General features: G+C 68.0%; 57 protein-coding genes (1 of these 57 running past the window's edge). 24 read left to right on the forward strand and 33 right to left on the reverse strand.

All coding sequences use genetic code 11. From position 1 onward, the window contains the following. The 9 genes from AC1DJH_RS29135 to AC1DJH_RS29175 form a co-directional block, all read right to left on the reverse strand. Positions 1-182: GTP-binding protein (locus tag AC1DJH_RS29135; protein WP_478186549.1), on the reverse strand; the 182-nt coding region annotated here is incomplete at its 3' end. A gap of 141 nt (positions 183-323) precedes the next feature. Next, a complete protein-coding gene (fusA, locus tag AC1DJH_RS29140; RefSeq protein WP_435437669.1) occupies positions 324-2,423 on the reverse strand; it encodes an elongation factor G in 2,100 nt (699 codons plus the stop codon). A 96-nt stretch (positions 2,424-2,519) separates the two neighbouring features. Beyond that, complete coding sequence (gene rpsG / locus AC1DJH_RS29145) at positions 2,520-2,993, reverse strand: 30S ribosomal protein S7 (protein WP_101491328.1); 474 nt, start codon at positions 2,991-2,993, stop codon at positions 2,520-2,522. A gap of 146 nt (positions 2,994-3,139) precedes the next feature. Next, a complete protein-coding gene (rpsL, locus tag AC1DJH_RS29150) occupies positions 3,140-3,517 on the reverse strand; it encodes a 30S ribosomal protein S12 (RefSeq protein WP_013543948.1) in 378 nt (125 codons plus the stop codon). Positions 3,518-3,711: 194 nt separating this feature from the next. Further along, the gene (locus AC1DJH_RS29155; protein WP_472121416.1) at positions 3,712-4,881 is read right to left on the reverse strand and encodes a D-alanyl-D-alanine carboxypeptidase family protein; all 1,170 of its coding nucleotides are present in this window, start codon (positions 4,879-4,881) and stop codon (positions 3,712-3,714) included. A gap of 36 nt (positions 4,882-4,917) precedes the next feature. Further along, the gene (locus tag AC1DJH_RS29160) at positions 4,918-5,550 is read right to left on the reverse strand and encodes an alpha/beta hydrolase (protein ID WP_478188070.1); all 633 of its coding nucleotides are present in this window, start codon (positions 5,548-5,550) and stop codon (positions 4,918-4,920) included. Between the two features lie 45 nt (positions 5,551-5,595). Then, the gene (locus AC1DJH_RS29165; protein WP_435437666.1) at positions 5,596-5,949 is read right to left on the reverse strand and encodes a (2Fe-2S) ferredoxin domain-containing protein; all 354 of its coding nucleotides are present in this window, start codon (positions 5,947-5,949) and stop codon (positions 5,596-5,598) included. Between the two features lie 62 nt (positions 5,950-6,011). Continuing rightward, positions 6,012-7,139, reverse strand: a complete 1,128-nt coding sequence (locus AC1DJH_RS29170; protein WP_478188071.1) for a VanZ family protein — start codon at positions 7,137-7,139, stop codon at positions 6,012-6,014. Positions 7,140-7,153: 14 nt separating this feature from the next. Beyond that, positions 7,154-7,582 (reverse strand): CopD family protein, encoded by a 429-nt coding sequence (locus AC1DJH_RS29175; RefSeq protein ID WP_478188072.1) that lies wholly within the window; start codon positions 7,580-7,582, stop codon positions 7,154-7,156. A 369-nt stretch (positions 7,583-7,951) separates the two neighbouring features. Between AC1DJH_RS29175 and hemB the strand changes: the two genes are divergently transcribed. Next, the gene (gene hemB / locus AC1DJH_RS29180; RefSeq protein ID WP_478188073.1) at positions 7,952-8,938 is read left to right on the forward strand and encodes a porphobilinogen synthase; all 987 of its coding nucleotides are present in this window, start codon (positions 7,952-7,954) and stop codon (positions 8,936-8,938) included. 18 nt (positions 8,939-8,956) lie between these two features. Next, positions 8,957-10,117 (forward strand): magnesium transporter CorA family protein, encoded by a 1,161-nt coding sequence (locus tag AC1DJH_RS29185; protein ID WP_478188074.1) that lies wholly within the window; start codon positions 8,957-8,959, stop codon positions 10,115-10,117. 92 nt (positions 10,118-10,209) lie between these two features. On the opposite strand, the gene AC1DJH_RS29190 is transcribed toward AC1DJH_RS29185, so the two are convergent. Together AC1DJH_RS29190 and AC1DJH_RS29195 are read right to left on the reverse strand one after the other, a co-directional pair. Continuing rightward, on the reverse strand, positions 10,210-10,578 hold the full coding sequence (locus AC1DJH_RS29190; protein WP_472121434.1) for a DUF4148 domain-containing protein: 369 nt from the start codon (positions 10,576-10,578) through the stop codon (positions 10,210-10,212). A gap of 214 nt (positions 10,579-10,792) precedes the next feature. Then, positions 10,793-11,119: an alpha/beta hydrolase gene (locus AC1DJH_RS29195; RefSeq protein ID WP_478188075.1), complete on the reverse strand. Its 327-nt coding sequence runs from the start codon at positions 11,117-11,119 to the stop codon at positions 10,793-10,795. 136 nt (positions 11,120-11,255) lie between these two features. Between AC1DJH_RS29195 and AC1DJH_RS29200 the strand changes: the two genes are divergently transcribed. After that, positions 11,256-12,170 (forward strand): LysR family transcriptional regulator, encoded by a 915-nt coding sequence (locus AC1DJH_RS29200; RefSeq protein ID WP_435445377.1) that lies wholly within the window; start codon positions 11,256-11,258, stop codon positions 12,168-12,170. 42 nt (positions 12,171-12,212) lie between these two features. Here the strand turns inward: AC1DJH_RS29200 and AC1DJH_RS29205 are convergent, their stop codons facing one another. Both AC1DJH_RS29205 and AC1DJH_RS29210 read right to left on the reverse strand, forming a co-directional pair. Beyond that, positions 12,213-12,896: a dienelactone hydrolase family protein gene (locus AC1DJH_RS29205; protein WP_435437658.1), complete on the reverse strand. Its 684-nt coding sequence runs from the start codon at positions 12,894-12,896 to the stop codon at positions 12,213-12,215. 52 nt (positions 12,897-12,948) lie between these two features. After that, a complete protein-coding gene (locus AC1DJH_RS29210; RefSeq protein ID WP_435488088.1) occupies positions 12,949-13,554 on the reverse strand; it encodes a 2-hydroxychromene-2-carboxylate isomerase in 606 nt (201 codons plus the stop codon). Between the two features lie 72 nt (positions 13,555-13,626). Here AC1DJH_RS29210 and AC1DJH_RS29215 point away from each other — a divergent pair, with 72 nt between their 5' ends. Both AC1DJH_RS29215 and AC1DJH_RS29220 read left to right on the forward strand, forming a co-directional pair. After that, positions 13,627-14,373 carry an SDR family oxidoreductase gene (locus AC1DJH_RS29215; RefSeq protein WP_435488087.1) on the forward strand — a complete coding sequence of 249 codons (747 nt, stop codon included), beginning with the start codon at positions 13,627-13,629 and terminating at the stop codon, positions 14,371-14,373. Between the two features lie 4 nt (positions 14,374-14,377). Beyond that, positions 14,378-15,031, forward strand: coding sequence for a MarC family protein (locus tag AC1DJH_RS29220; RefSeq protein WP_435488086.1), 654 nt, complete (start codon positions 14,378-14,380; stop codon positions 15,029-15,031). Here the strand turns inward: AC1DJH_RS29220 and AC1DJH_RS29225 are convergent, their stop codons facing one another. Further along, positions 15,032-15,985, reverse strand: coding sequence for a LysR family transcriptional regulator (locus AC1DJH_RS29225; protein WP_478188076.1), 954 nt, complete (start codon positions 15,983-15,985; stop codon positions 15,032-15,034). A gap of 144 nt (positions 15,986-16,129) precedes the next feature. On the opposite strand from AC1DJH_RS29225, the gene AC1DJH_RS29230 reads away from it, so the two are divergent. Genes AC1DJH_RS29230 through AC1DJH_RS29240 form a run of 3 tightly spaced genes read left to right on the forward strand, consistent with a single transcriptional unit; the run spans position 16,130 to position 19,052 of the window. Next, positions 16,130-17,335, forward strand: a complete 1,206-nt coding sequence (locus AC1DJH_RS29230; protein ID WP_478188077.1) for a pyridoxal phosphate-dependent aminotransferase — start codon at positions 16,130-16,132, stop codon at positions 17,333-17,335. A 38-nt stretch (positions 17,336-17,373) separates the two neighbouring features. Continuing rightward, on the forward strand, positions 17,374-18,357 hold the full coding sequence (locus AC1DJH_RS29235) for a Bug family tripartite tricarboxylate transporter substrate binding protein (protein ID WP_478188078.1): 984 nt from the start codon (positions 17,374-17,376) through the stop codon (positions 18,355-18,357). A 2-nt stretch (positions 18,358-18,359) separates the two neighbouring features. Next, positions 18,360-19,052, forward strand: a complete 693-nt coding sequence (locus tag AC1DJH_RS29240; protein WP_478188079.1) for an RraA family protein — start codon at positions 18,360-18,362, stop codon at positions 19,050-19,052. 30 nt (positions 19,053-19,082) lie between these two features. Here AC1DJH_RS29240 and AC1DJH_RS29245 read toward each other — a convergent pair whose 3' ends face one another. From AC1DJH_RS29245 to purT, 10 genes are all read right to left on the reverse strand, one after another. After that, on the reverse strand, positions 19,083-19,556 hold the full coding sequence (locus tag AC1DJH_RS29245; RefSeq protein ID WP_478188080.1) for an EVE domain-containing protein: 474 nt from the start codon (positions 19,554-19,556) through the stop codon (positions 19,083-19,085). 7 nt (positions 19,557-19,563) lie between these two features. Next, entirely contained in the window at positions 19,564-20,727 is a 1,164-nt protein-coding gene (locus AC1DJH_RS29250; protein ID WP_478188081.1) for an ABC transporter substrate-binding protein, read from the reverse strand. A gap of 43 nt (positions 20,728-20,770) precedes the next feature. Beyond that, entirely contained in the window at positions 20,771-22,627 is a 1,857-nt protein-coding gene (locus AC1DJH_RS29255; RefSeq protein ID WP_478188082.1) for an AMP-dependent synthetase/ligase, read from the reverse strand. A gap of 5 nt (positions 22,628-22,632) precedes the next feature. Continuing rightward, positions 22,633-23,406 carry an ABC transporter ATP-binding protein gene (locus AC1DJH_RS29260; protein WP_435437651.1) on the reverse strand — a complete coding sequence of 258 codons (774 nt, stop codon included), beginning with the start codon at positions 23,404-23,406 and terminating at the stop codon, positions 22,633-22,635. Positions 23,407-23,863: 457 nt separating this feature from the next. Further along, entirely contained in the window at positions 23,864-24,682 is an 819-nt protein-coding gene (locus tag AC1DJH_RS29265) for an ABC transporter ATP-binding protein (RefSeq protein ID WP_472121464.1), read from the reverse strand. Beyond that, positions 24,679-25,755, reverse strand: coding sequence for a branched-chain amino acid ABC transporter permease (locus tag AC1DJH_RS29270; protein ID WP_478188083.1), 1,077 nt, complete (start codon positions 25,753-25,755; stop codon positions 24,679-24,681). Before AC1DJH_RS29270 ends, AC1DJH_RS29265 begins: the two co-directional genes overlap by 4 nt. A 92-nt stretch (positions 25,756-25,847) precedes the next feature. After that, positions 25,848-26,723 (reverse strand): branched-chain amino acid ABC transporter permease, encoded by an 876-nt coding sequence (locus AC1DJH_RS29275; RefSeq protein ID WP_478188084.1) that lies wholly within the window; start codon positions 26,721-26,723, stop codon positions 25,848-25,850. Between the two features lie 19 nt (positions 26,724-26,742). After that, positions 26,743-27,573 (reverse strand): helix-turn-helix domain-containing protein, encoded by an 831-nt coding sequence (locus AC1DJH_RS29280; protein ID WP_435437647.1) that lies wholly within the window; start codon positions 27,571-27,573, stop codon positions 26,743-26,745. 109 nt (positions 27,574-27,682) lie between these two features. Next, entirely contained in the window at positions 27,683-28,624 is a 942-nt protein-coding gene (locus AC1DJH_RS29285) for an alpha/beta hydrolase (RefSeq protein WP_478188085.1), read from the reverse strand. Between the two features lie 133 nt (positions 28,625-28,757). Continuing rightward, positions 28,758-29,960, reverse strand: coding sequence for a formate-dependent phosphoribosylglycinamide formyltransferase (gene purT / locus AC1DJH_RS29290; protein ID WP_478188086.1), 1,203 nt, complete (start codon positions 29,958-29,960; stop codon positions 28,758-28,760). Positions 29,961-30,145: 185 nt separating this feature from the next. On the opposite strand from purT, the gene AC1DJH_RS29295 reads away from it, so the two are divergent. From AC1DJH_RS29295 to AC1DJH_RS29305, 3 genes are read left to right on the forward strand one after another with little or no spacing between them, the layout of a single operon-like run. Further along, positions 30,146-30,994 carry a 3-hydroxybutyryl-CoA dehydrogenase gene (locus AC1DJH_RS29295; protein ID WP_435488074.1) on the forward strand — a complete coding sequence of 283 codons (849 nt, stop codon included), beginning with the start codon at positions 30,146-30,148 and terminating at the stop codon, positions 30,992-30,994. A gap of 36 nt (positions 30,995-31,030) precedes the next feature. Further along, complete coding sequence (locus tag AC1DJH_RS29300) at positions 31,031-31,846, forward strand: crotonase/enoyl-CoA hydratase family protein (RefSeq protein ID WP_435488073.1); 816 nt, start codon at positions 31,031-31,033, stop codon at positions 31,844-31,846. A 20-nt stretch (positions 31,847-31,866) separates the two neighbouring features. After that, on the forward strand, positions 31,867-33,195 hold the full coding sequence (locus AC1DJH_RS29305; protein WP_478188087.1) for a serine hydrolase domain-containing protein: 1,329 nt from the start codon (positions 31,867-31,869) through the stop codon (positions 33,193-33,195). Between the two features lie 12 nt (positions 33,196-33,207). On the opposite strand, the gene AC1DJH_RS29310 is transcribed toward AC1DJH_RS29305, so the two are convergent. Then, complete coding sequence (locus AC1DJH_RS29310) at positions 33,208-33,993, reverse strand: type III pantothenate kinase (RefSeq protein ID WP_472121482.1); 786 nt, start codon at positions 33,991-33,993, stop codon at positions 33,208-33,210. Between the two features lie 149 nt (positions 33,994-34,142). On the opposite strand from AC1DJH_RS29310, the gene lysM reads away from it, so the two are divergent. The 3 genes from lysM to AC1DJH_RS29325 all read left to right on the forward strand — a co-directional run bounded on the left by lysM (position 34,143) and on the right by AC1DJH_RS29325 (position 35,844). Beyond that, positions 34,143-34,616: a peptidoglycan-binding protein LysM gene (gene lysM, locus AC1DJH_RS29315; protein WP_478188088.1), complete on the forward strand. Its 474-nt coding sequence runs from the start codon at positions 34,143-34,145 to the stop codon at positions 34,614-34,616. 201 nt (positions 34,617-34,817) lie between these two features. Next, complete coding sequence (locus AC1DJH_RS29320; protein WP_478188089.1) at positions 34,818-35,447, forward strand: nucleotidyltransferase domain-containing protein; 630 nt, start codon at positions 34,818-34,820, stop codon at positions 35,445-35,447. Next, the gene (locus AC1DJH_RS29325) at positions 35,395-35,844 is read left to right on the forward strand and encodes a DNA-binding protein (protein WP_435488069.1); all 450 of its coding nucleotides are present in this window, start codon (positions 35,395-35,397) and stop codon (positions 35,842-35,844) included. Before AC1DJH_RS29320 ends, AC1DJH_RS29325 begins: the two co-directional genes overlap by 53 nt. 117 nt (positions 35,845-35,961) lie before the next feature. On the opposite strand, the gene AC1DJH_RS29330 is transcribed toward AC1DJH_RS29325, so the two are convergent. From AC1DJH_RS29330 to AC1DJH_RS29340, 3 genes are all read right to left on the reverse strand, one after another. Beyond that, complete coding sequence (locus AC1DJH_RS29330; protein ID WP_435488068.1) at positions 35,962-36,372, reverse strand: rhodanese-like domain-containing protein; 411 nt, start codon at positions 36,370-36,372, stop codon at positions 35,962-35,964. Between the two features lie 73 nt (positions 36,373-36,445). Then, positions 36,446-36,859 carry a hypothetical protein gene (locus AC1DJH_RS29335; RefSeq protein WP_472121490.1) on the reverse strand — a complete coding sequence of 138 codons (414 nt, stop codon included), beginning with the start codon at positions 36,857-36,859 and terminating at the stop codon, positions 36,446-36,448. Between the two features lie 205 nt (positions 36,860-37,064). Beyond that, positions 37,065-39,110, reverse strand: coding sequence for a PEP/pyruvate-binding domain-containing protein (locus AC1DJH_RS29340; RefSeq protein ID WP_478188090.1), 2,046 nt, complete (start codon positions 39,108-39,110; stop codon positions 37,065-37,067). 148 nt (positions 39,111-39,258) lie between these two features. Here AC1DJH_RS29340 and gorA point away from each other — a divergent pair, with 148 nt between their 5' ends. Further along, the gene (gorA, locus tag AC1DJH_RS29345; protein WP_478188091.1) at positions 39,259-40,620 is read left to right on the forward strand and encodes a glutathione-disulfide reductase; all 1,362 of its coding nucleotides are present in this window, start codon (positions 39,259-39,261) and stop codon (positions 40,618-40,620) included. 1 nt (position 40,621) lies between these two features. Here gorA and AC1DJH_RS29350 read toward each other — a convergent pair whose 3' ends face one another. Then, the gene (locus tag AC1DJH_RS29350) at positions 40,622-41,530 is read right to left on the reverse strand and encodes a ketopantoate reductase family protein (protein WP_478188092.1); all 909 of its coding nucleotides are present in this window, start codon (positions 41,528-41,530) and stop codon (positions 40,622-40,624) included. Positions 41,531-41,558: 28 nt separating this feature from the next. Beyond that, entirely contained in the window at positions 41,559-42,473 is a 915-nt protein-coding gene (locus AC1DJH_RS29355; protein ID WP_478188093.1) for a LysR substrate-binding domain-containing protein, read from the reverse strand. A gap of 187 nt (positions 42,474-42,660) precedes the next feature. Here AC1DJH_RS29355 and AC1DJH_RS29360 point away from each other — a divergent pair, with 187 nt between their 5' ends. The 8 genes from AC1DJH_RS29360 to AC1DJH_RS29395 all read left to right on the forward strand — a co-directional run bounded on the left by AC1DJH_RS29360 (position 42,661) and on the right by AC1DJH_RS29395 (position 50,732). Further along, positions 42,661-43,428, forward strand: a complete 768-nt coding sequence (locus AC1DJH_RS29360; protein WP_435488063.1) for an ABC transporter permease — start codon at positions 42,661-42,663, stop codon at positions 43,426-43,428. Between the two features lie 7 nt (positions 43,429-43,435). Beyond that, positions 43,436-44,464 (forward strand): ABC transporter ATP-binding protein, encoded by a 1,029-nt coding sequence (locus tag AC1DJH_RS29365; RefSeq protein WP_478188094.1) that lies wholly within the window; start codon positions 43,436-43,438, stop codon positions 44,462-44,464. Between the two features lie 35 nt (positions 44,465-44,499). Further along, complete coding sequence (locus AC1DJH_RS29370) at positions 44,500-45,579, forward strand: extracellular solute-binding protein (RefSeq protein ID WP_478188095.1); 1,080 nt, start codon at positions 44,500-44,502, stop codon at positions 45,577-45,579. Positions 45,580-45,589: 10 nt separating this feature from the next. Further along, positions 45,590-46,411 carry an ABC transporter permease gene (locus AC1DJH_RS29375; RefSeq protein ID WP_478188096.1) on the forward strand — a complete coding sequence of 274 codons (822 nt, stop codon included), beginning with the start codon at positions 45,590-45,592 and terminating at the stop codon, positions 46,409-46,411. Further along, the gene (locus AC1DJH_RS29380) at positions 46,362-46,910 is read left to right on the forward strand and encodes a TIGR00725 family protein (protein ID WP_472121509.1); all 549 of its coding nucleotides are present in this window, start codon (positions 46,362-46,364) and stop codon (positions 46,908-46,910) included. Before AC1DJH_RS29375 ends, AC1DJH_RS29380 begins: the two co-directional genes overlap by 50 nt. 34 nt (positions 46,911-46,944) lie before the next feature. After that, positions 46,945-48,462 (forward strand): AMP nucleosidase, encoded by a 1,518-nt coding sequence (locus AC1DJH_RS29385; protein WP_472121512.1) that lies wholly within the window; start codon positions 46,945-46,947, stop codon positions 48,460-48,462. 127 nt (positions 48,463-48,589) lie between these two features. After that, entirely contained in the window at positions 48,590-49,600 is a 1,011-nt protein-coding gene (locus tag AC1DJH_RS29390) for a Bug family tripartite tricarboxylate transporter substrate binding protein (RefSeq protein WP_478188097.1), read from the forward strand. A gap of 136 nt (positions 49,601-49,736) precedes the next feature. After that, positions 49,737-50,732, forward strand: coding sequence for a Bug family tripartite tricarboxylate transporter substrate binding protein (locus AC1DJH_RS29395; protein WP_478188098.1), 996 nt, complete (start codon positions 49,737-49,739; stop codon positions 50,730-50,732). A gap of 21 nt (positions 50,733-50,753) precedes the next feature. On the opposite strand, the gene AC1DJH_RS29400 is transcribed toward AC1DJH_RS29395, so the two are convergent. Next, positions 50,754-51,455, reverse strand: coding sequence for an ArsR/SmtB family transcription factor (locus AC1DJH_RS29400; protein WP_478188099.1), 702 nt, complete (start codon positions 51,453-51,455; stop codon positions 50,754-50,756). 81 nt (positions 51,456-51,536) lie between these two features. Here AC1DJH_RS29400 and AC1DJH_RS29405 point away from each other — a divergent pair, with 81 nt between their 5' ends. Beyond that, positions 51,537-52,709: a cytochrome P450 gene (locus AC1DJH_RS29405; RefSeq protein ID WP_478188100.1), complete on the forward strand. Its 1,173-nt coding sequence runs from the start codon at positions 51,537-51,539 to the stop codon at positions 52,707-52,709. On the opposite strand, the gene AC1DJH_RS29410 is transcribed toward AC1DJH_RS29405, so the two are convergent. Beyond that, positions 52,667-53,665 carry a flavin-nucleotide-binding protein gene (locus tag AC1DJH_RS29410; RefSeq protein WP_478188101.1) on the reverse strand — a complete coding sequence of 333 codons (999 nt, stop codon included), beginning with the start codon at positions 53,663-53,665 and terminating at the stop codon, positions 52,667-52,669. The two genes, AC1DJH_RS29405 and AC1DJH_RS29410, sit on opposite strands and share 43 nt — an antisense overlap. Beyond that, positions 53,662-53,735 carry the 3' end of a glutathione S-transferase family protein gene (locus AC1DJH_RS29415; RefSeq protein ID WP_478188102.1) on the reverse strand. 583 nt of this gene lie beyond the right edge of the window, so 74 of the gene's 657 nt are visible here — the last part of the coding sequence; its start codon lies off the right edge, out of view; its stop codon occupies positions 53,662-53,664. The genes AC1DJH_RS29410 and AC1DJH_RS29415 overlap by 4 nt, the downstream gene beginning before the upstream one ends.

Genomic DNA, 53,735 nt, shown 5'->3' on the forward strand with positions numbered 1-53,735 from the left:
ATGCCGCGGGCCTTTTCTTCAGGCGCTGCGTCGATCTGGTCGTAGGCCTTGGCTTCGCCGCCGAACTTGGCCGACAGCACCGTAGCGATCGCAGCCGTCAGCGTGGTCTTGCCGTGGTCGACGTGACCGATCGTGCCCACGTTGACGTGGGGCTTGGTGCGGGTGAATTTACCTTTTGCCATTTTTCAATCCTTGAAAGAGCACTGCCCGTGATGGGTTTAATGTCTGCATCGCGTTGCTGATTCCTTCGCCACGGGCAGCGGAGGGCACACGATCGCAGACAAGAAGGGCCGCGCACTGCGCGGCCCCGCATTCTTGAAAACTTACTTGGCGCGAGCAGCCACGATGGCTTCGGCAACGTTACGGGGAGCTTCGGCATAGTGCTTGAACTCCATCGTGTACGTTGCGCGGCCTTGCGACATCGAGCGCAGCGTGGTCGAGTAGCCGAACATTTCCGACAGCGGCACTTCGGCCTTGATGGACTTGCCGCCACCGATCATGTCGTCCATGCCTTGCACCATGCCGCGACGCGAGGACAGGTCGCCCATCACGTTGCCGGCGTAGTCTTCAGGCGTTTCGACTTCCACTGCCATCATCGGCTCCAGGATCACGGGGCTCGCCTTGCGGGCGCCTTCCTTGAAACCGAAGATCGCGGCCATCTTGAACGCCATTTCGTTCGAGTCCACGTCGTGGTACGAGCCGAAGTGCAGCGTGACCTTGACGTCCACGACGGGGTAGCCCGCCAGCACGCCTTGCGTCAGCGCTTCCACAACGCCCTTTTCCACTGCGGGGATGTATTCGCGAGGAACCACACCGCCCTTGATGGCGTCGACGAACTCGAAGCCCTTGCCCGCTTCTTGCGGCTCGAGCTTCAGGATGACGTGGCCGTACTGGCCCTTGCCGCCCGACTGGCGAACGAACTTGCCTTCGGCGTCTTCGACGGTCTTGCGGATCGTTTCGCGGTAGGCCACTTGCGGCTTGCCCACGTTGGCTTCCACGCCGAATTCGCGCTTCATGCGGTCCACGATGATTTCAAGGTGGAGCTCGCCCATGCCGGCGATGATGGTCTGGCCCGATTCTTCGTCGGTCTTGACGCGGAACGAAGGATCTTCCTGAGCCAGGCGTTGCAGGGCGATGCCCATCTTTTCCTGGTCGGCCTTGGTCTTGGGCTCAACGGCCTGCGAGATCACCGATTCCGGGAACACCATGCGCTCGAGCGTCACGATGGCCGACGGATCGCACAGGGTTTCGCCCGTGGTCACTTCCTTCAGGCCCACGCAGGCGGCGATGTCGCCGGCGCGGATTTCGTTGACTTCTTCGCGGTTGTTCGCGTGCATCTGCACGATACGGCCGATACGCTCTTTCTTGCCGCGCACCGGGTTGTAGACGCTGTCGCCCTTGGTCAGCACGCCGGAGTAGACGCGCACGAAGGTCAGCTGGCCCACGAACGGGTCGGTCATCAGCTTGAATGCCAGGGCCGAGAACTTCTCGCTGTCGTCAGCCTTGCGGATCACGGGCGCTTCGTCTTCGTCCAGGCCATTGACCGGAGGAATGTCGGTCGGAGCGGGCATGTATTCGACGACGGCGTCGAGCATGGCCTGCACGCCCTTGTTCTTGAAGGCCGAGCCGCACAGCATCGGCTGGATTTCGCCGGCGATGGTGCGCTGGCGAATGGCCGCCTTGATTTCTTCCTCGGTCAGCTCGTTGCCTTCGAGGTACTTGTTCATCAGCTCTTCGCTGGCTTCGGCAGCCGCTTCGACGAGCTTTTCGCGGTATTCGTTGCAGACGTCGGTCAGGTTGGCGGGGATCTCGCCGTACTGGAAGGTCACGCCCTTGTCTTCGTCCCAGATGATCGCCTTCATCTTCACGAGGTCGACGATGCCCTGGAAGTGCTCTTCGGCACCGATCGGGATCTGGATCACGACGGGGTTGGCCTTCAGGCGGTCCACCATCATCTGGCGCACGCGCAGGAAGTCGGCGCCGGTACGGTCCATCTTGTTGACGAACGCGAGACGGGGCACCTTGTACTTGTTGGCCTGGCGCCAGACGGTTTCCGACTGGGGCTGCACGCCACCGACGGCGTCGTACACCATCACGGCACCGTCCAGCACGCGCATCGAGCGCTCGACTTCAATGGTGAAGTCCACGTGGCCGGGGGTGTCGATGATGTTGATGCGGTGTTCGTCGAACTTGCCAGCCATGCCCTTCCAGAAGCAGGTGGTGGCAGCGGACGTGATCGTGATGCCGCGCTCTTGCTCTTGCTCCATCCAGTCCATCGTGGCGGCGCCGTCGTGCACTTCACCGATCTTGTGGTTCACACCGGTGTAGAACAGGATACGTTCGGTCGTCGTGGTCTTGCCGGCGTCGATGTGCGCGGAGATGCCGATGTTGCGGTAGCGCTCGATGGGGGTCTTGCGGGACATGATTTACTTTCGGGTTGAAATGCGTTGAGCGCTGGGCCCCGAGCACGGGCACAACGCCCGACACTCGACACCCAACGCCCAAGCGAAGTTTGATTTTTAGAAGCGGAAGTGGCTGAATGCCCGATTGGCTTCTGCCATGCGGTGCACTTCGTCGCGCTTCTTCATGGCACCGCCACGGCCTTCCGTGGCTTCCATCAGTTCGTTGGCCAGACGCAGGGCCATCGACTTTTCACCGCGCTTGCGGGCAGCTTCCTTGATCCAGCGCATCGACAGGGCGAGGCGACGCACAGGACGCACTTCGACCGGCACTTGATAGTTCGCACCGCCCACGCGGCGCGACTTCACTTCGACCATCGGCTTCACGTTGTTGATGGCAACGGTGAAAGCTTCGAGAGGGTCCTTGTCCGGGTTCTTCTTTTCGATGAACTCGAGGGCACCGTAGATGATGCGCTCGGCAACAGCCTTCTTGCCGCCTTCCATGATCACGTTCATGAACTTCGACAGCTCGACATTGCCGTACTTGGGATCCGGCAGGATTTCACGTTTGGGGACTTCGCGACGACGTGGCATTTTTTAACCTCTTTGCTTCAGTTGGCACCGTTTCCGGTACCGCGAGAGCCAGTCAGGACTCTCACTTACTCGACCCGACATTGGGTCACTTCGTTCGATGTGCCAGCCAAGGCAACCGAACACCGCTTGTTTTTCGACAGAAAGGCTTAAGCCTTCTTAGGACGCTTCGCGCCGTACTTGGAACGCGACTGCTTGCGGTCTTTCACGCCTTGCAAGTCGAGCGAACCGCGCACGATGTGGTAACGCACACCGGGCAAGTCCTTGACACGACCGCCGCGAACCAGCACGACGCTGTGTTCCTGCAGGTTGTGGCCTTCGCCGCCGATGTAGGAGATGACTTCGAAGCCATTGGTCAAACGGACCTTGGCAACTTTACGAAGCGCCGAGTTGGGCTTCTTTGGCGTCGTGGTGTAGACGCGGGTGCAGACACCGCGACGTTGCGGCGAGTTCTGCATGGCAGGGCTCTTCGAATTGATCTTTTCGACCGTTCGACCCTGACGCACCAGTTGATTGATGGTTGGCATGAATGAATAAGTCCCAAAACGCCCCGGCCCTGGTGGTGAAACCGCCCCTGTCGTGACGCAGGGAAGCCGGGAGATGACGAAAACGTGAAACCCTTCGGAAAATTCCGAAAAGCCCACGAGTATAGCAAACAAGCTTGAAACAGCAAAGCCCGCGCGACGCTATTGCGCCGAAGGCCCCGGGGCCGCCCGCAGGCTTACTTGATCCAGAGACGCACGGCGTCCCACGCACGGCCAAGAATCCCGGCCTGCTCCACCGCTTCCAGGGCCACCAGCGGCACGTCGGCCACCGGCTGGTCGTCCAGCGTGACCTTGAGCGAGCCGACCGACTGGTACTTGGTGAAGGGCGCCACCAGCGGATCGGGCCGCGACACCTGCGTCTTGATCTTGCTGGCGCTGCCGGCAGGCACGGCAACCACGATGGCTTCGGGGCGGCCCAGCTTCAGCGTGTCGGCCGCGCCCTTCCAGACCGCCGGAGTGGCGACCGGTTGGCCGGCGTCGAACAGGCGAACGGCGTCGTAGGCGGTGTAACCCCAGTTCAGCAGCTTCTGCGACTCGTTGGCCCGCGCCGTCTCGCCCGCAGCGCCCAGCACGATCGACAGAAGGCGCCGCCCGCCCGTCAGGTTGGGGAAGTCGCGCCTGGCGGTGGCGATCATGCAGTAGCCGGCGGCTTCCGTATGGCCGGTCTTCAGCCCGTCGACGGTCGGGTCGCGGAACAGCAGCAGGTTGCGGTTGGTGTCGTTGGTCGACGGCGTGCCCGGGTAGCGGTACTTCTTGATCGCGTAGTACTTGGCTTCTTCGGGGAAGTCACGGACCAGCCGGGTCGCCAGGATGCTCAGGTCGCGGGCCGTGGTCGTGTGGCCCGGTGCCGTCAGGCCTTCAGGGTTCTTGTAGCTGGTGTTCTTCATGCCCAGGGCCTTGGCCTGGGCATTCATCAGCTCGACGAAGTGCTCCACCGTGCCGCCCACGCCTTCGGCCAGCACCACCGTGGCGTCGTTGCCCGACTGCACGATCAGCCCCTTGATCAGGTCCTCCACCGGCACCTGCATCTTGGGGTCGATGAACATGCGCGAGCCGGGCATCTTCCAGGCGCGCGGGCTGACCGGAAGCGTCTGCGTCAGCGTGATCTTCTTGGCCCGCAGCGCGTCGAAAACGATGTACGCCGACATCAGCTTGGTCAGCGAGGCCGGCTCGACGGGGCTGTCGATGTCCTTCTGCGCCAGGATCTGGTTCGCGGTCACATCCATCAGCAGGTAGCTGCGCGCGGCGATCTCGGGCGGTGCCGGCACTTGGGCTGCGGCGATCAGGCTGACGGATGCGAAGGCGGCAAAGACCAGCGCACGGAGCGCGCCAACAAAACGATTCATGGGAGTTGGAAAGACGAAAACAAGCCTGCGAGGCTTTCAGACAATGCCCGCGCGCAGATGGCGGGCAACGAGACTTTTGAGCAGCGGCAATTGTCCGTGAAAGAAGTGGCCGCCCCCGGGGATGACTGTGACAGGAAGTGACTGCGGGCGCGCCCAGTCCATCACGGCGGACAGCGCCACCGTATCGTCCGCCTCGCCGTGGACCACCAGCGCGCGCTCGTGCGCTTCGGGCGGCAGCGCGGGCACGGTGTTGCGCGCCGCGGCCGTACCGACCAGCACGATCTGCCGCAGGTCGCGCTCGCTCCAGAGCTGCTGGACCGCACCGCTCGCAACGAAGGCGCCGAACGAGAAACCGGCGATCGCCAACGGACCTTCGGGGGCCAGTTGACCCACGACATCCAGCATGTCTTCGAGCTCGCCGCGCCCTTCGTCGTGCACGCCCTCGCTGGCGCCCACGCCACGGAAATTGAAACGCACCGTGGTCCACCCGCAAGCGACGAAGGCACGCGCCAGGGTCTGCACGACCTTGTTGTCCATGGTGCCGCCGAACAGCGGATGCGGATGGGCGATCACGGCAATGCCGCGCGCGGCTTCGGCAGGCTGGTCGCGCTGGACCTCGATTGCGCCGGCGGCGCCCTGGAGGCTGAGTTTTTCGGTCAGGGAGTTCATTGGCACAAGGTACGCGCGGTACGAGCGGAGGCGTATCGGAAAAGTTCAGCGGCCGACATCGGCCGGCAGCACCAGGCGCTCGACGACCTTGCCGTTCTTCAGGTGCGACTCGACGATCTCGTCGATGTCCTCGCCGTCGACGAAGGTGTACCAGACGGCCTCGGGGTAAACAACCGCCACCGGCCCGCCCGCACAGCGGTCGAGGCAGCCGGCCTTGTTGACGCGCACCTTGCCGGGCCCGGACAGGCCCTCGGCCTTGACCTTCGCCTTGCAGCGGTCGAAGCCTTCCTGCGCGTTGTGCAGGGCGCAGGAGTCTTCGCCGTTCTTGCGCTCGTTGAGGCAGAAGAAGATGTGGCGGCCGTAGTAGCCGGACGGTGTGGCGGGGGTGGGGCTGGACATCGACCGATTTTAGTGACCGGTCCTCCACGCCGGCCGTGTCCTGACCCCCGCGCCCCTCGCTCTCATGCCGTCGTGCCGCCGTCCGGCCGGCTCCGGCGCGACAGTGCCGCCATCACGTACGCCAGCACCGCGAACGGCCACACCCACCCCAGCCACTGCGCCAGCCCGTGGAAGCGAATGAAGCGCCCCTGCTCCCAGGTGGCCAGCGTCTGTGCGAAGTACGCGCTCTCGGGCGCCTGGTTCAACAGGCTCAGTTGCAACACGAGCCCCACCAGCAGCAAGGCCGCGCAAAGGCGGCGCGGCGCGAACAGCAGCAGCACGCCGGCAAACAGCGCGGCGGCCATGCCGACCTGCACCGGCAGGTCGAGCCATGCCCAGGCATGGTCGGGCCCGTAGCTCAGCGCCGCGGACAACGCGGATGCCGCAAGGCCGCTCAGCAGGATCAACGGCAGCAGAACGGCGCGCTGCACCACCGAGCGCGCCACCAGGTAGCCCAGCAGGCACGGCACCAGCGCCCCCAGCAGCACGCACAACAGCTCGACCGCGGGCACCAGCGGCTCCAGTTCGAACTGGCGCATGGGCAGCCAGTCGATGAAAGGCGTGTCGAGCAGCCACTCGGAGATGGCCGCCTCGAGCCGCTCGAAGACCTGCCCCAACCCGAAAGTGACGGCCGCCGGGAACAGCAGCGCGAACGGCCAGAGCGCCAGCAGCACCAGGCCGCCGCGCGCATCCTCGACGAACCACTGTGAGCGCGCCCGGCTCCAGTGCGCGACCGCGCCCATCCGCTCGAGCCCCGCCGCCAGCACCGCGCCCAGAACGGCACCCGTGGTGTTCAGTCCCAGGTCCACATTCGAAGGAATGCGCGCCGGCAGGTAGCTCTGCAGGGTTTCCATGGCAAAGGCGATGGCCGCCCCCGCCGCGGTGGCACGCAGCAACGCACGCCACACGCCGGCGCCCGGGCGCGTGCGCAGCACCACCAGCGCGCACAGGAACCCGAAGGGCACGTAGCCCGCGACGTTGATCGCGAAGTCGAAGCCCGTCCAGTACTTGGGCCAGGGCGCCGACAGGTAGGCCCAGGGGGCGATCCCCTGGTCTCGCCAGTCGGCAAAGGGGTACAGGCTGGCGTAGACGATCAGCGCCGCATAGGCGAGCGCAAGGGGAAGCGCAGCGGACTTGTGCGGTCTCTCCACCGTGCGCACCGGGCTCAGAACGGCTTCACGACCACCAGAATCACGATCAGCAGCAGCAACACCACCGGCAGCTCGTTGAACCAGCGGAACCAGCGGTCGCTGCGCCGGTTCTGGCCCGCCACGAAGCGGCGCAGCAGCACGCCGCAGCCATGGTGGTAGCCGATGGCCACCAGCACCAGCGCCAGCTTGGCGTGCATCCATGCATTGCCCGGCCCGCGGCCGATGCCGTAGCCCAACCAGAGCCACAGGCCGAACCCGATCGCGGGAACCGCCAGCATCGTGGTGAACCGCATGAGCTTGCGCGCCATCAGCAGCAGCCGCTCGCGCTCGGCCACCGACTCGGGCGGCACCATGGCAAGGTTGACGAAGATCCGGGGCAGGTAGAACAGCCCTGCGAACCAGCTGGCGATGAAGACGATGTGAAGTGATTTGACCCAGAGCATGCGGGCCAGTTTAGTGGCGCACCTCGCACCACCCCCCGGTTTTGCCCACGCGCGCCCGGACGACAGGCAAAAAAAAGCCCGACGTCTGCACGTCGGGCTGGGAAGCCCTTTTGCTGTCACACATCAAGGCACCCGCTCAGGGAGGAAAAGCGGGGAGCGGCAAGCCGCTCGCTTCAGAATTTAACAAAGACGAAACAAGGTTTCAAGCGAATGAGGCATTTTCTTTAACATTTCAAACAAAAAAATGAGAACCTTGGTTCTATGGTTTTCCGTAGTTGTCGGACAACTGGACGCTTGGCGCAAAGTGCCCCGGAATGTGGCTTCAGGCACAATTTTGGGCTTATGACGTTTTCCACTTCTCCCCTGGCCATGTTTCCCGCCGGTCGGCCGCGTCGCATGCGCCGCGACGCATTCACCCGCAACCTGGTGCGAGAGCATGCGCTCACTGCTCATGACCTGATCTATCCGGTGTTCGTGCAGGAAGGCGAGAAGCGCCGCGATGCCGTCGCTTCCATGCCCGGGGTCGATCGCCTGAGCCTCGACCTGCTTCTGCCGGTGGCCGAGCAGTGCGTGAAAGCCGGCATTCCGGTGATGGCGCTGTTCCCCGTGATCGACGCCGGCCTGAAGACCCCCAACGGCGACGAGGCCTTCAACCCCGACGGGCTGATTCCCCGCGTGGTGGCGGCCCTGAAGGCGCGCTTTCCCGAACTGGGCGTGATGACCGACGTCGCGCTCGACCCCTACACCAGCCACGGCCAGGACGGCCTGCTCGACGACACCGGCTACATCCTCAACGAGCCGACCATCGAGGTGCTGGTGAAGCAGGCGCTCGCCCAATCGCAGGCCGGCGTGGACATCGTGGCGCCCAGCGACATGATGGACGGGCGCATCGGCGCCATCCGCACCGCGCTCGAAGCCCGCGGCGACATCCACACGCGAATCATGGCCTACAGCGCCAAGTACGCCAGCGCCTTCTACGGCCCCTTCCGCGACGCCGTCGGCTCGGCCTCCATGCTGGGCAAGGGCGACAAGAAGGTCTACCAGATGGACCCCGGCAACAGCGACGAGGCCCTGCGCGAAGTGGCGCTCGACATTGCCGAAGGCGCCGACATGGTGATGGTGAAGCCCGGCATGCCCTACCTGGACATCGTGCGCCGCGTGAAGGACGAGTTCCATGTGCCGACCTTCGCCTACCAAGTGAGCGGCGAGTACGCCATGCTCAAGGCCGCCGCGCAGAACGGCTGGCTCGACCACGACGCCGTGGTGCTCGAAAGCCTGCTGGCCTTCAAGCGCGCCGGCGCCGACGGCGTGCTGACCTATTTCGCGCTCGACGCCGCCCGGCTGCTGCAGAAGTAGCAGCGCGCTGGCACCGGCATGCGCATCTTCGAAATCAACCGCTCGCAGGTCAGCGAGCACCCTGCGCTGGCACCGCTGGGCGTGCCGGGCGCGTGCGGCGCCGGCGGCTATCTCTGGATCTCGCTCACCCGCGAGGAATTCCGCGGCTCGCTGGCCGAGGTGCAGCAGATCCTGCAGACCCTGTGCCTGACACAGCTGGTCGACCTGCACGTGGCCGACCTGCTCAACGACCAATTGCCGTCGCACTACGACTACACCTCGCTGTACGACGTGCTGGTGTTTCGGCGACTGGCGAACGGGCAAGGGCAAGACCAGAACCAGGCGGCAGCGGGCAACGGCAGCGAGACTCGCCCAGGGCCGCCCCCACCCCGCAGCGGCCCGCCGGTGCTGCGCCGCGTGGACACCCGCCCGGTCGGCTTCGCCGTGTTCGACCGGGTGCTGCTCTCCGTGCACCCTGAAGACGGCGCGGTGCGCGACAGCTTCGCCGCGCGGCTGCTGGCCGCCGGCTCGCCCGACGGCCGCGGCGCCCCGGCGCTCGACGCGCGTGCCACGTCGGCCCGCCTGCCGGCCAGCCCGTCGGACCTGATGCTGCGCGTCATCAACCAGATCGTCGACGGCTACCTCGACCTGCGGCGCGAACTCACCAGGCAGCTCGACCACTGGCAGACCGAGCTGATCGACCCGCGCAGCCGCTTCACCAACTGGGGCGCGCTGATGGAAGCGCGCCAGTCGCTGCACCACCTCGACGAGATCTGCGAGGACCAGCGCGCCGCCATGCAGGACTGGATCGACTCGCTCGAGACGCTGCCCCCGCCCAAGGGCGAAGCGGAGCAGCGCGAGCGCGAGCTCATCCTGATCCGCAGCCGCGACGTGCTCGAGCACATCGAGCGCGTGGTGCACCACGTGCACCGGCTGGAGCAGAACGCGGAAACGGCGGTGCAGATGCACTTCAGCGTGCAGGGCCACCGCGCCAACGACATCATGCGGGTGCTCACGGTGCTCACCGCCGTGTTCCTGCCGCTCAACCTGATTGCCGGCATCTTCGGCATGAACTTCGAGTTCATCCCGCTGGTGCACAAGGCCGACGGCTTCTGGATCGCGATGACGTCCATGCTGGTCATCGCGGTGCTGCTGGTCCTGATCTTCTGGCGCAAGCGCTACCTGGCGCGCACGCGCTGAGCGCACGCCGACCGGCCACCCAAAAGAAAGAGGGCCACGCTTTTGCGTGGCCCTCTTTTGATTTCGGCGAAGCCCCGAAGGGCCTGCTTCAATTACTTGGCGGTTGCGCCCGTGCCTTGCTGGGCTTGAACGCGTGCGTCCATCGGATGCTGCATGGTCGAGATGACCTTGCTGTTCACGCGCGAACCCGAGCTCACGTTCTGGTCCGGCGCGTAGGCGGTGCGAACGGCTTCGGCTTCGACCAGCGAGCGGTCCTTCGACACGGCGACCGTTTCCGGGCCGCGCGAACCGCGGGTCACGTTCTGGTTCGGAGCCGATGCGGCGCGCACGGCTTCTGCGTTCACGTCGTCACGGCTCTTGGTCGAGACGGCGGTGTTCACGCCTTGGTACGTTTCAGCTTGGGCGCCGGTAGCGGCAAGCAGGGTCAGGGCGGCAGCGGCGATGATTTGCGAGGTCTTCATTGTCAGTTCTCCTAGTGTGTTCGGATGGTTCGTCCACCAGGCTTGCTGGTTCGCTTGCCTGTGCGGCGAGTTTCCGGGCGAACGGGCGCACCAGAACACGCCGTTCAGAGACACCGTGTTTCCTCTATTGAAACAATCGCGTCATGAAGGCATGCAAGCAACAAAAAGCCGGGCCCGGTTTGCACCGGCCCGGCCTGTCGAAGAGAGATTGGGGTCAGGGCCGTGCGGCCTTGAACTGCGGCGGCACTTCGCTGTTGACGAAGGCGCGGCGGTCCAGGTTCTGGTTCGGCGCGTGGGCGGCGGCCACCGCCTCGGCGCGGATCGACGCACGGTCACGCGAGCTTGGCCGCGACGTCAACGGCGCCGCGACGACGTCGCCATAGACATTGCCACCGCGGGCCGCGGCATCGGCACCCGCCAGGACATCGGCCCTGCCGGTCACGGACGCCAGCGGCTGCACCGGGGCAAAGCCCTGGGCCCGCGCGCCGGAGGCGGCGAGCAACGACAGGACAGCAGCGGCAATGAGTTTCGAGGTTTTCATTTCAGTTCTTTCCAACGACCCAACCTGGCTGGCGTCGTCGTCGGCGTGTAACCGAAGTGTCGCCCGAACCGGTCGGTAAAAACCCGGGAGAATCGAACCATCGCGTTCTCCAAACGGAAACAATGGGCTCATTCACATGGACAGTCTCGACCTGATCAGAACCTTCCGGGAAGTCGCCTCGCACGGCAGCTTTTCCCAGGCAGCCAAGAGGCTCGACATGTCGAAGGCCACCGTCAGCAAGTATGTGGCCGAGCTGGAAACACGCTTCGGCGTGCGCCTTCTCAACCGCTCCACGCGCTCCGTGAGCCTCACCGACGCCGGCCAGCTTTTGCTGGAGCGCAGCACCCCGATGCTCGAGATGATCGAGCTCACCCAGTCCGAGCTGCAGGACCGCGCCAGCCAGCCCGGCGGGCGGCTGCGCATCTCGGCCCCGCACGGCATGGGCAGCGGCGAGTTCCCGAACCTGCTGGCCGACTTCATGCGCTACTACCCCGACGTGACGATCAGCCTGCAGCTGACCAACCGCACCGTCGACCTGGCCGAGGAAGGCATCGACGTCGAACTGCGCAGCGGCCCCGTGGAAGACGCCAACCTCATCGTGCGCAAGCTGCGCCTCATGAACATGGTGGTGTGCGCCTCGCCGGTCTACTGGAAAAAGCACGGCAAGCCCGAGCATCCGCGCGACCTGGCCACCCACGAGGCGCTGACTTTCTCGCTGCTGGGCCAGCAGCCGGTCTGGCGCTTCGACGACAACGGCACGCCGCTCGACGTGCCGGTGAAAAGCCGCATGGACTGCACCGAGGGCGCGCCGCTGATCCGCGTGGCCATGCACGGCTTCGGCGTGATCTACCTGCCGTCGATCCTGGTGCAAACGCACCTGGACCATGGCGAACTGGTGCCGGTGCTGCAGGACTACGCGCGCAAGGACATGTGGCTGTCGGCCGCCTACCTGCAGCGGCGCCACAACAGCGCCGCGCTGCGCGCCCTGCTCGACTTCCTGCAGACCCGCGTGGGCCCGGGCAGCACGCCGCGCAAACCGAGCCACGCATGAAAAAACCCGGCAGCGCCGGGTTTTTTCATGGCGCCGCCGGGGTCAGCCGACGTGCTTGGCGAAGAACGCCAGCGTGCGCTCGCGCGCCAGCTTGGCCGCGTCGGCGTCGTAGGAGCCGCGCTGGTCGCAGTTGAAGCCGTGGCCGACCGGGTACACGTGCACTTCCACTTCGGGATGCGCCTTCTTGAAACTCTCGATGGTGTCCAGCGGAATCCAGTGGTCCTGGTTGCCGAAGTGCGCCAGCACCGGCACCTTCGGCTCGCGCGCCGTTTCTTCCGGCGAGGTCATGCCGCCGCCGTAGTACGGCGCAGCCGCCGCCAGGCCCGGCAGCAGTGCGGCAGAGCGCCACACCAGCAGGCCGCCCCAGCAGTAACCCACGATGCCGACCTTGCCGGCCTTCGATGCATAGGCGATCGACGCCTCGATGTCCTGCAGCACACCGGGCGCGGGCAGCGCCTCGACCGCGGTCTTCAGGCCGAAGCCGTTCTTCATGTCGTCGTCCGAGTAACCCAGCTCCACGCCGGCCTTCACGCGGTGGAAGGTCGCGGGTGCCACGGCCAGGTAGCCCTCGGCCGCATAGCCGTCGGCCACCGAACGGATGTGCGAGTTCACGCCGAAGATTTCCTGCACCACGACCACCGCGCCGCGCGGCTTGCCCGCAGGCTCGGCCACGTAGGCGGGGAAGGTGAAACCGTCCTTGGCGGTGAGATCGATGAATTGACCCATGTCGTCTTGCTCCTTGATGGCGAATCAATGAATGAATGCCGGGGTTGCTGAATTAAGGACGCAGGGCCCGCTCGACGAAGTCGAGCCGGTCCTGCCCCCAGAAGATTTCGCCGTCGATCACATAGCTCGGCGCGCCGAACACCTGGATGTCGATGGCCTCCTGCGTATAGGCCTCGTAGCGCTCCTGCACCGCCTGGCTCTGCGACTGCTCCGCGCGCTTGGCCGGCAGGCCGCATTCCGCGACCAGCGCGTCGAGCACGTTCGGGTCGCCGATGTTGCGCTCCTGCACCCACACGGCCGCGAACACCGCGGCGCACATGCGCAGCGCCGCCTCGGTGCCGTCGTGCAGGTCGACCGCGATGATGGCGCGTGCCGCGTCGTCACCCGCCACCGGGAAGAACTTGGGCTTGGGATTCAAAGGCAGGCCGAGATGGCGCGAAAAGCGCACCAGGTCGACCAGCCGGTAGGCCTGGCGCTGCGGCGCGCGCTTGCCCAGCGGCAGCCCGCCCGACACCGGGAACACGCTGCCCAGGTCGATCGGCCGCACGCGCACCGTGGCGCCGGCGGCCGCGGCAATCGCCGCGAAGCGGGAATGTCCCAGATAGGTCCACGGGCTCTGTGGCGCAAAGTAGTAGTCAACCGTCTTGCCGATGCTCATGCCTGTGTCCCCGATGATGTAATCCAGCCGACGGTTTTAACTGACACGCAGTTTCTCTGCAGGAGGTAGGTTTTGGACCAGGTGCTCTTGATCACGGGCGGCGGGCGCGGCATCGGTGCCGCCACCGCCTTGCTCGCCGCGAAGCGCGGCTACGCGGTGGCCGTCAACTACGCCAGCAACTCGCTGGCCGCCGACGAGGTGGTGCGCACCATCCGCACGGGCGGCGGCACCGCCATGGCGGTGCAGGCCGACGTGGGCGACGAGGCGCAGGTGCTCGCCATGTTCGAGAAGATCGACGCCAAGTTCGGCCGCCTCACCGCGCTGGTCAACAACGCTGGCGTGGTCGACGTGCAGGCGCGCGTCGACGAGATGAGCGTGGCCCGGCTGGAGCGCATGTTCCGCATCAACGTGATCGGCAGCTTCGTCTGCGCGCGCGAAGCCGTGCGCCGCATGAGCACGAAGCACGGCGGCGCGGGCGGCGCCATCGTCAACATCTCCAGCGGCGCGGCTCGGCTGGGCTCGCCCGGCCAGTACGTGGACTACGCCGCCAGCAAGGCGGCCATCGACACCTTCACCATCGGCCTGGCCAAGGAAGTGGCCGACGAGGGCATCCGGGTGAACGCGGTGCGCCCGGGCCTCATCGACACCGAGATCCATGCCTCCGGCGGCATGCCCGACCGCGCCTTCGAGCTGGCGCCCAGCGTGCCCATGAAGCGCACCGGCACCGCCGACGAGATCGCGGGTGCCATCCTGTGGCTGCTGTCCGCCGAGGCGAGCTACACCACCATGGCCCTGCTCGACGTCACCGGCGGACGGTAGTCGCATGAGCACCTCGATGGACCTCATCAAGCCGCTGGTCACGCTGGTGGCCATCGTCAACCCGCTGGCCATCGTGCCGTTCTTCATCCACTACACGCAGGGCTACAGCGACGCGCAGCGGCGCCACACGGTGCGCATGTCGGCCTTCAGCGCGTTCGTGGTCATCGCGGTGAGCGCGCTGCTCGGGCTGCAGCTGCTGTCGTTCTTCGGCATTTCCATCGCGAGCTTCCAGGTCGGCGGCGGCCTGCTGCTGCTCATGAGCTCGCTGTCGATGCTCAACGCCAAGCCGGCCGAGAGCAAGACCAACGTGGAGGAAATGCGCGCCACCGAGGTCAAGGCCTCGATGGGCGCCTCCATCGCGGTGGTGCCGCTCACCATTCCGCTGCTCACGGGCCCGGCCACCATCTCCACCGTGGTCATCTATGCCGAGAAGACGCAGCACCTGTGGGAGCTGGCCGTGCTGGTGGGCTACGGCGTGGTGGTGGCACTGGCCACGGCGCTGGCCTTCTCGCTCGCGCAACCCATCGCGCGCGTGCTCGGCAAGACGGGCATCAACATCATGACGCGGCTCATGGGCCTGATCCTGGCCGCGCTCGCGGTCGAGGTGATGGCCGACGGGCTCGGCAAGCTGTTTCCGATCCTGACGAAGGTGGCCTGATCAACCGGCGCCGCGTCGGCGGCGCGGCTTCGCGGCGGCAACGCCGCGCCCCTGTGCGTTCGCGCGCAACGAGAAATCGCAGGTCTCGGTGGCCAGCGCGACCATGCGCTCCAGCGCAGGGCTGAAGTTGTCGTTGCGGTAGACGGCGCTGTAGACCATGGGTGGCGGCATCGGGTCGCTGCGCACGATGCGCAGCAGCCCGGCCTCGATGTCCGGGCGCGCATAGTCCAGCGCGAGCTGGCTGATGCCGAAGCCGCTGATCGTCAGCTCGCGCAGCACCGTCGTGCTGTTGGTCGCGAAGACCTTGTTGAAGCGAAAGCCGTGTTCGGCCAGCCAGGGTTCGTAGAACTTGTTCTTGGCGGCACCGGTCGACTGCTCCAGGATCGGGTACAGCGCGAACTCGTGCGGCTTGAGCGCGCGCCGGGGCAGCTTCAGGCTCGGGCTGGCCATCCACAGGTCCTGCACCTGCCCCACCCTGGTGGTGGTGTACGCATGGCCCCAGAACGTGCCCGGCATGACCGCCAGATCGATCTTGTTCGACTCCAGGCCCTGGAACAGGGTCAGCCCGGCATCGATCACCGGCTCCAGCACGAGTTCGGGGTGCAGTTCCTGCAGCCGCTTGATGAAGCGAGTGAGCCATGTCATGGCGATCAGCTCGGTCACGCCGATGCGGAAGGTGCCGCGCAGCGTCTGGTCGGCGCTGACCTCGGTCTCGATGCGCTGCCACAGGCGCTGCGAGTCCTCGGCCAGCGGCAGCAGCTGGCGCCCGGCCTGCGTGATCTCCAGCCCGCGCGGCGTGCGGTGCAGCAAGGACACGCCCAGCGTGTCCTCCAGCTCGGCCACGCGCTTGGAGATGGCCGACTGGGTGGTGTGCAGCTTCTGCGCGGCGGCACTGAAGCTCTGGAGCCGGGCGCTGAAGCAAAAAGCCTCCAGCTGCTTGAAGGTCAGGTTCATTCCGAATCAATGTAACGCAGGCCGCGTGCCCAGGAAAAAAAGGAATGGCACCACCTGCCAATTTCTCGTTTGGCGCCTGAAAAGCGCCGCCGGATACTGCGCCCCACTCCTGCGCCACTTCTCACTTTCCACGCCCTTTCCCCCATGCTCCATATCGCCCCGCGCCTGCAGCGCATCAAGCCTTCGCCCAGTTCGATGGCCGGCCAGAAAGCCCGCGAACTTCGCGCCCAGGGCCGCGACATCGTCAGCCTCACCGCGGGCGAACCGGACTTCGAAACCCCGCAGCACATCAAGGAAGCGGCCAACCGCGCCATGGCCGAAGGACGCACGCGCTACACCGACGTGGGCGGCACGCCCGAGCTCAAGCAAGCCGTGGCGCACAAGTTCCGCACGGAGAACGGCCTGGACTACAAGTCCGACGAGATCATCGTCGGCACCGGCGCCAAGCAGGTGATCTTCAACGCACTGATGTGCACGGTCGGCAGCGGCGACGAGGTGATCGTTCCCGCGCCCTACTGGGTCTCGTACCCGGACATCGCGCTGCTCGCCGGCGGCGTCCCGGTGTTCGTGGACTGCCCGGCCGAGCGGGGCTTCAAGCTGCAACCCGCGGACCTGGAACGCGCCATCACGCCGCGCTCGCGCTGGCTGGTGCTGAACTCGCCCAACAACCCGAGCGGCGCCACCTACACGCGCGAAGAACTGCTCGCGCTGGCAGAGGTGCTCAAGCGCCACCCCCAGGTGTGGGTGCTGACCGATGACATCTACGAACACCTGGTCTACGAAGACCGCCGGTTCGCCACCATCGCCCAGGTGGCGCCCGAGCTGAAGGAGCGCACCCTCACCGTCAACGGCGTCTCCAAGGCCTATGCCATGACGGGTTGGCGCATCGGCTACGGCGGCGCGCCGGCCGCGCTGGTGAAAGCCATGGTCAAGCTGCAGTCGCAGAGCACCTCGGGCGCCAGCTCGCTCGGCCAGGCCGCCGCCGTGGCGGCACTGACGGGCCCGCAGGACTTCATCGCGTCCAACAGAAATGTCTTTCGGCAACGCCGCGACACCGTGGTGGCCGCGCTCAACGCGATCGACGGCATCCGGTGCCACGCGCCCGAAGGCGCGTTCTACGTGTTCGCCTCGTGCAGCGCCCTGTTCGGGTTGCGCACGCCGGGCGGCACGGTGCTGCGCAGCAGCGACGACTGGATCATGCATCTGCTCGACGCGCAGGACCTGGCGGCCCTGCAAGGCAGCGCCTACGGCGTGCCCTCGCACTTTCGCCTTTCGTTCGCCGCCTCGACCGAACACCTGCTCGAGGGTTGCCGCCGCATTGCGCAGGCGCGCGCCCAACTCGTTGCCTGACCTCACCGCTCCCTTCCACCTCACCTCAAGAAGCGCCCATGAACACGAGATCTTTTCTGAAACTGCTGCCGCTGCTGACGCTCATGGCATTGGCGAAGGGCGGCGGCGCGCAGGCCGCCGACGCCTTCCCCAGCAAACCGGTGCGCATCGTCGTGGGCTTCGCGCCCGGCGGCTCCAACGACATCGTGGCGCGCCTGATCGGCCCCAAGCTCGCCGAAGGACTGGGCCAGCAGGTGATCATCGACAACCGCCCCGGCGCGGGCGGCAACATCGCCGCGTCCGCGATGCTGTCCGCGCCGGCGGACGGCCACACGCTGGTGATGTGCACCACGGGCACGCTGTCGATCATGCCGCACCTGCTCAAGAGCATGCCGTTCAACACGGACACCGACATCGTGCCGGTGACGCAGGTGGCCAACGCGCCCTACCTGCTGCTGGTGAACGCCGAGCTTCCCGTGAAGAACGTGAAGGAACTGATTGCCTATGCCAAAGCCAAGCCCGGCGTGATCAACTTCGCGTCCTCGGGCAACGGCACGGGCGGCCACCTGGCCGGTGAAATGCTGAAGTCGCGCGCCGACATCGACATCGTGCACATCGCGTACAAGGGCACCGGCCAGGCCATGTCTGACCTGCTCGGCGGCCAGGTCGCCATGATCTTCGACCAGCCCGTCAGCTCCATGTCGTACGTGCGCTCCGGCAAGCTGCGCGTGCTGGCCGTGGCCAGCAGCCACCGGCTTTCGAGCTTGCCCGACGTGCCCACCGTGTCGGAATCGGGCGTTGCCAATTTCGAACCCGTGACCTGGACCGGCCTGTGCGCCGCCAAGGGCACGCCGCCGGCAGCCATCGAGCGCATCCAGCGCGAGACCGCCAAGGTGCTGGCCATGCCCGACATCGCGCGGCGGATGACGCAGGACGGTCTGGAGCCGGTAGGCAGCACACCCGAGCAGTTCCGTGCGTTCCTGGCGGCCGACCGGCGCAAATGGGGCACGGTCATCAAGGACGCGAACATCAAGGCCGAATGAACATGACCGCACTTGCCGAACCCGATGTGCTGCGCAACTTTTCGCGGCCGCCCGCCGACGTCGTCGCCTCCGCCGCGAAGTTCGCGCCGGCCATCCTGGCCGACGTGGCCGGCCGCCGGGGCGCCCTGCACGGGCGCATCGCCGCGCTGCACCCGGCCATGCGCTTCGCGGGCACCGCCTTCACCGTCGAGGTGCGGCCCGGAGACAACCTCATGATCCATGCGGCCATGGCGCTGGCGCGGCCGGGCGACGTTCTGGTGGTGGACGGCAAGGCCGACCAGACCAGCGCGCTCATGGGCGAAATCATGATCAGCGCCTGCCGCCAATTGGGCCTGGCCGGCGTCGTGATCGACGGCGCGGTGCGCGACAGCGACGTGCTGCGCGACCTGGGCTTTCCGGTGTTCTGCTTCGGCACCAACCCCAACGGCCCGACGAAGAACATTCCGGGCCGCATCAATCACCCGGTCAGCGTGGGCGGCGTGGTGGTGCGCCCCGGCGACTTCATCAGCGGCGACGCCGACGGCGTGGTCGTGGTCGAGCGTGAAAGGATCGAGGCCCTGCTGCCGCTGGCGCAACAGAAGGTGGCGGACGAAGCCCGGCGCATCGAGGCCATCGGACGCGGGGTCACCAGCGCCCCCTGGCTGGAGGCCGCGCTGCAGCGCGCGGGCGTGCTGGCCGCGGGCGAGAAGCTCTGAACGCCCGGCCGACGGACCGGCCGACCGCGGTCAGCCCAGCATCTTCTCGATGACCTTCCAGTGCGCGGGCGCCACCGGCGTGATCGACAGCCGGTTGCCCTTGCGCAGCACCACCAGCTCGGCCAGCTCGGGCTTTTCGCGCAGCTCGGGCAAGGCCAGCAGGCGCGTCTTGCGCAGCGCCTGCACGTCCACCAGCAGCCAGCGCGGATCGTCGGGCTTCGACTTGGCGTCGTAGTACGGCGACTTCGCATCGAACTGCGTCGGGTCGGGCTTCACGCCCGAGGCCACGCGCGCGATGCCGGCGATGCCCGGCTCCGGGCAGCTCGAGTGATAGAACAGCACGCCGTCGCCGACGGCCATGCCGTCGCGCATGAAGTTGCGTGCCTGGTAGTTGCGCACGCCCGTCCACGCCACGGTGGCGCCGGGCGCGGCGAGCGCATCGTCGATCGAAACCTCGTCGGGCTCGGACTTCATCAACCAGTAGTTCGGGGAATGGGTGGGCATGGTCCCGTCATGGTGTCACATAGTCCGACACCACCACCCACTTGCCGTCCTTGATCTGCGACAGCCGCGACTGGTCGTTGCCCAGGCGCTTGGTGGCGGTGTAGGTGCTCTTCGGGCTGCCGAACATGTCGGGCTCGAAGGTGATGCTGTCCATCGCCTTGATGAAGCTGTCGGTCGTGAGGTTCGGGCCGGCCTTGGTCGCCGCCTTGATGAACGAGTCGACGATCACGTAGCCGTACACGGAGAACACGGTCGGGTCTTCGTTGAACTTGGTCTTGTACTTGTTGGCCCAGAAGCGCAGCGGCTGCGACTGCTCGTCGGTGTAGGGGTTCTGCACGGTCATGGTGGCGTACACGCCGTCCATCGCCTTGCCGCCCAGCTTGTGGATGAGGTCGGTGTAGGCCGCGCTGGAGCCGATGAAGGTCGGGTTGAAGCCCGTCTTGCGCGCCTCGCCCACGGTGCCGATGGTCTCGCGGATGATCGTGCCCAGCACCACGAGGTCGCAGTTGGCCGCCTTCATCTTCGCGACCTGCGAGCTGAAGTCGGTGGCGCCGCGCTTGAACGAGGTCTTCTCGGCCAGCTCCATGCCCGCGGCCTTCAGGCCGGCCTCGGCGCCGCGCTGCACCTCCAGGCCGAACTCGTCGTCCTGGTAGATGGTGCAGACCTTCTTGGCGCCCTTGTCCTTGATCATCTTGGGCAGGGCCAGGCGGATCTGGTCGTAGTAGGTGGCGGCGAACGAGTACTTCAGCCGGTTCAGCGGCTCGTACATTTCGCGCGCCGCGGTGATGGGCATGTAGTTGATGACGTTCTTGTCGAACTGCACCGGCATCGCCGCCATGTTCTGTGCCGTGCCGATGTGGCCGGCCATGATGAAGATCTTTTCCTGGTTCACCAGCTTCTGCGCCGCCAGCACCGCCTTCTTCGGGTCGTAGCCCGAGTCCTCCACGAACAGCTTGAGCTTGCGCCCGTTCACGTCGCCCTGCTCGTTGAGTTCGTCCACGCGCAGCTGCATGCCGTTGCGCGCCTGCTTTCCGAAGCCCGCCAGCGGACCCGACAGGTCCTGGATGGTGCCGATGCGGATCTCGTCCTTGCTCACGCCCTGCTGCTGCGCAAACGCGTGCGTCGCGACCAGCCCCCCCACGGCCAGCGTCGTCAGTGTCTTGAGCTTCATGCGGTTGTCTCCTCGGGTTGACGAAAAAAACAGGCCGGCGACGTCACCGGTACATGGCGTCGATGCGCTCGGCGTACTTGGTCTGCACCAGCTTGCGCTTGAGCTTCATCGTGGGCGTGAGCTCCTCGTCCTCGGCGCTGAGCTGCGTCTCGAGCAGAAAGAACTTCTTGATCTGCTCGACGCGCGCGAACCTGGCGTTGACGCGGTCGATCTCGCCCTGGATCAGGTCCTGCACTTCGCGCGTGCGCGTCAGGCTCTCGTAGTTGCTGAACGGCACGTCGTTGTCCTGTGCGAACTTCTCGACGTTCTCCTGGTCGATCATGACGATCACCGTGAGGTAGGGCTTCTTGTCGCCGATGACCACGGCATCGGTGATGTAGAGGCTGAACTTGAGCTCGTTCTCCAGCTCGCTGGGCGTCACGTTCTTTCCCCCCGCCGTGATGATGATGTCTTTCATCCGGTCGGTGATGCGGAAATACCCGTCCTCGTCCATCACGCCCACGTCGCCGGTGTGCAGCCAGCCGTCGGCGTCGATGGTCTCGGCGGTCTTCTCGGGCAGGTTCAGGTAGCCCATGAAGACATTGGGGCCGCGCACCAGGATCTCGCCGGTGCCGGCGTCGATGCGCACCTCGTTGTAGCCCGTGGCCGGACCGATGGAGCCGGGCTTGATGCGGCTGGCCGGCACCGCGGTCGAGGCGCCGCACGACTCGGTCATGCCCCACACCTCCAGCATGGGCACGCCCAGGGCCAGGTACCACTTCACGAGCTCGGGCGAAATCGGCGCCGCACCGGTCACCAGGAAGCGCGCGCGGTGAATGCCGATGAGCTTGCGCGCGTTGTCCAGTGCCAGCACCCGCGCCAGCCTGAACTTCAACTTGAGCGCGGCGCCCACGGGCTCGCCCGCCAGCACGCGCGCGGCAATCGCCTCGCCCACGCCGATGCTCCACCGGTAGGCGGCCTGCTGCAGCGGGCCGGCTTCCTTCAGCGCGATCATCACGCCCGAATAGAACTTCTCCCACACGCGCGGCACGGCGGTGAACACCGTAGGCGCGATCTCGCGCACGTTCTCCGGCACCGTCTCGGGGTTCTCGACGAAGTTGAGGATGGAGCCGGTGTACATGGCGAAGTACTCGCCGCCCATGCGCTCGGCGATGTGGCACAGCGGCAGGAAGCACATGCGCTCGTCGCTCTCGTCCTGCGCAATGAGCGTGTTGTAGCCGCGCGCGGTGTACACCAGCCCGGCGTGGCTGTGCATGGCGCCCTTGGGCTTGCCGGTGGTGCCCGAGGTGTAGACCAAGATGGCCAGGTCCTCGGGCCGGCAGGCCGCCACGGTGCGCTCCACGCACTGCGGGTCGGCGGCCAGCCGCGCGCGGCCGAGGGCGCGCAGCGCGTCCAGGCTCATCACGGCCGCATCGTCGAGCTCGCGCAGGCCCTCCATGTCGAACACCACGATGCGGCGCAGGCCCGGCAGGCCGGCGCGCACTTCGAGCGCCTTGTCGAGCTGCTCGTCGTCTTCCACGAAGAGCACGGTGGTGCGCGAGTCTTCGCAGAGGTAGTGCACCTGCGAAGCCGCGTCGGTCGGATAGATGCCGTTGGACACGCCGCCGCAGCTGAGCACGGCCAGGTCGGCGAGCACCCATTCGATGACGGTGTTCGACAGGATGGAAGCGCACTCGCCGGGCACGAAGCCGATGGCCTGCAGGCCGGCCGCGATCTCGCGCACGGCGTCGGCCGTCTGGTGCCAGCTCCAGGTGCGCCAGATGCCCAGCTCTTTTTGCCGCATCCAGACGGTGTCGCCGCGTTGCTTCACCGCGTTCCAGAACATGGCGGAGAGGGTGTCGCCGGGCACGACGACGTCGAGCCGGGGGGCGAAGGTGTCGAGGTCCCAGAGTCCTTGCATGGCGGCTATCTCCAGGTCTTCTTCTTTTTCCAGCGCCGCTCGCCGCGCACGCCGTCGTCCTTCACGCCGAGGTAGAACTCCTTGATGTCGTCCTTCTCCCTCAGGCGTTCGCAGGTGTCTTCCATCACGATGCGACCGTTCTCCAGCACATAGCCGTGGTCGGCTGCGTTGAGCGCCATGTTGGCGTTCTGCTCGACCAGCAGGATGGTGGTGCCGCGCTCGCGGTTGATGCGCACGACGATCTCGAAGATTTCCTTCGTCAGCTTGGGGCTCAGGCCGAGGCTCGGTTCGTCGAGCAGGATCAGGTGCGGCGCGGCCATGATGGCGCGCGAAATCGCAAGCATCTGCTGCTGGCCGCCGGAGAGCAGACCGGCGTCCTGCGTGGCGCGCTCCCTGAGGATCGGGAAATAGGTGTAGACGGTCTCCATGTCCCGTGCCACGCCGTCGCGGTCCTTGCGGGTGTAGGCGCCCATCAGCAGGTTGTCTTTCACCGACAGCAGCGGGAACACTTCTCGGCCTTCGGGCACGTGGCTCAGGCCTTGCTGCACGATGTACGCCGGGTCCTTGGCGGTGATGTCCTTGCCCTGGAACTCGATGCTGCCTTTTCGGGGGTCGATGATTCCGGAGATGGTCTTGAGGATCGTCGTCTTGCCTGCGCCGTTCGAGCCGAGCACCGTCGCTATTTCGCCCTGTCTTACTTTCAGGCTCACACCCCGGATGGCCTTGATGGGGCCGTAGGCGCTTTCCACGTTCAGGAGTTGGAGGACTGCGTCGCTCATTTCACGGTTCCCTCGGTCGGGGAGCGGCGTTGGGGCACCTGTCCCTTGCGGGCCGACGTCACCGGCCCTTCGGGCTTCCCTGCGCTGCTCACGACGGGCGGGGTCTCGCAGAACTCGCTTCGCTCAAACAGCTGCGAGCCCTGATCCGCCCGTCGCTGCGCTGCTCGGCGGTGCCTCAACGGCCCGCAAGGGACAGGTGCCCCAACGCCGTGGACACGCACAGGGCGAGCACTCCACCGCCGGAGCCCGGTGTGCGGTGCGGCGCAGTCGCCCCCTCTGTGCCGCTGAGGAGCGCAGCTTTCCGCGGACAAGGGCCCGCCCTTGTTTGAGCGAAGCGAGTTTGGGCGGGACCCCGCGGAAAGCGAGCACCGGAAGGGAGCCCGAAGGGCCGGCATAGTGGGGGCGATTGCGCCGCACCGCGCACCGGGCGTCTCCAAAGAGGTAACGAACAAAGCACTCACGCCGCCACCCTCCTCAAGCTGCTCACGTCGTCCACAGTCCCGAGATAGGCCTCGACAACACGCGGATCGGCTTGCACCTCCCCAGGAGATCCGGTCGCCAGCACCTCGCCCATGTTCATGGCAAGAACGCGGTCGGAAACTTTGGAAACCAGCGACATGTCGTGCTCCACCATCAACACCGACACCCCCAGTTCATGCTGGATGTCCTGGATCCAGAACGCCATGTCCGCCGTCTCCTCCACGTTGAGGCCGGACGAAGGCTCGTCGAGCAACAACAACTTGGGCTCGGTGCACAAGGCCCGCGCCAGCTCGACCACCTTGCGCACGCCGTAAGGCAAACCCGCCACCATCGAATCGCGGTGATGCTGCAGGTCCAGCAGCTCGATCACCTGCTCCGCCTTCTCGCGCGCCGCCATCTCCGCACGCCGCGTGGCGGGTGTGAAGAACACCTCGCTCCAGAAGCCAGTCTGCCGGTGCGTGTGACGGCCGATCAGCAGGTTGTGCAGCACCGTCGCGTGTTCGAACAGCTCGATGTTCTGGAAGGTGCGCGCAATGCCCAGCGCGGCGATCGCATGCGGCGCCTGCTGCGTCAGCGCGATCGGCCCGCGCGCTTCGCCGTGCCACGTGATCTCGCCCGTCGTCGGCGTGTAGATGCGGCTGATCAGGTTGAACACCGTCGTCTTGCCCGCGCCGTTCGGGCCGATCAGCGTGAACACCTCGCCGCGGCGAACATCGAAGCTCACCTTGTTCACCGCGAGCACGCCGCCGAAGCGCACGCTCAGCTCCCGGGCCGAAAGAAGAATGTCGTCGCTCATCTCAGCCGGTCCGACTTGGCGAAGGACTTCTGCCGCTTGAACAGGCCCTTGCGGTAGAACGGAAAGAGCTGCAGCCAGGTGCGGATCTTCAACCAGCGACCGTACAGGCCCAATGGCTCGAACAGCACGAACGCGATCAGCACCAGGCCATACACCAGCCCCTGCAACCCTGGCGCCTGCCCGACGACCGCCGGGAGCCAATCCTTGCCCATCGAAATGAGCTGCGGCATCGCAATCAGGAAGATCGCGCCCAGGAACGCGCCGTGCACCGAGCCGAGCCCGCCGATCACCACCATCAGCAGCAGGTCGATCGACTGCAGGATGCTGAACTGGTCGGGCGAGATGAAGCTCAGCTTGTGCGCGTACAGCGCACCGCCCAGCCCCGCGAGCGCCGCCGAGATCGCGAACGACATCGTCTTGTAGCGCGCCAGGTGAATGCCCATGCTCTGCGCCGAGATCTCCGAATCGCGGATCGCCACGAAGGCGCGCCCCGTGGGCGAGCGCAGCAGGTTCAGGATGCCCAGCGTGCTGAGCACCGCCACCACCAGGCAAAGAAAGTAGAAGCCGTCGCCAGAGCCCAGCGACCAGCCGAAGAGCTGCGGCGACTTCACGTGCAACCCCGCGTTGCCGCCCGTCACGCTCTCCCACCGCGCGAACACCTCCTCGACGATGAAGCCGAACGACAGCGTCGCGATGCCCAGGTAGATGCCCTTCACGCGCAGCGCGGGCAACGCGACCACCACGCCCACCGCCGCCGAGAGCGCCGCCGCCGCGACCAGCGCGAGCGGAAACGGCACGCCCAGGTTCGTGAGCACGCCTTGCGTGTATGCACCGGTGCCGAGGAACGCCGCATGCCCGATGGAGAACTGCCCCGTGAAGCCGGCCAGCAGCATCAGGCCCAGTCCGACGATGCCGTAGATCAGCACGAAGGTCAGCTGCGCCAGCCAGTACTCCTCGATGATCCACGGAGCGGCAATGAGGAACGCGACGAGCAGGCCGTACCAGAACACATGGCCGCCATGCCGCGCGAGGCGGATGTCCTGGTCGTAGCTGGTCTTGAAGATGAAGCGCATATCAGGTCCGCCGCCGGGCCGCCCCAAGGCGGACCTGCCCCCCCTCGGGGGGCAGCGAGTACACGAAGTGACGAGCGTGGGGGCGCATTTTTCTAGACCTTCTTGCGCAGCTTTTCGCCGAACAGACCGTTGGGCTTGATCATCAGCATCAGCAGCACCACGATGTACGGCGCCGTGTCCTTGAAACCGTCGGGGAGATAGAAGCCCGCGAACGACTCGACGATGCCGATGACCAGCCCGCCGACGATGGCGCCCGGCAGGCTGCCGAAGCCGCCCACCACCGCGGCCGGAAAGGCCTTCAGCCCGATGAAACCCATGTTCGCGTGCACGAAGGTGATGGGCGCGAGCAGCATGCCGGCAATCGCGGCGACGGCGGCCGCCAGCCCCCACACCAGCCCGTTGAGCCGCTTCACCGGAATGCCCATGTAGTACGCCGCCAGCTGGTTCTGCGAGGAGGCCTGCATCGCGATGCCCAGCTTGCTGTAGCGGAACATCGCGAACAGCAGCCCGCACAGGATGGCCGTGGCGATGATGATCGCCAGCTGCTCCAGGTTGACCACCAGCTCGCCCAGCTTCCAGATCTGGTCCTTGTAGGGCACGGCCAGCGTGTGGGTCTCGGTGCCGATGCCCGGCACCATGGTGATGAGGCCGCGCGCCACGTACGCAATGCCGATGGTCAGCATCACGATGGTGAACTGCGGCTGCCCCAGGATCGGACGGATCACCATCAGCTCCAGCAGCACGCCGAAGGCCGCCATCGCCACGATCGCCAGGATGGCCGCAAGCCAGAACGGCAGGCCGAACAGCGACATGCCCGCGAACGCACCGAAGGCGCCGAGCATCATCAGGTCGCCCTGCGCGAAGCTCACGGTTTCGGTGGCCTTGTAGATCAGCACGAAGCCCAGCGCGATCAGCCCGTAGATGCAACCTTGCGCAATGCCCGAGAGCAGGAGTTGAAGGATCTGCATGGGGCTTGTCTTCCTGCGCTCAGTGCCTGAAGCCGCCAGCCGCGTCGTGCAGCGCCAGGCGGCGCGAGCCGGCCAGGATGTCGCTGGGTTTCAGGCCGTACACCTGGCGGATCGAATGGCTGAAGTGCGTCGAGTCGGGGTAGCCGGTGTCCAGCGCAATGTCGGTCAGCGTGCTGGCCTGGCGCACGTAGCGCAGCAGGCTGCGCGCGCGCTTCCAGGCGCGGAACGCACGGAAGGCCATGCCCGTCTCCTGCTTGAACAGGTGCAGGAAACGCGAGAACGACAGGTGCACCGAGGCCGCGCAGTCCTCGGCCGACATGGGGGCGGCGGGGTCGGCGTTGATGGCGTCGGCCACCTTGCGTATGCGCGCATCGAGCATGCGCGGCGCGAGGCTTTCGCCGAAGAACATCGCATCGAAGTCGAAGCCCTCGAAGTCGGTGCCGCGGCCCGAAGCCGCCAGCAGGTGCGCATGCGCATCGCGCACACGCTGCACGAAGGCCGGTGCCTCGACCGGGCCGCAGTGCTGCAAGAAGGCGGGCATGCGCGCCGGGTCGACCGACTCCGATTCGATGAGCAGGCTGAAGATGAGCGGATGCGCGCTCTCCACCTGGTGCGGCACATGCGGGGGCACCACGATGAGCTCGCCCGTCTGCCAGGCCCCGCCGCCGATGCGGATGCGGTTGGGCGGCGCGCCGGCGGGCGACACGCACACGCCGTGGCCACCCATCGTGCGCTCGGCTGCCGCGCCGAGCAGGCCGGCATAGAACACCCGGTGCGGCGTGAGCCACATCAGGCGTTCGCCCTGCCTTGCGGCGCCGCTCGGGGGCGGCGTCGTCCTCGTTCGCTGCATGGTTTGTCTCCTGCAATCGGTGGACTGCCACTCTGCGGTGGCGTCTGGGTTGGCTGGATCGTAGCGGCGCGGGCCGCTCGCGCGATATCGATTTGCGCGGGGACTTTCCCTAGGCCTGCGCGAACGCGCGCCGCATTTCCGAGGCACACAGCGCGACCGCGGTGTTGGCCTCGTCGAGCACCTTGCCCATGGTGATGAAGCCATGGATCTGGCGCTCGAAGCACACGTACGCGGCGTGGTTGCCGGCGGCGGTGAGCGCCTGCGCATACGCCGCGCCTTCGTCGCGCAGCGGGTCGTAGCCGGCGGTGATCACCAGCGCCGGCGGCAGCGCCGACAGGTCCGTGTGCAGCAGCGGCGAGGCGCGCCAGTCGAGGTCGTGCGCGGGGTCGGTGATGTAGTGGTCGTGGAAGTACGCCATCGTGTCGCGGGTCAGCAGGTAGCCCTGCCCGTTCGCCTGGTGCGACGGATGGCCGCGGCGCATGTCGGTGGCGGGGTAGATCAGCAACTGGTACACGAGGGGCAGGTCGCCCGCATCGCGCGCGGCGATGGCGACCACCGCCGCGAGGTTGCCGCCCGCGCTGTCGCCGCCCACGGCCATGCGGCTCGCGTCCAGCCCCAGCGTGGCGGCCTCGCGGCGCACCCAGCGGGTGGCGGCGAGCACGTCGTCCACCGCGGCGGGAAAGCGGTGCTCCGGCCCCATGCGGTAGTCGACCGCCACCACCGCGCAACCTGCGCCGTTGGCCAGCTCGCGGCACAGCACGTCGTGCGTGTCGAGGTCGCCGATGACCCAGCCGCCGCCGTGGTAGTACACCAGCACCGGCAGCGGGCCGGCGCCCGAACCCAGGGGCCGGTACATCCGCACCGGGATGGGGCCGTGCGGTCCGTCGGCGGGCAGGTCGCGCACCTCGGCCACTTCGGCGGGCAGCGGTTGCGTGGCGGTGCGGCGCTCGCGGTAGAAAGCCCGCGCGTCGGCGGGCGAGAGGGTGTGGGTCGGCGGAATGCCGCGCGCCTCGATGAAGTCGAGCAAGGCGCGCGCCTGGGGATGCAGCATGGTGTCTCCGGGAGGGGCTGGTGGATGTCCCTCGATCTTCCCGCACCATGCCCGCGCAGTTGCGGCGCGGCTTGCGAAAACTGGCTACCCGCCTGCGGTGCGCGGGTTCATCCTTAGCAACCGCAGTGCGCGATCAGGCCTTGCGCGGCTTCACGCGCGAGGCAGCCTCTTTGGCGAGCTTGCGTGCGGTGTCGGTGTCGGCCGCATGCACCAGCGCCACGCCCATGCGGCGCTTGGTGAAGCTCTCGGGCTTGCCGAACAGGCGGATGTCGCTGCCGGGCACCTGCAGCGCCTCGGCCACGCCGTCGAAGGCGATGCCGGCGGCGTCCACGCCGCCGTAGATCACCGCGCTGGCGCCCGGGCTCTTGAGCGAGGTGTCGACCGGCAGGCCGAGGATGGCGCGCGCATGCAGCTCGAACTCGTTCTGCCACTGCGTGGCCATGGTGACCATGCCGGTGTCGTGCGGGCGCGGGCTGACCTCGCTGAACCAGACCTCGTCGCCCTTCACGAAGAGTTCGACGCCGAACAGGCCCTGGCCGCCCAGGTCGGCCGTGACGGCCTGCGCGATCTGCTGCGCCTTGTGCAGCGCGGCGGGCGCCATGGGGTGCGGCTGCCAGCTTTCCACGTAGTCGCCGCTCACCTGCACGTGGCCGATGGGGTCGCAGAACTTCGTTTCCACGGCGCCCGCGCCATCCTGGGCGCGCACGGTCAGCAGCGTGATCTCGTAGTCGAAGTCGATGAAGCCCTCGACGATCACGCGGCCGTGGCTCACGCGGCCGCCGGCCATGGCGTAGTCCCAGGCCTTCTGCACGTCGGCCGGGCCGTCGATCTTGCTCTGGCCCTTGCCGGAGCTGCTCATCACGGGCTTCACGATGCAGGGGTAGCCGATGCCGGCGTCGATGGCGGCCTGCAGCTCGGCCAGCGAGTCGCAGAACTTGTAGGGGCTGGTGGGCACGCCCAGCGTCTCGGCGGCCAGGCGGCGGATGCCTTCGCGGTCCATCGTGAGGCGGGCGGCGCGGGCGGTGGGAATCACGCGCACCACGCCGGCGTCTTCCAGCTCCTGCAGCGTCTGCGTGGCGATGGCCTCGATCTCGGGCACCACCAACGTGGGCTTCTCGGCCTCGATCAGCGCCTTGAGCTGCGCGGGGTCGCTCATGGTGATGGTGCGCGCGTGATGCGCCACCTGCTGGCCGGGCGCGTTCTCGTAGCGGTCCACCGCGATGGTCTCGACGCCGAGGCGCTGCAGGGCGATCAGCACCTCCTTGCCGAGTTCACCGGAGCCGAGCAGCATCACGCGGGTGGCGGAGGGGGAAAGGGGGGTGCCGAGGGTGGTCATGGTCGGAAGTCGGGAAGAGAGAGGAGAGGGGAGGGGAAAAAGCAACCGCAGGACTGTAAGCCACCCACGCGCCGGCCGTGTCACACGCGGCAACGGCGCGGCCATGGGGCTGATTCACAATCGACGGCTTGCCGTGGTACCCGCCGCGCGCCCCCCCTTTTTTTGTTTCTTCAAGGAGTTTTCTCATGGCTATCCAGACTGTCGGCATCATCGGCGCCGGAACAATGGGCAACGGCATCGCGCAGGCCTGCGCGGTGGCCGGCGTGAACGTGGTGATGGTCGACATCGCCCAGGCGGCGGTCGACAAGGGCCTGGCCACCGTGTCGGGCAGCCTCGACCGCCTGATCAAGAAAGAGAAGCTCACCGCCGAGCAGAAGACCGCCGCGCTGGCGCTGATCAAGGGCTCGACGAACTACGACGACCTGAAGGGCGCACAGCTGGTCATCGAGGCGGCCACCGAGAACCACGCGCTCAAGCTGAAGATCCTGAAGCAGGTCGACGAGCTGCTGGCGCCCGAAGTCATCATTGCCTCGAACACCTCGTCGATCTCCATCACGCAGCTGGCCGCCGCCACCTCGCGCCCCGACCGCTTCATCGGCATGCACTTCTTCAACCCGGTGCCGATGATGGCGCTGGTGGAGCTGATCCGCGGCTACCTCACGAGCGACGCCACGCACGACGCGGTGAAGGCACTGGCCGTGACGCTGGGCAAGTCGCCCATCACGGTGAAGAACGCGCCGGGCTTCGTGGTCAACCGCATCCTGGTGCCGATGATCAACGAGGCCTTCTTCGTGCTGTCCGAGGGCATTGCCACGGCGGAAGACATCGACGCGGGCATGAAGCTGGGCTGCAACCAGCCCATCGGCCCGCTGGCGCTGGCCGACATGATCGGCCTGGACGTGTGCCTGGCGGTGATGGAGGTCTACCTCGAGCAGTTCGGCGACTCCAAGTACCGCCCCTGCCCGCTGCTGAAGGAAATGGTCGCTGCAGGCCAGCTGGGCCGCAAGACCGGCCGCGGCGTCTACACCTACTGAGCCACACAACAAGAACAACCCGGAGACAAAAAAACCATGACCGCCACCCCCACCTCCCCGCCCGCCGAAGGCTGCATCGACACCCAGGTGCTCGACCACGTGCTGCTGATCGGCATCAACCGCCCGGCCAAGCGCAACGGCTGGACGCCGCCCATGTTCAAGCAGCTGGCCGAGGCCTACACCCGGCTGGACGACGACCCTGCCCTGCGCGTGGGCGTGCTGCATGCCTTCGGCGACCACTTCACGGCGGGCCTGGACCTGCCGGCGGTCGCCGAATACATGAAGCGCGGCGAAAAGGCCATTCCGCAAGGGCTGGTCGAGCCGCACGACTTCGGCCTCGAGGGCTACCGCCGCCGCACCAAGCCGATGGTGGTGGCCGTGAAGGGCATCTGCTTCACGGTGGGCATCGAGCTGATGCTGGGCGCGGACATCGTGGTGGCGGCCGACAACTGCCGCTTCTCGCAGATGGAGGTGCAGCGCGGCATCATGGCCACGGGCGGCGCCACGCTGCGCATGGCCGAGCGCGCCGGGCTGGGCAACGCCATGCTGCACCTGCTGACGGCCGACGAGTTCGACAGCGCCGAGGCCTACCGCCTGAACTTCGTGCAGAAGGTGGTACCGGCGGGGCAGGAACTCGACGCGGCGCTGGCCATTGCGCAGCGCATCGCGGCGCAGGCACCGCTGGCGGTGGTGGCCACGCGGCTCAACGTGCTCAAGGCCATCGAGCACGGCCCGCTGGCCGCGGTGAGCGAGTTCATCGAGACGCAGAAGCGCCTGTCGAACAGCGAAGACGCCGCCGAGGGCGTGCGCTCCTTCGTCGAACGCCGTCCCGCGCGCTTCAGCGGCCGTTGATCTTCTTTGCTCGAAACAACATGTCCCTTTTCATTCGAACGGCGCTCGCCGCCGCATTCGCCCTGCTTGCCGTGAACACCACTTCCGCCCAGACACCCACGCCTCCCGCGCTGCCGGACCCTGCGGCCACCTCGGTCGATGCGATGGGCTGGATGAAGGGCTTCCCGCCCCCGCCCGACAAGCTCGTCACCTTCGACAACCCGGCCGGCGGCGTGTTTCCGCGCACGCGCTGGAGCTTCTCGCACGTGCGCGAGACGGTACCCACGGCCAACGTGTGGCGCGGCAGCGGCGCGGCGAGCCCGCTGCCGTCCGCAACGCCGCGCATCCAGATCGAGGCGGTGACCTTCAAGCCCCTGGGCAGCGACCAGACGCTGAACTTCGCCCAGATGATCTCCGGCACCTACACCGACGGCATCCTCGTGATGCACCGCGGCAAGGTGGTCTACGAGAAGTACTTCGGCGCGCTCACGCCCGAGCGCCCGCACATCGCGATGTCGGTCACCAAGTCCTTCGTGGGCACGCTGGCGGCCATCCTCGCGGACGAAGGCAAGCTCGACCCCGCGGCCCTGGTCACCCGGTACATCCCCGAGCTGAAGGACACCGCGTACGGCGACGCCACCGTGCGCCAGGTGATGGACATGACGGTCGGCGTGCACTACTCCGAGAACTACGCCGACCCCAAGGCCGAGATCTGGGACTACGCCCGTGCCGGCGGCATGCTGGTGCAGGGCCCGGGCTATGCGGGGCCCAAGTCGTTCTACGAGTTCCTGGCCACGCTGAAGAAGGAAGGCGAGCACGGCGATGCCTTCGCCTACAAGACGGTCAACGCCGAGGTGCTGGCCTGGGTGCTGCGCCGCGCCAGCAACCAGTCGCTGGCCGACCTGCTGAGCGAGAAGATCTGGCGGCGCATCGGCGCCGAGCAGGACGCCTACTTCATGGTCGACCGCATCGGCACCGAATCGGGCGGCGGCGGCCTGAACACCGTGCTGCGCGACCTGGCGCGCTTCGGCGAGACCCTGCGCAACGACGGACGTGCCTCCAACGGGCAGCAGGCCATCCCGAAGGCGGTGGTGCAGGACATCCAGCGCGGCGGCGACCCGGCGAAGTTCGTCAAGGCCGGCTACCCGCTGCTGCAGGGCTGGTCGTACCGCGACATGTGGTGGGTGTCGCACAACCCGCACGGCGCGTACATGGCGCGCGGCATCCACGGCCAGAGCATCTACGTGGACCCGAAGGCCGAGATGGTGATCGTGCGCTACGCGGCGCACCCGGTGGCGGCCAACGGCGCCAACGACCCGCTCACGCTGCCCGCGTTCCAGGCGATGGGCGAGGCCCTGATGCGGCCCTGAGCCGCAGGCGCTTCAGGCGGCCGCCCGTTCCCGGGCGATCACCAGCAGCCCGTCCATGATCAGGCTTTCGACCAGCTCGAAGTGCCCGTTCATGACGGGCGCCATCTTCCAGCCCGCGCCGCCGGTCATGTAGCAGGCCGGCTCGGCGCCGCAGTGCGAGCGCACGTGCTGCACCATGCGCTCGACCGCGCCGGCAATGGCGTAGGTGCCGCCGCTGGTGAGCGCGTCGCTGGTGTTGGTGGGAAATTCGCGCACCTCGCCGGTCGGCACATGCAACCCCGCCGTGCCCGACTCCAGCGCGCGCAGCATGATGCCGTGGCCCGGCAGGATCAGCCCGCCCAGGAACTTGCCGTCGGCGTCGATGGCCTCGACCGTCACCGCGGTGCCGATCATCACCACCACCATCGGCAGCGGCGGGCCACCGGCCTGTTCGGCCAGCATGCGGTGGCGCGCGCCGATCATGGCCACGAAGCGGTCGGCGCCCAGGCGCGTGGGGTGGTCGTAGCCGTTGACGATGCCGGCTTCGCCCGCGCTCGGCATCACCCAGCGGGGCGTGCAGTCGAAACGCTCGCCGATCTGTTCTTCGGCGCGGCGGCGCACCGCGTCGCCGGCCACCACGCAGCCCAGCATGGACGCGGGCGCCGGCAGGTCGGCCCAGGGGCCTTCGGCCAGCCGTTCGATGTGGTCGAGAAATTCGGCGCCCTGCGCCTGCAACGCGGCACCGGGGCGGGCCGAGTCGTAGAGCGCCCATTTGAGGCGGGTGTTGCCGATGTCGATGGCGAGGAAGGGGGAAGACATGCGCGGGATTATTGCGACTTTGTGCCCGGCCCTGCCGGCGGGCTGGTCGCATACGCGGCATGGGCCTACGAACGGGCACCGTGTTACGCGCCTACATTCGACTTTCAAAGGCTTCCACCTTCCATCCACCACGGCACAAGGAGAACACCATGGGATTGCTCAGCTTCATCAAGGAGGCCGGTGAAAAACTGTTCGGCGGATCGTCGGCCCACGCCGCCACCCCGGACGCACCGGACGCGAACACGGCCGCAGCGGCGGCCATCAAGACCTACATCGAGACCCAGAACCTCGGCCTCACGGCGCTGGTGGTGACCTACACGGCCAGCAGCGGCGTGGTCACCCTGGCGGGCAACGCGCCGTCGCAGGAAGCCAGCGAGAAGGCCTCGCTGGCCGCGGGCAACGTGGCCAACGTGACCAGCGTCGACAACGACCTGGTGGCCCCGGCCGCGCCGCCCGCGCAGTACCACGACGTGGTGCGCGGCGACACGCTGTCGGCCATCTCGAAGAAGTACTACGGCGACGCCAACAAGTACAACGCGATCTTCGAGGCGAACAAGCCGATGCTGAGCAACCCGGACAAGATCTATCCGGGGCAGAAGCTGCGGATTCCGGCGCTGAGCTGACGCACGCTCAGTTGTCTTTGCAAGGGCCTGCCGGGAGATCGGTGGGCCTGTTTTGTTTCTGCTGTGTGTTTTTGACGCTGCTGTTCGGGGCGCGAGCGGCAAGTCATCGGAGCCTGAGCTTTTGCGCGGCCAGACCAATGCACCGCATTTGATGCGGCAGGCCTTGTCGAATGTCGCCTTATTAGCAACAATCGTCGCCTAATGAGCAACGACCCTTCCCTGATGGACCTGCTGTTCCCCGCCGCGCGGCAGCGCGTGCTGGCGGTGCTGCTGCTGCAGCCGCAGTCGGCCTTTCATCTGCGGGAGCTTGCGCGACTGACCGACAGCCATGCGGGCACGCTGGCGCGAGAAGTCGACAAGCTGGCGCGCACCGGCCTGCTGCTGCGCAGCGAACAAGGCAATCAGGTGCGTTACAACGCCAACACGCGCCACCCCCTGTTCGAGGATCTGGCGGCACTGTTTCGCAAGACGCATGGCGTGGTGCCTGCCGTGCGCGAGGCGCTGGCGCCGCTGGATGCGCAGATCCGGTTGGCGCTGGTGTTTGGCTCGGTGGCGCGCGGCACGCCCTCGCCGGGCAGCGATGTGGACCTGCTGGTGTTGGGCAGCGTGGATTTCATGACGCTGGCACAGGCGGTGTTTCCTCTGCATGCGGCGCTGGGTCGCGAGGTGAACTCGGTGCTCTACACACCCGAGGAGTTTGCGCAACGCGCGCGCAGTGGCGACGCATTCGCGCGCGACATACTGGCCAAACCAAAATTGCTTGTGAAGGGAGGAGCCGATGAGCTTGCAGAACTTGCTGGCGATCGGGCGGCTGCAGGCCCACCAGCCTGATGCCGCGGGCATCGCCAAACTGCGTCAGGCGGCGCGGCGAAATCTGGCCGACGCGCATATTGCACAACTCAGCACCGACAACCGGTTCGATGCGGCCTACAAATGCATCATGCAATGCGCGATGCTGGCTTTGTGGGCCAACGGTTACCGCACGTCCACCAGCCAACCCGGCCACCATCAGACGGCCATACAGAGCCTGGGCCTCACGATGGGCGTGGCGCAGCCGGACATCATCGTGCTCGATGCGCTGCGTCGGCAACGCAATGTGAGCGACTATGAAGGCGACCCGGTTTCCACCGCCACGCTGCAGGCCTGCATCGACCAAGCCACGAAATTGCTGGCCGGCGCCGAAAACTGGCTCCGAGCCCATCGCCCCGATCTCCTGACCCCGCCATGAGCGCGTACGCGATGGGCTGAAGGACATCCTGCCCGGCCCCGCACAGCTGTACGAGGCGCTGCGCGCATGGTCAAGCAGCGCAGACGCAAGGCCGTCGGCCTCGCAGCAGACGCGCGTTCAGTTCTGCTTCCAGGGCAGCCCGCGCTTGCGCCAGCCTCCGACCTGCCCCCGGTGCCCGTGTTCGTCGGGGTTGCCCTCGAAGCCTTCGAGGATGTTGTAGGCCTCCACACCGAGTTCGGTCGCGCGCCTGGCAGCGGCCACGGAACGCACGCCGCTGCGGCACAGCAGCACGACCTTCCTGCCATCGGCAGCCGCGGCGCGCACCCCGTCGTCGAACGCGGGGTTCATCGCCATGCCCGGCCACTGCTTCCAGGCCAACGGCACGCCGCCCGGCACGTAGCCGACCCATTCGCGTTCGGCGTCGGTGCGCACGTCGACCAGCACGGCCTCGCCGCTGGCCATCCACTGGGCGGCCTGCTCTGGCGTCACGTCGCCGGCGTAGCCCTTGTTCTCCACGGGTTCTGTCATCTCTTTGCTTTCTTGCAGTGCGGGTGTCAACCATCGGGGTTTTCACCGCTTCGTGAAAACCCTGGTTGCCACTCTACAAGGAGGGCCCGGCGGCCAGCAACCCGGCGCGCCGCATGCCTTCGCGCAGGGCCTGCGCAACGTCGGGCTTCGTCGGGTTCCGGGGGTCCAGCGAGCTTGCATCGCCGGCGGCCGACCTGGCGACGATGGTGTCGGCCTGGGCGTCCCGCAGCCGCCGCAGGTACAGGTCGAAGGCCTCGTGGAAGCCGAGCGGAAGCATCTGCACGCCGTCCTGCATGCCCTCTTCGTCCCTGCGGTAGCGCGGCCCTGGGTAGAACGCCGACTTCCATTCGACACGCACCGTGACGCCCCCGGCGCACACCACGCGGGCACCGACGAACACCGCACCGTCGGCAAACATGCGCAGCTCGCCGTGCGCCTCGAAATGCCTGGACTCCTGGAAATCTTCAGTGCCGTTCCCATGGTCCATTTTTTTCCCCCTCTTCCCCTCCTGCGACGTGGCGCAGGTCCAGTGGTGCGCGAGCACCCTCGGTGTGTGACAGGCTCATGCGCGGAGCCTAGGTCCATCGGCACCGCAGCGCCACGATAGAAATTCGATCTGGAACACGCGATTCCGGCTGCAACGGATTCAAAAACTATCGTGGCATCGCCGCGGCCACATCGACGCGGTCACATCAGCGCCGCCGCTCCACATACGGCCGCGCCTGCAGCAGCACGATGCGCTCGCCCACCGTCGCCCACTCGATGTCCTGGTCCACCGCTTGGAAGGTGCGCTTCACCGCCGCACCCACATTGGCGAGCCGCACCACCAGTTCGTCGGTCAGCACGTTGCGCCCCGCTTCCACCGGCACCTCCTTCACGCCGCCGTCCTTGTCGAGCTGCAGCGCCGTGTCTTCCGCCGAACGGCTCAACACCTGCACGGCCTTCGACCAGCTCGAATACATCACCTGTTCCGCCACACGCTGCCCCTCGACCACGCGAATGCCGATGCCGCGCTTGGCCGAAATGTAGGTGACGTGCGGATGGCCCGCGTCGAACGGGTCGCGCGTGATCATCACGCCGGCGTTGGTGGCGTCGATGGCGGTCTGCACGAACACGCCCATCAGCACCGTCTCGGCGCCGAAGCCCGCGGCGCTGCGCGCCTCCCAGGCCTCGGGGTTGAACACCGAGGCCCAGACCTTCTTCACCGCCACTTCGAGCGCGTCGCCGGTCTTGACGTTGGGCACCGTGGTGTAGAGCCCCGCGCCGCTGAAGCCGGGCAGGTCTTCGGAGTTGGACGAACTGCGAACGAACACCCCGCCACCGCCCAGCTGCGACTGCCACGCGGCGCGCCATGCGGCCGCGGTGGGCGCATCCACCGGCCACTGCACGATCTCGTCGCGCAGCTGCGCCAGCGCCTTCTGCCGCTGCTGCGGGTCGCTCGCAAAGCCCGGTTGCTGCTGCATGCGCGCGATGCGCCCGGCCAGGCCGTGGGTGCGCATGAAGCGCTCGTAGTGCGCGAAAGGAATGCAGAAGCCGTCGGGCACCGACGTGCCCGCAATGTGCGCGGCCTGCAGCGCGCCGAGGTTCGCGGCCTTCACGCCGCATTGCGCGCTGTGGCGTGCGCGCAGCGCGGCCAGCGGCAGCAGCCGGGTCTCGCGCAGGTCGGGCTGGATGGCGCGCGCGCTGCCGGGCACCGCCCCGGTGGCGGCCGCACGCGCGGCACGCGGCGGCAACGCGGCAACCTCTTCGGGCGTGAGCCGGCGCACCTGGTAGCCCGAGGCCGCCACCTTCAGCGCCACCCACTGCCCGGCGTGCTCTTTCAGCACCGTGGCCGCGTCGCGCACATAGGCGTTCGGAATGCCCCAGCCCTTGGCCAGCAGGTTGACGTGCGACAGCGCGGTCGACGCGCGCTCGGTCAGCACGCCGGCCACCGGCGGCAGGTTGATCGGCACCTGGCGCAGCACGGCGATGTCGTCGGGCAGCAGTGCATTGAGGCCCGAGGCGTCGTCCACGATGCGCACGCGGCCGGTCGCGGTGCCCAGGTTCATCGGCAGGTAGGGCTGCTCGCGGATCAGCGCCTCCTGGCTCACGAAGTCGATGCCGGTTTCTTTCGCCACGCGCTCGTGCAGCGTGGAGTTGGTCTTGAACTTCACGGGCGCGAAGAAGCTGGCCTTCACCTGCGCGTCGGCCTCGCGCAGCAGCGCCGCGGTGAGCCGGTCGCCTTCCCAGAACTCGTAGGTGAAGCTGCCGATGTTCTGCTGCCAGCTCAGCGTGCCGAACAGGAAGCGGCGCTCGGGCACGAGGTAGTTACGGTCGATCTCGCGCTTGACGGTGTTCGGCACGAGCCGCGTGTCGCGCAGGAAGCGCACATGCAGCTGGTAGCGCGGCGTGTCGATGTAGTACATGCGCGGCGGCCTGGCCTGCCGGTCGATGGCGAACAGCACGTGCGCCAGCTGCATCGGCGTGCCGGGGTCGTAGACGCGCGCCAGCTGGTCGAAGTCGCCCTGGCTGCGCAGCGCGGGCAGCGACGACGGCACCGACGGGCGCGGCACCAGCTGCGCGGCGGGGCCCTCGGGTTGCGGCTGGTTCTGCTGCTGGTAGTAAGAAGGCTTGCGCGCAAGTTGGGCCGCGGCGGGCGCGGCCGCCCACGTGGCGGCAAGCCCCAGGCACAGCGCCAGGGCGCTCCTGTTTTGGGAGCGCCACAGGGCCAATGGACGGGCGTTGTCTTTGTTTTTCATGGAAGCTTCCTCCTTGCCACCGGTGGGCAACGGCAGCGGATTCTCGCGTGCCGCAACGCCGGCGCGCCCCACGCGCCGCCGCGCAAGCCCCGCCGGCAACGCCGCCTTCGGCCCGCCGCTACAGTCGTCGGCCTAGGAGCAAGCTTTCATGCGCACATTCGACTTCGATCTCTTCGTCATCGGCGGCGGCAGCGGCGGCGTTCGCGCCGCGCGCATGGCCGCGCAGACCGGCGCGCGCGTCGGACTGGCCGAGGCCGCCGACCTGGGCGGCACCTGCGTCAACGTGGGCTGCATTCCCAAGAAGCTCTACAGCTATGCCGCCGGCTACGGCGAAGCCTTCGAGGAAGCCGCGGGCTACGGCTGGACGCTGCCCCAAGCGCCGAACTTCGACTGGGCGCACCTGAAGAAGCAGCGCGCCAAGGAGATCGGCCGGCTCAACGGCATCTACGGCTCGCTGCTGAAGAATTCGGGCGTCATGCTCATCACCGGCTGGGCCCAGCTCATCGACGCCCACACGGTGGAAATCGACGGCAAGCGCCACACCGCGAAGCACCTGCTGGTGGCCACCGGCGGCACGCCCTTCGTGCCCGACATTCCGGGCCGCGAGCACATCGTGACCTCGGATGCGATGTTCGACCTCGAGCCCTTCCCCAAGCGCCTGCTGGTGGTGGGCGGCGGCTACATCGCCTGCGAGTTCGCATCGATCTTCAACGGCCTGGGCGCCAAGGTGACGCAGCTGCACCGCAGAGCGCACCTGCTCACCGGCTTCGACGACGACGTGCGGCAGTTCGTCGCCAACGAGATGGGCAAGGCCGGCGTGGAGATCCGGCTCAACTGCGAGGCCGCATCGGTCGCGCGCAGTGCGCACGGCGGGCTCACCGTCACGCTGGCGCGCGGCCAGCAGGTGGAGGCCGACACGTTGCTCTTCGCCACGGGCCGCGTGCCCAACACCCAGGGCCTGGGCCTGGAGGCGGCGGGCGTGAAGCTGAACGACAAGGGCGCCATCGCGGTCGATGCGCACTACCGCACTTCGGTGCCGTCGATCTATGCGGTGGGCGACGTGTCCACGCGCGTGCAGCTCACGCCGGTGGCGCTGGCCGAGGCGATGGTGGTGGTCGACGAGCTGTTCGGCAAGGGAAAGCGCCGGCTCGACTACGAGTTCATTCCCACGGCGGTGTTCACGCATCCGAACATCGGCACCTGCGGCTACAGCGAGATCAATGCGCGCGCGAAGTTCGGCGAAGTGACGGTGTTTTCCAGCGAGTTCAAGTCGCTGCGCCACACGCTGTCGGGCAGCAGCGAGCGCACCTTCATGAAGCTGGTTGTCGACAAGAAGAGCGACCGCGTGGTCGGCCTGCACATGGTGGGCGCGGATGCGGGCGAAGTGGTGCAGGGCTTTGCCGTGGCGATGCGCGCGGGCGCGACCAAGGCGCTGTTCGACAGCACCATCGGCATCCACCCGACCGCGGCCGAAGAGTTCGTGACGATGCGCGAGCCGATGCCAGGCTAGGCTAGGCGCGAACTGCCTGCTGCTTGCCTTCGAGCAGCTTCACCAGCACGAACAGCACGCGGTTGGCGGGCGTGTGCACGCCCAGCGCCTCGCCGCGCCGCACGACCAGCCCGTTGAGGTGGTCGATTTCGCTGAGCTTGCCGCGCGCCAGGTCCTGCGCGGTCGACGAATACTGCGAGGGCATGGTCTGCGGAATGCCGCGCACGGCGGCGTCGGTGCCGCCGACCACCTCGATGCCTTCGGCCTTGGCCACGGCCAGGCATTCGGCCACCACGTCGCGCACCACGTCGGTCACCCCGGTGCCCTCGATCAGCACGCCGTAGGGCAGCTGGGCGATGGCCGAGAGCGCGTTGTAGGCGCAGTTGAGCGTGAGCTTGGCCCAGAGCGCGCCGCGCACGTTGCCCGAAACCTCCGTGGGCACGCCTGCCGCGATCAGGTGCCGCGCCACGTCATCGCTGCGGCGCGACGGCGCGATCACCAGCTCGCCGCGGCCGTGGTGCTTCACATGCCCCGGCCCCGCCATCTCGGTGGCCACGTAGACCACGGAGGCCGCCACCTCGTTCGACGCCAGCACCGAACGCACGCGCGCGTCGTTGTCCACGCCGTTCTGCAGCGTGAGCACCAGCGCATCGGGCGCGAGGTGCGGCGCGATCTGCGCGGCGGCCGCTTCGGTGTCGGTCGACTTCACGCAGAACAGCACCAGGTCGGCGCCCTGTACCGCGCCGGCTTCGGTGCTTGCGGCGAGCGGCACGTGTTCGTCGAAGGCCCTGGTTTCCAGGCGCAGCCCCTTCGCCTGGACGGCCGCCACATGCGAAGGCCGCCCGATCAGCACCACCTCGTGGCCCGCGCGCGCCAGCATGGCGCCGTAGTAGCAGCCGACTGCGCCGGCGCCCATCACTGCGACTTTCATCGGTTCGACCCCTTGGATGTTTCACGGATCATGCCTCGGCCTCCACGCCGCGCGAGGCCACGCCTTCGTCGAGCAGCCACGCGCGAAACGCCGCGAAGGCCGGCAGGTCGAGCCGGTCCGGCCGGTAGCACAGGTAGTGCCCCTGGTTCACGTTCACCGGCGTGCCGCACGGGCTCAGCAGCGCGCCTTCGGCCAGCTCTTCCTGCACCAGCAGCCTGGGCACGAGGCCGATGCCCAGCCCGTTGAGCGCGGCCTGGATCAGCGCCGAATACTGCGCGAAGCGCGGGCCGGCCACCGTCTGCACCTCGGGCACGCCGTGCTGCGCGGCCCACTGGCGCCAGGCGGTGGGCGCGCCCTCGTGGTGCAGCAGCGTGTGGCCCAGGATGTCGGCGGGCTGCGCGATGCGGTGGCGCCCCTCGACCAGCGAGCGCGCCACGATCAGCACGAACTCGCGCCCCGCGATGTACTCCGACACCACCCCCGGCCAGCCGTCGGGGCCGTAGCGGATGGCGGCGTCCACGCCGGCCGGAATGCCGTCGCTGGGCTCCAGGTGGCGGCTGAAGCTCAGCATGACGTGGCGGCTCTTCTGGCTGAAGGCCGGCAGGCGCGGAATGAGCCACTTGGTGAGGAAGGTGGGCACGCTCGCCAGCGTGAGCAGGCCGGCGCCGGCATCGCCCGAGCGCGCCTCGAAGGTCGCGGTCTCGATGGCGCGCAGGCCCCCCGAAATCTTCTGCCAGTACACGCGCCCCTGCGGCGTGAGCTGCACGCCGCGCCCGTTCTTCTGCAGCAGCTCGCGGCCCAGGAAGGCCTCGAGCCCCGCGATCTGCTTGCTGACCGCGCTCACGGTGATGCACAGGGCGCCGGCCGCCAGCGTGATGCTCTGGTGCCGCGCCACGGCGTCGAAGGCCAGCAGCTCCTGGATGGTGGGGCAGTCACGCTTCATGCGGCCTGGCCCCGGTGTGTGAAAGCTGCGTGAAAAACATTTTCCAATTGCTCAAGTGTCGTCATCCAACATTCACCCATGGGTGCCTATGCGCTTCCTAGAATTCGGGGCATTGCTGCGGCATGCCTTGCGCAGACAGTAGCGCATCCGGAAAGTATGCCGGCTGCTCAAGACACTGGAGACAACCTTGGTTCGCGGCATCTCGCTCATCTACGGCCTGTACCTGCTGCTGCCCATCGCGCTGCTGATGATCGGCAGCCTGGGCGGCAACTGGACCAACACGCTGCTGCCCACGGGCATCACGGGGCAGTGGTACGTCGACCTGTGGCTCGACACCTCGTTCCGCAAGGCCTTCGTCAGCAGCCTGGTGGTGGCCATGTCGGCCTGCGCCATCAACACCGTGCTGGCGCTGCCGCTGGCCTATGCGCTGTACCACGGCGCGCGGCGCGGCGGCAGCCTGGCGGCGCGCATCGTGAGCGCCACGCCGGTGGCCGTGCCGCCGATCACCATGGCCTTCGGCTACATGATCGTGTTCAACACCGACCTGGCGCCCTGGCTGGGCTCGATGCCGCTGCTGATCGCGGCGCACGCCATCCTCACGCTGCCCTACCTCACCAACACGCTGCTGGCCGACCTGCGCCACCTCGACCTGGGCCGGCTCGAACAGGCGGCCGCCACGCTCGGTGCCTCGGGCTGGCAGCAGTTCACCGGCATCGTGCTGCCCAGCGTGCGGCAGAGCCTGATCAGCGGGCTGGTGATGGTGGCGGCCATTTCGGTGGGCGAGTTCGGCGTGTCGAACCTGCTCACGAGCTTCCAGAACCGCACCTACCCCGTCGTGCTGCTGCAGGCCTTCTACGGCGCCACGGGCTTCGCCTGCGCGGCCACGGTCATTCTTCTCGTGCTGGCGAGCGCGTCGGCCCTCCTGTCTTCTTCCCTGGTGAAGCAACGCGCGTAACCCTCCCATGAGCCTCCTTCTCGACAACGTCAGCTACAACTACCCCGGCAGCACGCACGGCCTGCACGACGTGTCGCTGGACGTGCGCACCGGCGAACTGGTCGCGGTGATCGGGCCCAGCGGTTCGGGCAAGTCGACGCTGCTGAAGCTGGTGGCGGGCCTGGAAACCGGCCACACCGGGCGCATCGCGCTGGGCGGCGACGACATGTCGCGCACGCCGGTGCACCAGCGCCACATCGGCATGGTGTTCCAGAGCTATGCGCTGTTTCCGCACCTGAGCGTGCTCGACAACGTGGCCTACGGGCTCAAGCTGCGCAAGGTAGCCACCGCCGAGCGCCGCCAGCGCGCGCAGGACCTGCTCGACATCGTGGGGCTGGGCGACTACGCGCAGCGCGGCATCGCGCAACTCTCCGGCGGGCAGCAGCAGCGCGTGGCGCTGGCCCGCGCGCTGGCCATCGACCCGCGCGCCCTGCTGCTCGACGAGCCGCTGTCGGCGCTCGACGCCAGCGTGCGCGGCCACCTGCGCGACCAGATCCGCGCCATCCAGCAGCGCTTCAACGCCACCACGCTGCTGGTCACGCACGACCAGGAAGAAGCGCTGGTGATGGCCGACCGCGTGGCCATGCTGAAAGACGGCCGGCTGCTGCAGATCGCCACGCCGCGCGACATCTACGAGCACCCCGCGAGCCGCGCGGTGGCCGAGTTCGTCGGGCTCTCGACGATCCTGCCTGCGAAGGTGAGCGGCCCCGATCGCATCGACCTGGGTTTTGCCGAGCTCGCCGCGCCCACCGGCACACGGGCCTTCGGCGCGGCGGTGCACGTGCTGGTGCGCCCCGAGCACATCCGGCCCGACCCGGCGCCCGGCAGCCTGAACCTGCTGGCGGGCCGCACCGGCGCGCAGCGCTACCTGGGCGCGCTCACGCGCTACGACTTCGAAGTGCCGGGCGCGGCCAGGCCCTTCCTCGCCGAATCGGCATTGCCCGCCGCGCAGGCCATCGCCATCGCGCCCGAACACCTTCGTTTGCTCGACCACTGACCGAGCCTTTCCTTCATTTCCTCCAAGGAGCCACCATGCAACGCAGACATCTGATCCAGGCCGCAGGCGCACTGTCCCTGTCCACGCTCGCGGCCCGCGCCGCCTTCGCCTTCGACGGCCCCGAGCTCTACGCGGGCGAGAAGGCGCTGTACGCCGAGGCGCAGAAGGAAGGCCTGTGCGTGTCCTTCGACACCGGCCCCGAATGGGCCAACTGGAAGTCGCTGTTCGCGGCCTTCAAGAAGCGCTACCCCGAGATCGAGCTGACCTACAACGACATCGGCTCGGCCGCCACCGTGGTCGCGCTCGAAAAGACCAAGCGCCGCCCGCAGGCCGACACCGCCTACTACTTCGCGGCCTCGGGCGTCGATGCCGCGAAGAAGGACGTGGTCGCACCCTTCAAGCCCGCCAACTTCGACAAGCTGCCCCCGGTGTTCCGCGAGGCCGAGGGCCGGTGGTTCACCATCCACACGCTGAACATCGCGTTCCTGGTCAACAGGAAGCTGGTGAAGAACGTGCCCACGGGCTGGGCCGACCTGCTCAAGCCCGAATACAAGAGCTCGGTGGTGTACCTCGACCCGCGCTCCACCGGCATCGGCCAGGTGCTGACCTTCGCCGCGGCCTACGCCAACGGCGGCAGCGTGGACAACGTGCAGCCCGGCACCGACTACCTGGGCAAGCTGCACTCGGCCGGCAACGTGCTGCGCGTGGAAGGCACCACGCCGTACGCCAAGTTCCTCAAGGGCGAGATCCCGGTGTGGATCAGCTACGAGAACGACGGCCTGAAGGCCAAGCACGTCGACGGCATGGGCGACGCGGCCGAGGTCGTGATTCCGAAGGAGGCCAGCGTGGCCGCGCCGTATGCCATCAGCCTGGTGAAGAACGGGCCGAACCCCAACGCCGGCAAGCTGTGGCTGAACTTCGTCATGAGCGAGGCGGGCCAGACGCTGTTCGCGCAGGGCTTCGTGCGCCCCGCCGTGCCGGGCACGCCGCTGTCGGCCGACATCGCGGCCAAGATGCCGGCCGCGCCGCAGATCCGTCCGCTCGACGTGGTGAAGGCCTCGGAGCGCAAGGCCGAGGTCGACAAGCTCTGGGCGCTGGCCGCCCTGGGCAAGTAAGCAGCCCGTGATGCGACGCTTCGGCGCCTGGCCCGCATGGGCCTTCATGGCGCTTTTCTTCGCGGTGCCGCTCGCGGCGCTGCTGCCCGAGGCCTTTGCCAACGGCGGCAGCGCCTTCGGGCGGCTGTTCGGCAACGCGCTGTTCTTCGGGGCACTGCGCAATACGCTGGCCCTGGGGCTGGCGGCGGGCGCGGGGTCTGCGCTGGTGGGCACGTGCATCGCGATCGAGCTGGCGCGCCAGCCCGCGCATCGGCGCCAATGGATGATGACCTTGCTGGGCCTGCCGCTGGCGTTCTCGGGCCTGGTGATCGCCTACGGCTTCATCCTGGCCTTCGGGCGCGCGGGCTTCGTCACGCAGCTGCTGGCGGGGCTGGGCGCAGACCCGGCGCTGATCGGCAGCTGGATCTACAGCGTGTCGGGGCTGGGCTTCGCCTATGCCTATTACCTGATTCCGCGCGTGGCGCTGTCGCTGTACCCGGTGTTCGCGAACCTCGACCTGCGCCCGGCGCAGGCGGCGCGCACGCTGGGTGCATCGAAGGCGCGCGCGTTCTGGGACACGGTGGTGCCCGAGGTGATGCCCTCGGTGCTGTCGAACGCCTGCATGGTGGCCGCGATCGCGATGGGCACCTACGGCACGGCGCTGGCGCTGGTGGGCACGCAGCTGAACATCCTGCCGCTGATGCTGCTGGCGCAGGTGGGCGACGGCGGTTCCGATTTCGCGGTGGCGGCGGCCTTGTCGCTGGTGCTGATGGTGGTGTGTGTGATCGTGATGGGAGTGGGCGATGTCTTTACGCGAAGGCGCGAGCGCGGTGCTGTCGGCGCCGGTCACTGAGGCGCTGACGCGCCTGGCGCAGCGGCAGTGGGGGCCCGCGCGCCACCGACAGCCGGTGGCCATCCTCGGCCCGGGCGACGGAGGGCCGGCCGAGTGCGAAGCCGCCTATGCGGTGGCGCACGCGCTGGCCGGCGCGGGCATGGCGGTGGTGTGCGGCGGGCGCGGCGGCGTGATGGCCGCGGCCTCGCGCGGTGCGGTGGAGGCCGGCGGCATTGCGGTGGGCATCCTGCCCGAGGAAGACGACCGCAACGCCAACGAGTGGCTCAGCGTGGCCATCCCCACCGGGATGGGCGAGATGCGCAACGGCATCATCGCGCGCAGCGGCGTGTGCCTGGTCGCCATCGGCGGCAACATGGGCACGCTGTCGGAGATGGCGATGGGGCTGAAATGGGGCAAGCCGGTGTTCGTGATGCACGGCGACGTGGAGCTGCCGGGCGCCGTGCAGGCTGTGGATGTGAACGACATGCTGGTGAAGGTGCTGGGCTGCCTGCTGGACTGAGATGCCGGCACGCGTGGCACTGCACAATGCCGTCATGCCCTACATGCCCACCTTCGTCGCCCCCGCCCGCTTCACCGACGCAGCCGCCGCGCTGGACCAGGTCAAGGCCATCTACCAGGGCGGCATCGCCCACCTTCGCGAGTCGATGCTGCGCTTCGTGGCCGGCGAGGCGCTGCCCGGCCGGGTGCGGGCCTGCTACCCGTTCGTGCGGGTGCACACGCACACCGTCTCGCGCCACACGCCGCCGGCCAACGCCGGCCTGAGCTACGGTTTCGTGGCCGGCCCCGGCCGCTACGAGACCACGCTGACGCGGCCCGACCTGTTCTCGCGCTACTACCTCGACCAGTTCCGCCTGCTGCTGGAGAACCACCAGGTCGAGATCGAGGTGGGCACCAGCACACAGCCCATTCCCATTCACTTCTCGTTCGCCGAAAACGACCACATCGAAGGCACCATGAGCAACGAGCGCCGCGCGCTCATGCGCGACGTGTTCGACCTGCCCGACCTGGGCGTGATGGACGACGGCATCGCCAACGGCACCTACGAGGCGCGCGACGGCGAGGCGCAGCCGCTGTCGCTGTTCACGGCAGCGCGCGTGGACTACTCGCTGCACCGCCTGCGCCACTACACGGGCACCGCGCCCGAGTGGTTCCAGAACTTCGTGCTGTTCACCAACTACCAGTTCTACATCGACGAGTTCGTGCGCCTGGGCCACGAGGCCATGGCCGACGAGAACAGCGAGTACGTGGCGTTCATCGAGCCCGGCAACGTCATCACGCGCCGGCGCGGCCTGGCGGCCGGCCAGAGCCAGACCTTCGGCCACCTGCTCGACGGCAGCCAGGGCACCGCGCCGCCGCGGCTGCCGCAGATGCCGGCCTACCACCTGGTGCGCGAGGACTACAGCGGCATCACCATGACCAACATCGGCGTGGGCCCGGCCAATGCCAAGACCATCACCGACCACATCGCCGTGCTGCGTCCGCACGCCTGGATGATGCTGGGCCACTGCGCCGGCCTGCGCAACACGCAGCAGCTGGGCGACTACGTGCTGGCCCACGCCTACGTGCGCGAGGACCACGTGCTCGACGAGGAGCTGCCGCTGTGGGTGCCGATTCCGGCGCTGTCGGAGATCCAGCTCGCGCTCGAGCAGGCGGTGGCCGACGTCACGCGCTACGAGGGGCCCGACCTGAAGAAGATCATGCGCACCGGCACCGTGGCCAGCACCGACAACCGCAACTGGGAGTTGCTGCCGGGCAACCAGCCGCAGCGCCGCTTCAGCCAGAGCCGGGCGGTGGCGCTCGACATGGAAAGCGCGACCATCGCGGCCAACGGCTTTCGCTTCCGGGTGCCCTACGGCACCCTGCTGTGCGTGAGCGACAAGCCGCTGCACGGCGAGATCAAGCTGCCCGGCATGGCCAACCACTTCTACCGCGAGCGCGTGGAGCAGCACCTGCGCATCGGCATGCGGGCCATCGAGATCCTGCGCGAAGAGGGCTCCACGCGGCTGCACAGCCGCAAGTTGCGCAGCTTTGCCGAGGTGGCGTTCCAGTAGGAACGACCCCGCGGGCTGTTGTGGCGGGGCGCGGGCGTCCATCAGGGTTTGTCCCCGCCTGCGGGGGTGGGGGATTGCGGTGTTTCGCGGACATCATCCGGACTACCCACAGTCAACCGGAAAAAAGATGCCGCAGTCGCCTTCCGCTTTTGTCTCGCGCCGACACTTCTCGGCATGGATCGCGGCTTCGGCCGCCGTTGCCGGCACCGGGGGCGCCGCACTGTGGCCCGCCGGCGCGAACGCCGCCGACGCCCCGCTGAGCAACAGGCTGCGCATCGTCATTCCCGCCGAGCCAGGCGGCGGCTGGGACCAGACCGGCCGCGGGCTCGGCGCGGCCATGCTGGCCTCGGGCGCGGTTGGCAGCGTGGTGTACGACAACATCCCCGGCGTGGGCGGCACGCTCGCCTTGGCGAAATACGTTGAGAAGTACAACGCCGACCCCGACACGGTGCTGATGAGCGGCATGGTCATGGTCGGTGCGCTCGCGCTGCAGAAGCCCGCCGTCACGCTGGCCGACATGACCCCCATCGCCCGCCTCACCAGCGACTACGAGGTGGTGGCGGTGAAGGCCGACTCCCCCCTGAAGAGCACGAGCGACCTGATCGCGCAGCTGCGCGCGGATGCCGCCGCCACCGTCATCGCGGGCGGCTCGGCCGGCGGCGTGGACCACATGTTCGCCGGCCTGCTGGCGCGCGCTGCGGGCGCCTCCGCGTCGCTGGTCTACCTGGCGCACGCGGGCGGCGCACAGGTGGTCGAGGCGCTGGAATCGGGCAAGGCCGCGGCCGGCATCTCGGGCCACAGCGAGTTCGCCGAAGGCCTGGCGAGCGGCAAGCTGCGCGCCATCGGCGTGTCGGCCAAGCGGCCGTTCCTGGGCATTGCGTCGGCGCGCGAACAGGGCGTGGACGCCGACCTCGCCAACTGGCGCGGTGTGTTCACCGGGAAGAAGGTGCCGCCGTACCGCAAGACCGCGCTGCTGGAGGTGGTGCGCCGCGCGACCGCCACCGATGTGTGGCAGAAAACCATCAAAACCAACAACTGGGAAGCCTTCTGGCTGGAGGGCAAGGATTTCGAGAACTTCCTCGCACTCGACACGGCGGCAGCCGGTCCCCTGATTCAGCAACTCAAGCTGAAAGCCTGATTCGCCAGGCACATCGAAGCCGCCGGCGAGGACCGCTGCGGCCCGGTGACTCGGGTTTTCCCTAGGCAATCAATGTGAAGGGCTGACACGGTTTTCGGACATCATCCGGTTACTTTTACAGACAATCGGAAACAAAATGCCGCATTCCGCGCCCGTCGGCCTCTCTCGCCGCAGCCTCGCCGCATGGATGGCCGCAGGTGTGGTGCCCGCCGCGCTGTGGCCCAGGATGTCGGGCGCGGCCGAACCGCAACTGGCACCCAAGCTGCGCATCGTCATTCCTGCCAATGAAGGCGGCGGTTGGGACCAGACCGGCCGCGCGCTGGGCGCGGCCATGGTGGCCGCAGGCGCGGTGGGCGAGGTCAGCTACGAGAACATCGGCGGCAAGGGCGGCACCATCGGCCTGGCGAAATACGTCGAGAAGTACGACGCCGACCCCGACACCCTGCTGATGAGCGGCATGGTCATGGTCGGTGCCGTCGCGCTGCAGAAGCCCGCCGTCACCCTGGCGCAGGTCGCGCCCGTGGCGCGGCTCACCAGCGACTACGAAGTGGTGGCGGTGAAGGCCGACTCCCCCATCAAGACACCCAAGGACCTGATCGCGCAACTGCGCGCCGACGCCGCGAAGACGGTCATCGCGGGCGGCTCGGCCGGCGGCGTGGACCACATGTACGCGGGCATGCTGGCGCGCGTGGCGGGCAACGCGGGCTCGCTGGCCTACCAGGCGCACCCGGGCGGCGCGCAGGTGGTGGAGGCGCTCGAAACGGGCAAGGCCGCGGCCGGCATCTCGGGCTACAGCGAATTCGCGGAGCAGTTGGCCAGCGGCAAGCTGCGTGCCATCGGCGTGTCGGCCAAGCGGCCCTTCCAAGGCATTCCGTCGGTGCGCGAACAGGGCGTGGACGCCGACCTCGCCAACTGGCGCGGCGTGCTCACCGGCAAGAAAGTGCCCGCCGAACGCCGCGCCGTGCTGCTCGAAGCGGTGCGCCGCGCCACCGCGGCCGACCTCTGGCAAAAAACCATCAAGCGCAACAACTGGGACGCGTACTGGATGGCGGGCAAGGACTTCGAGAGCTTCCTGGACCTGGACACGGCCATGGCCGGGCCGCTGATCTACCTGCTGAAGCTGAAGGCCTGATCCTGCGGCGCGCCGTTCGCCTCAGGCGAACAGCTCCGGCATTTCGCGCTGCGCCTTCGGCGTCAGCGTGAGCGCGCGCCCGTCGAGCGCCTGGCGCACCCAGCCCCGGCGCAGCGACAGCTGCAGCCATGCGGCCCCCAGCGCGCCGCCCAGATGCGCACGCCGCTCGCTCCAGTCCAGGCAGGCACAGGCGAAGCGGCGGCGCGAGCGGCGCACCGCATCGACGTCGACACCCAGGCTCTGCAACGCGATCGCGCCTTCGGGCGTGAGCTCGTACGAGCCGCTCTGCAGGCCGCTGAGCCAACCTTGCGCATGCAGCCGGTCGTGCAGCGCGACGCCGGCGGTGCCCGCCATGTGGTCGTAGCAGGTGCGCGCGCTGCGCAGGCGGCTCGGCGTGCTGGGCTCGAAGGCGGGCGTGCGCGGGGCGCCGGCCAGCACCATCAGGCTTTCGAGGGCGGCGGCGACGTCGTGGCTGGCCAGGCGAAAGTAGCGGTGCTTGCCCTGCACCAGCAACTCGACCAGCCGCTCTTCCTTCAGCCGCGCCAGGTGCGCGCTCGCAGTGGACGCGGCCACCTCCGCCACGGTGGCGAGCTCGGTCGCGGTGCGCGCGTGGCCGTCCATCAGGCAGCTCAGCATGCGGGCGCGCGCCGGCTCGGCGATGGCGCCGGCCAGGCGGGCCAGCTGGAAGTCGACGCTGGAGGAAGGCGAGTCGGTGGTGTCCATCGGCGCATCGTAGAACGGCGGTGCATCCCACACTTCGCTCGCGGGCGAAGTGTGGCGGCAGTGTCGATCGCACACTGCGGCATGAACCCCGATACCCCCGATAACCCCGACACCCCCGCCGACCCGGTCGCGGCCGCCACGCATGCCGACCCCTATCCGTACTACGCAACCCTGCGCGAAGGACCGCCGCTAGCATGGAACGATGCGCTGCGCGTGTGGATCGCGAGCCGCGCGGACGTCGTCGCGCAGGTGCTGCAGGCGCACGGTGCGCTGCGCGTGCGACCGGCGGCGGAACCGGTGCCCCGTGCCCTGTTGGGCAGCGCGGCCGGCGAGGTGTTCGGCCACCTGGTGCGCATGAACGACGGCGTGGCGCATGCGGCGCACCGGCCCGCGCTGCAGCGGGCGCTGGCCGGACTCGACCTGCACGCGGTGCGAGAGGCCGCCTTGCAGGTGGCACAGCGCGTGCCGCAGCGGCAGCCGCTGCCGGACACGCTGTTCTCGATGCCCGTGCAATCGGTGGCGCACCTGCTGGGCTTTGCCGACGTCGCACTGCCGCAGGTCGACCGGTGGATGCGCGACTTCGTCGCCTGCCTGTCGCCGCTGTCCACGGCCGGCCAGCTGCAGGACGCCAGCGCGGCGGCGGGCGCACTGATGACACGCTTCGAAGCGCTGGTGGCCGGCGCGCCGCCGCGCCACGGCACGCTGCTGCACGGCGTGCTGGCCGACAGCGCGCCGCCGTCACGCGCGTTGCTCGCGAACCTGGTCGGCCTGCTGTCGCAGACCTGCGATGCCACGGCGGGCCTGCTCGGCAACAGCCTGGTCGCCGTGATGCGCGAGCCTTCGCTGCGTGAAGCGGTCCGCACGCGCGATGGGCTGCAGGCTGTGGTTGAAGAGACGGCGCGGCACGACCCCTCCGTGCAGAACACGCGGCGCTTTGCAGTGGAGGCCGTCGCCATCGCGGGCACCACGCTGGCCGAAGGTGACGCGGTGCTGGTGCTGCTGGCCTCGGCCCACCGCGACCCGTCGTTCAACCCCGAGCCGGACCGCTTCATGCCCGTGCGCGCCCAGCGCCGCATGCTCGGCTTCGGCCATGGCGTGCACGCCTGCCCGGGCCAGGCCCTGGCCTGCACGCTGGCGGCGGCCGGCCTCCAAGCCCTGCTGGCCCGCATGCCCGCGACCGACCTTGCAGCGCGGCGCCTGCGCGGCTGGCGCTACCGCCCGTCGGCCAACGCGCGCATTCCGGTGTTCCACTGACCGGTGCCCGCAAGGTGCGGCGACAGCTGCGCGTCGCTCCAGCGCAGCGGCAAAGCCGCCGGGCGGCGCAGCGCGTGCGTCACGTGAAAGCGCATCAGCCGTTCCGCGCCTTCGAAGGCCTCGACCTCAGGCCCGCTCCACACGATCTCGGCCGTCGCCGCCACGTGCAGCAGGTCGCCGCTGTCGAAGTCGATGAACAGCAGCCCCGCGCGCGGGTGCGCCGCCAGGTTGCCCAGCGTGTTGAAGAAGCGGTTGCCGTTGAAGTCGGGCACGGTGAGCGTGTCGTCGCCGTCGATGCGCACGAAGCCCGGGCGCCCGCCCCGGTGCGACACGTCGACGCCGTGCGAGCTCGCATCGGCCTCGTCGCCGGCCGCCGCTTCGTTCGGGTAGGCGGTGGCGATGAACAGCGTGTCTGCGCTGCCGATGAGGCGGTGCGCGGCCAGGTCGAGCCTGTCGAGCCACTGCGCCGGCTGCACGGGCAGCGCATTGCCCCGGTTCGAAGCGAGCTCGGGCTCGCGCGCCTGGATGTAGCGCGGGCAGTTGCCGAAGCTCTGCTGCACAGCAACCGTGAAGCCCGCGGCATCGAGCGCCTCGACCGTGCCGTTCATGCGGTTGCGCCGCCGCGTGTGCGGCTCGATGCCGAGCAGGCCCAGCGTGGCGCCTTGCGCCAACGGGCCGGCGAGCGGATCGCCCGCGGCGGGCAAGGCATCGACACGCAGGTGCGTGGCGTCGGGCGAGTGCATGAAGCCGGCCGGCGCGGCCAGCACGCTGGCCCAGGGCTGCAGCCCGGCGTCGAGGCTGCCCACCACGAGGAACGGCAGCTGCGCGAAGAACGCGCGGTGCTGGTCGGGCATGTGGTCGCGGATGACGCGTGGCCCCGCGAACTCCATCTGCTCGCGCGAACCCGCCAACGACTGCAGCGCACGTTCGCCCGCATGAAACGGCGCGGCGATCATGCGACCTCCGCCAGCCCGACGGGCGTGCGCACCATCGGAACAAAGCCGGGCAAGGCCTCCACGCGTTCGA

This window comes from Variovorax sp. 10N412 (assembly GCF_056394985.1).

What these genes read in the sequence shown, in the direction of transcription:
- AC1DJH_RS29265 (WP_472121464.1), bottom strand. Translation starts at nt 24,682, where the DNA reads ATGAGCGACGACATTCTTCTTTCGGCCCGGGAGCTGAGCGTGCGCTTC.
- AC1DJH_RS29245 (WP_478188080.1), bottom strand. Translation starts at nt 19,556, where the DNA reads ATGCCCACCCATTCCCCGAACTACTGGTTGATGAAGTCCGAGCCCGAC.
- AC1DJH_RS29300 (WP_435488073.1), top strand. Translation starts at nt 31,031, where the DNA reads ATGACCGCCACCCCCACCTCCCCGCCCGCCGAAGGCTGCATCGACACC.
- AC1DJH_RS29285 (WP_478188085.1), bottom strand. Translation starts at nt 28,624, where the DNA reads ATGCTGCATCCCCAGGCGCGCGCCTTGCTCGACTTCATCGAGGCGCGC.
- AC1DJH_RS29190 (WP_472121434.1), bottom strand. Translation starts at nt 10,578, where the DNA reads ATGAAGACCTCGCAAATCATCGCCGCTGCCGCCCTGACCCTGCTTGCC.
- AC1DJH_RS29235 (WP_478188078.1), top strand. Translation starts at nt 17,374, where the DNA reads ATGAACACGAGATCTTTTCTGAAACTGCTGCCGCTGCTGACGCTCATG.
- rpsL (WP_013543948.1), bottom strand. Translation starts at nt 3,517, where the DNA reads ATGCCAACCATCAATCAACTGGTGCGTCAGGGTCGAACGGTCGAAAAG.
- AC1DJH_RS29200 (WP_435445377.1), top strand. Translation starts at nt 11,256, where the DNA reads ATGGACAGTCTCGACCTGATCAGAACCTTCCGGGAAGTCGCCTCGCAC.
- AC1DJH_RS29400 (WP_478188099.1), bottom strand. Translation starts at nt 51,455, where the DNA reads ATGGACACCACCGACTCGCCTTCCTCCAGCGTCGACTTCCAGCTGGCC.
- AC1DJH_RS29260 (WP_435437651.1), bottom strand. Translation starts at nt 23,406, where the DNA reads ATGAGCGACGCAGTCCTCCAACTCCTGAACGTGGAAAGCGCCTACGGC.
- AC1DJH_RS29335 (WP_472121490.1), bottom strand. Translation starts at nt 36,859, where the DNA reads ATGGACCATGGGAACGGCACTGAAGATTTCCAGGAGTCCAGGCATTTC.
- AC1DJH_RS29175 (WP_478188072.1), bottom strand. Translation starts at nt 7,582, where the DNA reads ATGCTCTGGGTCAAATCACTTCACATCGTCTTCATCGCCAGCTGGTTC.
- AC1DJH_RS29355 (WP_478188093.1), bottom strand. Translation starts at nt 42,473, where the DNA reads ATGAAGCGTGACTGCCCCACCATCCAGGAGCTGCTGGCCTTCGACGCC.
- AC1DJH_RS29205 (WP_435437658.1), bottom strand. Translation starts at nt 12,896, where the DNA reads ATGGGTCAATTCATCGATCTCACCGCCAAGGACGGTTTCACCTTCCCC.
- AC1DJH_RS29375 (WP_478188096.1), top strand. Translation starts at nt 45,590, where the DNA reads ATGCGACGCTTCGGCGCCTGGCCCGCATGGGCCTTCATGGCGCTTTTC.
- fusA (WP_435437669.1), bottom strand. Translation starts at nt 2,423, where the DNA reads ATGTCCCGCAAGACCCCCATCGAGCGCTACCGCAACATCGGCATCTCC.
- AC1DJH_RS29250 (WP_478188081.1), bottom strand. Translation starts at nt 20,727, where the DNA reads ATGAAGCTCAAGACACTGACGACGCTGGCCGTGGGGGGGCTGGTCGCG.
- AC1DJH_RS29340 (WP_478188090.1), bottom strand. Translation starts at nt 39,110, where the DNA reads ATGAAAAACAAAGACAACGCCCGTCCATTGGCCCTGTGGCGCTCCCAA.
- AC1DJH_RS29405 (WP_478188100.1), top strand. Translation starts at nt 51,537, where the DNA reads ATGAACCCCGATACCCCCGATAACCCCGACACCCCCGCCGACCCGGTC.
- AC1DJH_RS29395 (WP_478188098.1), top strand. Translation starts at nt 49,737, where the DNA reads ATGCCGCATTCCGCGCCCGTCGGCCTCTCTCGCCGCAGCCTCGCCGCA.
- AC1DJH_RS29365 (WP_478188094.1), top strand. Translation starts at nt 43,436, where the DNA reads ATGAGCCTCCTTCTCGACAACGTCAGCTACAACTACCCCGGCAGCACG.
- AC1DJH_RS29160 (WP_478188070.1), bottom strand. Translation starts at nt 5,550, where the DNA reads ATGAACTCCCTGACCGAAAAACTCAGCCTCCAGGGCGCCGCCGGCGCA.
- AC1DJH_RS29275 (WP_478188084.1), bottom strand. Translation starts at nt 26,723, where the DNA reads ATGCAGATCCTTCAACTCCTGCTCTCGGGCATTGCGCAAGGTTGCATC.
- AC1DJH_RS29210 (WP_435488088.1), bottom strand. Translation starts at nt 13,554, where the DNA reads ATGAGCATCGGCAAGACGGTTGACTACTACTTTGCGCCACAGAGCCCG.
- AC1DJH_RS29390 (WP_478188097.1), top strand. Translation starts at nt 48,590, where the DNA reads ATGCCGCAGTCGCCTTCCGCTTTTGTCTCGCGCCGACACTTCTCGGCA.
- AC1DJH_RS29225 (WP_478188076.1), bottom strand. Translation starts at nt 15,985, where the DNA reads ATGAACCTGACCTTCAAGCAGCTGGAGGCTTTTTGCTTCAGCGCCCGG.
- AC1DJH_RS29280 (WP_435437647.1), bottom strand. Translation starts at nt 27,573, where the DNA reads ATGCAGCGAACGAGGACGACGCCGCCCCCGAGCGGCGCCGCAAGGCAG.
- AC1DJH_RS29185 (WP_478188074.1), top strand. Translation starts at nt 8,957, where the DNA reads ATGCGCATCTTCGAAATCAACCGCTCGCAGGTCAGCGAGCACCCTGCG.
- AC1DJH_RS29240 (WP_478188079.1), top strand. Translation starts at nt 18,360, where the DNA reads ATGACCGCACTTGCCGAACCCGATGTGCTGCGCAACTTTTCGCGGCCG.
- AC1DJH_RS29350 (WP_478188092.1), bottom strand. Translation starts at nt 41,530, where the DNA reads ATGAAAGTCGCAGTGATGGGCGCCGGCGCAGTCGGCTGCTACTACGGC.
- AC1DJH_RS29165 (WP_435437666.1), bottom strand. Translation starts at nt 5,949, where the DNA reads ATGTCCAGCCCCACCCCCGCCACACCGTCCGGCTACTACGGCCGCCAC.
- AC1DJH_RS29155 (WP_472121416.1), bottom strand. Translation starts at nt 4,881, where the DNA reads ATGAATCGTTTTGTTGGCGCGCTCCGTGCGCTGGTCTTTGCCGCCTTC.
- rpsG (WP_101491328.1), bottom strand. Translation starts at nt 2,993, where the DNA reads ATGCCACGTCGTCGCGAAGTCCCCAAACGTGAAATCCTGCCGGATCCC.
- AC1DJH_RS29330 (WP_435488068.1), bottom strand. Translation starts at nt 36,372, where the DNA reads ATGACAGAACCCGTGGAGAACAAGGGCTACGCCGGCGACGTGACGCCA.
- AC1DJH_RS29310 (WP_472121482.1), bottom strand. Translation starts at nt 33,993, where the DNA reads ATGTCTTCCCCCTTCCTCGCCATCGACATCGGCAACACCCGCCTCAAA.
- AC1DJH_RS29195 (WP_478188075.1), bottom strand. Translation starts at nt 11,119, where the DNA reads ATGAAAACCTCGAAACTCATTGCCGCTGCTGTCCTGTCGTTGCTCGCC.
- AC1DJH_RS29370 (WP_478188095.1), top strand. Translation starts at nt 44,500, where the DNA reads ATGCAACGCAGACATCTGATCCAGGCCGCAGGCGCACTGTCCCTGTCC.
- AC1DJH_RS29295 (WP_435488074.1), top strand. Translation starts at nt 30,146, where the DNA reads ATGGCTATCCAGACTGTCGGCATCATCGGCGCCGGAACAATGGGCAAC.
- AC1DJH_RS29230 (WP_478188077.1), top strand. Translation starts at nt 16,130, where the DNA reads ATGCTCCATATCGCCCCGCGCCTGCAGCGCATCAAGCCTTCGCCCAGT.
- AC1DJH_RS29220 (WP_435488086.1), top strand. Translation starts at nt 14,378, where the DNA reads ATGAGCACCTCGATGGACCTCATCAAGCCGCTGGTCACGCTGGTGGCC.
- purT (WP_478188086.1), bottom strand. Translation starts at nt 29,960, where the DNA reads ATGACCACCCTCGGCACCCCCCTTTCCCCCTCCGCCACCCGCGTGATG.
- AC1DJH_RS29270 (WP_478188083.1), bottom strand. Translation starts at nt 25,755, where the DNA reads ATGCGCTTCATCTTCAAGACCAGCTACGACCAGGACATCCGCCTCGCG.
- lysM (WP_478188088.1), top strand. Translation starts at nt 34,143, where the DNA reads ATGGGATTGCTCAGCTTCATCAAGGAGGCCGGTGAAAAACTGTTCGGC.
- AC1DJH_RS29325 (WP_435488069.1), top strand. Translation starts at nt 35,395, where the DNA reads ATGAGCTTGCAGAACTTGCTGGCGATCGGGCGGCTGCAGGCCCACCAG.
- AC1DJH_RS29320 (WP_478188089.1), top strand. Translation starts at nt 34,818, where the DNA reads ATGAGCAACGACCCTTCCCTGATGGACCTGCTGTTCCCCGCCGCGCGG.
- AC1DJH_RS29410 (WP_478188101.1), bottom strand. Translation starts at nt 53,665, where the DNA reads ATGATCGCCGCGCCGTTTCATGCGGGCGAACGTGCGCTGCAGTCGTTG.
- hemB (WP_478188073.1), top strand. Translation starts at nt 7,952, where the DNA reads ATGTTTCCCGCCGGTCGGCCGCGTCGCATGCGCCGCGACGCATTCACC.
- AC1DJH_RS29305 (WP_478188087.1), top strand. Translation starts at nt 31,867, where the DNA reads ATGTCCCTTTTCATTCGAACGGCGCTCGCCGCCGCATTCGCCCTGCTT.
- AC1DJH_RS29380 (WP_472121509.1), top strand. Translation starts at nt 46,362, where the DNA reads ATGTCTTTACGCGAAGGCGCGAGCGCGGTGCTGTCGGCGCCGGTCACT.
- gorA (WP_478188091.1), top strand. Translation starts at nt 39,259, where the DNA reads ATGCGCACATTCGACTTCGATCTCTTCGTCATCGGCGGCGGCAGCGGC.
- AC1DJH_RS29255 (WP_478188082.1), bottom strand. Translation starts at nt 22,627, where the DNA reads ATGCAAGGACTCTGGGACCTCGACACCTTCGCCCCCCGGCTCGACGTC.
- AC1DJH_RS29385 (WP_472121512.1), top strand. Translation starts at nt 46,945, where the DNA reads ATGCCCTACATGCCCACCTTCGTCGCCCCCGCCCGCTTCACCGACGCA.